Annotated in this window: 55 protein-coding genes, 1 pseudogene and 1 riboswitch (2 of these 57 cut by a window edge); of the genes and pseudogenes, 8 read left to right on the top strand and 48 right to left on the bottom strand. The window is 51.1% G+C overall.

The window, feature by feature from the left end:
* Positions 1 to 25 carry the 3' end of a glycosyltransferase family 4 protein gene (locus tag VGK02_11690; protein HEY3375703.1) on the top strand. 962 nt of this gene lie to the left of the window's left edge, so only the last 25 of its 987 coding nucleotides appear in the window; its start codon lies beyond the left edge, outside the window; it ends in the stop codon at positions 23 to 25.
* A 69-nt stretch (positions 26 to 94) separates the two neighbouring features.
* Here VGK02_11690 and VGK02_11685 read toward each other — a convergent pair whose 3' ends face one another.
* Positions 95 to 1432 carry an LCP family protein gene (locus VGK02_11685; protein ID HEY3375702.1) on the bottom strand — a complete coding sequence of 446 codons (1338 nt, stop codon included), beginning with the start codon at positions 1430 to 1432 and terminating at the stop codon, positions 95 to 97.
* Positions 1433 to 1679: 247 nt separating this feature from the next.
* Here VGK02_11685 and VGK02_11680 point away from each other — a divergent pair, with 247 nt between their 5' ends.
* From VGK02_11680 to VGK02_11670, 3 genes and pseudogenes are all read left to right on the top strand, one after another.
* The gene (locus VGK02_11680) at positions 1680 to 2663 is read left to right on the top strand and encodes a sugar transferase (protein ID HEY3375701.1); all 984 of its coding nucleotides are present in this window, start codon (positions 1680 to 1682) and stop codon (positions 2661 to 2663) included.
* A 276-nt stretch (positions 2664 to 2939) separates the two neighbouring features.
* A complete protein-coding gene (locus VGK02_11675; protein HEY3375700.1) occupies positions 2940 to 4613 on the top strand; it encodes a D-glucuronyl C5-epimerase family protein in 1674 nt (557 codons plus the stop codon).
* Between the two features lie 124 nt (positions 4614 to 4737).
* Positions 4738 to 5991, top strand: a pseudogene (locus tag VGK02_11670) (glycosyltransferase family 39 protein).
* 888 nt (positions 5992 to 6879) lie between these two features.
* On the opposite strand, the gene VGK02_11665 reads toward VGK02_11670, so the two are convergent.
* The 10 genes from VGK02_11665 to fabZ all read right to left on the bottom strand — a co-directional run bounded on the left by VGK02_11665 (position 6880) and on the right by fabZ (position 17687).
* Positions 6880 to 8238 carry a hypothetical protein gene (locus tag VGK02_11665; protein HEY3375699.1) on the bottom strand — a complete coding sequence of 453 codons (1359 nt, stop codon included), beginning with the start codon at positions 8236 to 8238 and terminating at the stop codon, positions 6880 to 6882.
* Positions 8238 to 9986, bottom strand: coding sequence for an O-antigen ligase family protein (locus VGK02_11660; protein HEY3375698.1), 1749 nt, complete (start codon positions 9984 to 9986; stop codon positions 8238 to 8240). The genes VGK02_11665 and VGK02_11660 overlap by 1 nt, the downstream gene beginning before the upstream one ends.
* 54 nt (positions 9987 to 10040) lie before the next feature.
* Complete coding sequence (locus VGK02_11655) at positions 10041 to 10544, bottom strand: DUF4330 domain-containing protein (protein HEY3375697.1); 504 nt, start codon at positions 10542 to 10544, stop codon at positions 10041 to 10043.
* Between the two features lie 18 nt (positions 10545 to 10562).
* Positions 10563 to 11621, bottom strand: coding sequence for a DUF354 domain-containing protein (locus tag VGK02_11650; GenBank protein HEY3375696.1), 1059 nt, complete (start codon positions 11619 to 11621; stop codon positions 10563 to 10565).
* 141 nt (positions 11622 to 11762) lie between these two features.
* Entirely contained in the window at positions 11763 to 12827 is a 1065-nt protein-coding gene (gene wecB, locus VGK02_11645; GenBank protein ID HEY3375695.1) for a UDP-N-acetylglucosamine 2-epimerase (non-hydrolyzing), read from the bottom strand.
* 24 nt (positions 12828 to 12851) lie between these two features.
* A complete protein-coding gene (locus VGK02_11640; GenBank protein HEY3375694.1) occupies positions 12852 to 13961 on the bottom strand; it encodes a DegT/DnrJ/EryC1/StrS family aminotransferase in 1110 nt (369 codons plus the stop codon).
* A 166-nt stretch (positions 13962 to 14127) separates the two neighbouring features.
* Positions 14128 to 14868 carry a DapH/DapD/GlmU-related protein gene (locus VGK02_11635; GenBank protein ID HEY3375693.1) on the bottom strand — a complete coding sequence of 247 codons (741 nt, stop codon included), beginning with the start codon at positions 14866 to 14868 and terminating at the stop codon, positions 14128 to 14130.
* 5 nt (positions 14869 to 14873) lie between these two features.
* Complete coding sequence (locus VGK02_11630) at positions 14874 to 15896, bottom strand: Gfo/Idh/MocA family oxidoreductase (GenBank protein HEY3375692.1); 1023 nt, start codon at positions 15894 to 15896, stop codon at positions 14874 to 14876.
* A gap of 12 nt (positions 15897 to 15908) precedes the next feature.
* Positions 15909 to 17204: a nucleotide sugar dehydrogenase gene (locus VGK02_11625; GenBank protein HEY3375691.1), complete on the bottom strand. Its 1296-nt coding sequence runs from the start codon at positions 17202 to 17204 to the stop codon at positions 15909 to 15911.
* A 60-nt stretch (positions 17205 to 17264) separates the two neighbouring features.
* Entirely contained in the window at positions 17265 to 17687 is a 423-nt protein-coding gene (gene fabZ, locus VGK02_11620; GenBank protein ID HEY3375690.1) for a 3-hydroxyacyl-ACP dehydratase FabZ, read from the bottom strand.
* Between the two features lie 189 nt (positions 17688 to 17876).
* Between fabZ and VGK02_11615 the strand changes: the two genes are divergently transcribed.
* The gene (locus VGK02_11615) at positions 17877 to 18956 is read left to right on the top strand and encodes a DUF3048 domain-containing protein (GenBank protein ID HEY3375689.1); all 1080 of its coding nucleotides are present in this window, start codon (positions 17877 to 17879) and stop codon (positions 18954 to 18956) included.
* Between the two features lie 16 nt (positions 18957 to 18972).
* On the opposite strand, the gene VGK02_11610 is transcribed toward VGK02_11615, so the two are convergent.
* The 32 genes from VGK02_11610 to VGK02_11455 form a co-directional block, all read right to left on the bottom strand.
* A complete protein-coding gene (locus VGK02_11610; protein ID HEY3375688.1) occupies positions 18973 to 20253 on the bottom strand; it encodes a CBS domain-containing protein in 1281 nt (426 codons plus the stop codon).
* Positions 20254 to 20509: 256 nt separating this feature from the next.
* Positions 20510 to 21778, bottom strand: a complete 1269-nt coding sequence (locus tag VGK02_11605; GenBank protein ID HEY3375687.1) for a divalent metal cation transporter — start codon at positions 21776 to 21778, stop codon at positions 20510 to 20512.
* Entirely contained in the window at positions 21750 to 21872 is a 123-nt protein-coding gene (locus VGK02_11600) for a hypothetical protein (protein HEY3375686.1), read from the bottom strand. Before VGK02_11600 ends, VGK02_11605 begins: the two co-directional genes overlap by 29 nt.
* A gap of 206 nt (positions 21873 to 22078) precedes the next feature.
* Positions 22079 to 22251: riboswitch (M-box (ykoK) riboswitch) on the bottom strand.
* A gap of 138 nt (positions 22252 to 22389) precedes the next feature.
* The gene (gene murA / locus VGK02_11595; protein HEY3375685.1) at positions 22390 to 23691 is read right to left on the bottom strand and encodes a UDP-N-acetylglucosamine 1-carboxyvinyltransferase; all 1302 of its coding nucleotides are present in this window, start codon (positions 23689 to 23691) and stop codon (positions 22390 to 22392) included.
* A 178-nt stretch (positions 23692 to 23869) separates the two neighbouring features.
* Positions 23870 to 24286: a F0F1 ATP synthase subunit epsilon gene (locus VGK02_11590; GenBank protein ID HEY3375684.1), complete on the bottom strand. Its 417-nt coding sequence runs from the start codon at positions 24284 to 24286 to the stop codon at positions 23870 to 23872.
* Positions 24287 to 24301: 15 nt separating this feature from the next.
* Positions 24302 to 25714 carry a F0F1 ATP synthase subunit beta gene (gene atpD / locus VGK02_11585; GenBank protein HEY3375683.1) on the bottom strand — a complete coding sequence of 471 codons (1413 nt, stop codon included), beginning with the start codon at positions 25712 to 25714 and terminating at the stop codon, positions 24302 to 24304.
* A gap of 121 nt (positions 25715 to 25835) precedes the next feature.
* Complete coding sequence (atpG, locus tag VGK02_11580) at positions 25836 to 26720, bottom strand: ATP synthase F1 subunit gamma (GenBank protein ID HEY3375682.1); 885 nt, start codon at positions 26718 to 26720, stop codon at positions 25836 to 25838.
* Positions 26721 to 26736: 16 nt separating this feature from the next.
* Positions 26737 to 28251, bottom strand: coding sequence for a F0F1 ATP synthase subunit alpha (atpA, locus tag VGK02_11575; protein ID HEY3375681.1), 1515 nt, complete (start codon positions 28249 to 28251; stop codon positions 26737 to 26739).
* Between the two features lie 11 nt (positions 28252 to 28262).
* Positions 28263 to 28802, bottom strand: coding sequence for an ATP synthase F1 subunit delta (gene atpH / locus VGK02_11570; protein ID HEY3375680.1), 540 nt, complete (start codon positions 28800 to 28802; stop codon positions 28263 to 28265).
* Entirely contained in the window at positions 28802 to 29287 is a 486-nt protein-coding gene (atpF, locus tag VGK02_11565; protein ID HEY3375679.1) for a F0F1 ATP synthase subunit B, read from the bottom strand. Before atpF ends, atpH begins: the two co-directional genes overlap by 1 nt.
* 47 nt (positions 29288 to 29334) lie before the next feature.
* The gene (atpE, locus tag VGK02_11560) at positions 29335 to 29553 is read right to left on the bottom strand and encodes a F0F1 ATP synthase subunit C (protein ID HEY3375678.1); all 219 of its coding nucleotides are present in this window, start codon (positions 29551 to 29553) and stop codon (positions 29335 to 29337) included.
* Between the two features lie 42 nt (positions 29554 to 29595).
* Positions 29596 to 30402 carry a F0F1 ATP synthase subunit A gene (gene atpB / locus VGK02_11555; protein HEY3375677.1) on the bottom strand — a complete coding sequence of 269 codons (807 nt, stop codon included), beginning with the start codon at positions 30400 to 30402 and terminating at the stop codon, positions 29596 to 29598.
* A 17-nt stretch (positions 30403 to 30419) separates the two neighbouring features.
* Positions 30420 to 30806, bottom strand: a complete 387-nt coding sequence (locus VGK02_11550) for a hypothetical protein (protein ID HEY3375676.1) — start codon at positions 30804 to 30806, stop codon at positions 30420 to 30422.
* A gap of 10 nt (positions 30807 to 30816) precedes the next feature.
* On the bottom strand, positions 30817 to 31203 hold the full coding sequence (locus VGK02_11545) for an AtpZ/AtpI family protein (GenBank protein HEY3375675.1): 387 nt from the start codon (positions 31201 to 31203) through the stop codon (positions 30817 to 30819).
* 102 nt (positions 31204 to 31305) lie between these two features.
* Positions 31306 to 31839 (bottom strand): cytidine/deoxycytidylate deaminase family protein, encoded by a 534-nt coding sequence (locus VGK02_11540; GenBank protein HEY3375674.1) that lies wholly within the window; start codon positions 31837 to 31839, stop codon positions 31306 to 31308.
* Between the two features lie 159 nt (positions 31840 to 31998).
* A complete protein-coding gene (glyA, locus tag VGK02_11535; protein HEY3375673.1) occupies positions 31999 to 33249 on the bottom strand; it encodes a serine hydroxymethyltransferase in 1251 nt (416 codons plus the stop codon).
* Positions 33249 to 33704, bottom strand: a complete 456-nt coding sequence (gene rpiB, locus VGK02_11530; protein ID HEY3375672.1) for a ribose 5-phosphate isomerase B — start codon at positions 33702 to 33704, stop codon at positions 33249 to 33251. Before rpiB ends, glyA begins: the two co-directional genes overlap by 1 nt.
* 531 nt (positions 33705 to 34235) lie before the next feature.
* Positions 34236 to 34892, bottom strand: coding sequence for an L-threonylcarbamoyladenylate synthase (locus VGK02_11525; protein HEY3375671.1), 657 nt, complete (start codon positions 34890 to 34892; stop codon positions 34236 to 34238).
* 7 nt (positions 34893 to 34899) lie between these two features.
* On the bottom strand, positions 34900 to 35841 hold the full coding sequence (gene prmC, locus VGK02_11520) for a peptide chain release factor N(5)-glutamine methyltransferase (GenBank protein ID HEY3375670.1): 942 nt from the start codon (positions 35839 to 35841) through the stop codon (positions 34900 to 34902).
* Positions 35842 to 36918 carry a peptide chain release factor 1 gene (prfA, locus tag VGK02_11515; protein HEY3375669.1) on the bottom strand — a complete coding sequence of 359 codons (1077 nt, stop codon included), beginning with the start codon at positions 36916 to 36918 and terminating at the stop codon, positions 35842 to 35844.
* A gap of 200 nt (positions 36919 to 37118) precedes the next feature.
* On the bottom strand, positions 37119 to 38069 hold the full coding sequence (locus tag VGK02_11510; protein HEY3375668.1) for a DUF1385 domain-containing protein: 951 nt from the start codon (positions 38067 to 38069) through the stop codon (positions 37119 to 37121).
* Positions 38070 to 38082: 13 nt separating this feature from the next.
* Positions 38083 to 38334, bottom strand: a complete 252-nt coding sequence (rpmE, locus tag VGK02_11505; GenBank protein ID HEY3375667.1) for a 50S ribosomal protein L31 — start codon at positions 38332 to 38334, stop codon at positions 38083 to 38085.
* Between the two features lie 283 nt (positions 38335 to 38617).
* Entirely contained in the window at positions 38618 to 40024 is a 1407-nt protein-coding gene (gene rho / locus VGK02_11500) for a transcription termination factor Rho (protein HEY3375666.1), read from the bottom strand.
* Positions 40025 to 40087: 63 nt separating this feature from the next.
* Positions 40088 to 40759, bottom strand: coding sequence for a fructose-6-phosphate aldolase (gene fsa / locus VGK02_11495; protein ID HEY3375665.1), 672 nt, complete (start codon positions 40757 to 40759; stop codon positions 40088 to 40090).
* A gap of 97 nt (positions 40760 to 40856) precedes the next feature.
* Entirely contained in the window at positions 40857 to 41828 is a 972-nt protein-coding gene (locus tag VGK02_11490; GenBank protein HEY3375664.1) for a hypothetical protein, read from the bottom strand.
* Positions 41825 to 43222: a 2,3-diphosphoglycerate synthetase gene (locus VGK02_11485; protein ID HEY3375663.1), complete on the bottom strand. Its 1398-nt coding sequence runs from the start codon at positions 43220 to 43222 to the stop codon at positions 41825 to 41827. Before VGK02_11485 ends, VGK02_11490 begins: the two co-directional genes overlap by 4 nt.
* A complete protein-coding gene (locus VGK02_11480) occupies positions 43174 to 43983 on the bottom strand; it encodes a metallophosphoesterase (GenBank protein HEY3375662.1) in 810 nt (269 codons plus the stop codon). The genes VGK02_11485 and VGK02_11480 overlap by 49 nt, the downstream gene beginning before the upstream one ends.
* Positions 43984 to 44202: 219 nt before the next feature.
* A complete protein-coding gene (gene thrB, locus VGK02_11475; GenBank protein ID HEY3375661.1) occupies positions 44203 to 45099 on the bottom strand; it encodes a homoserine kinase in 897 nt (298 codons plus the stop codon).
* A 90-nt stretch (positions 45100 to 45189) separates the two neighbouring features.
* Complete coding sequence (gene thrC, locus VGK02_11470) at positions 45190 to 46239, bottom strand: threonine synthase (protein HEY3375660.1); 1050 nt, start codon at positions 46237 to 46239, stop codon at positions 45190 to 45192.
* 5 nt (positions 46240 to 46244) lie between these two features.
* The gene (locus VGK02_11465) at positions 46245 to 47531 is read right to left on the bottom strand and encodes a homoserine dehydrogenase (protein ID HEY3375659.1); all 1287 of its coding nucleotides are present in this window, start codon (positions 47529 to 47531) and stop codon (positions 46245 to 46247) included.
* Between the two features lie 35 nt (positions 47532 to 47566).
* Positions 47567 to 48871: a diaminopimelate decarboxylase gene (gene lysA / locus VGK02_11460; protein ID HEY3375658.1), complete on the bottom strand. Its 1305-nt coding sequence runs from the start codon at positions 48869 to 48871 to the stop codon at positions 47567 to 47569.
* Positions 48872 to 49123: 252 nt separating this feature from the next.
* Entirely contained in the window at positions 49124 to 49465 is a 342-nt protein-coding gene (locus VGK02_11455; GenBank protein ID HEY3375657.1) for a hypothetical protein, read from the bottom strand.
* A gap of 109 nt (positions 49466 to 49574) precedes the next feature.
* On the opposite strand from VGK02_11455, the gene VGK02_11450 reads away from it, so the two are divergent.
* The 3 genes from VGK02_11450 to VGK02_11440 all read left to right on the top strand — a co-directional run bounded on the left by VGK02_11450 (position 49575) and on the right by VGK02_11440 (position 53832).
* Complete coding sequence (locus VGK02_11450; protein HEY3375656.1) at positions 49575 to 51239, top strand: HD-GYP domain-containing protein; 1665 nt, start codon at positions 49575 to 49577, stop codon at positions 51237 to 51239.
* A gap of 253 nt (positions 51240 to 51492) precedes the next feature.
* Positions 51493 to 53154, top strand: a complete 1662-nt coding sequence (argS, locus tag VGK02_11445) for an arginine--tRNA ligase (protein HEY3375655.1) — start codon at positions 51493 to 51495, stop codon at positions 53152 to 53154.
* A gap of 252 nt (positions 53155 to 53406) precedes the next feature.
* The gene (locus VGK02_11440; GenBank protein ID HEY3375654.1) at positions 53407 to 53832 is read left to right on the top strand and encodes a BlaI/MecI/CopY family transcriptional regulator; all 426 of its coding nucleotides are present in this window, start codon (positions 53407 to 53409) and stop codon (positions 53830 to 53832) included.
* A gap of 108 nt (positions 53833 to 53940) precedes the next feature.
* On the opposite strand, the gene rlmH is transcribed toward VGK02_11440, so the two are convergent.
* The 5 genes from rlmH to rlmB all read right to left on the bottom strand — a co-directional run.
* Positions 53941 to 54414 (bottom strand): 23S rRNA (pseudouridine(1915)-N(3))-methyltransferase RlmH, encoded by a 474-nt coding sequence (rlmH, locus tag VGK02_11435; protein ID HEY3375653.1) that lies wholly within the window; start codon positions 54412 to 54414, stop codon positions 53941 to 53943.
* 11 nt (positions 54415 to 54425) lie between these two features.
* The gene (locus VGK02_11430; protein ID HEY3375652.1) at positions 54426 to 55559 is read right to left on the bottom strand and encodes a trypsin-like peptidase domain-containing protein; all 1134 of its coding nucleotides are present in this window, start codon (positions 55557 to 55559) and stop codon (positions 54426 to 54428) included.
* A gap of 187 nt (positions 55560 to 55746) precedes the next feature.
* Positions 55747 to 56409, bottom strand: coding sequence for an RNA polymerase sporulation sigma factor SigH (sigH, locus tag VGK02_11425; GenBank protein HEY3375651.1), 663 nt, complete (start codon positions 56407 to 56409; stop codon positions 55747 to 55749).
* A 265-nt stretch (positions 56410 to 56674) separates the two neighbouring features.
* Positions 56675 to 57178, bottom strand: coding sequence for an NYN domain-containing protein (locus VGK02_11420; GenBank protein ID HEY3375650.1), 504 nt, complete (start codon positions 57176 to 57178; stop codon positions 56675 to 56677).
* Positions 57179 to 57187: 9 nt separating this feature from the next.
* Positions 57188 to 57671, bottom strand: partial view of a 23S rRNA (guanosine(2251)-2'-O)-methyltransferase RlmB gene (gene rlmB / locus VGK02_11415; GenBank protein HEY3375649.1) — the 3' portion only. It continues 248 nt past the right edge of the window; 484 of the gene's 732 nt are visible here — the last part of the coding sequence; its start codon lies beyond the right edge, outside the window; it ends in the stop codon at positions 57188 to 57190.

Here is a 57671-nt window from a genome sequence, read left to right as displayed (position 1 = left end):
ATATTCAAGCTATTGCACTCCGTAATAGCTACGGCTCTTATTTGACGAGTAGATTAATTATACACTGTAGAGTAACAGCGGTGCATCGTGACCACTACTGTGATGCAGTGCCGCTACCGCTGCTGCCACCTGACCCGGATGCGCCGGAGACCTGGTACTTGGAAAAATCCCGACCGACGATAACGGTGATATTGGGTACGAACGATCCCTCGGTTGCAGTCTGCATTACCACACGCCCGAACCCCAGCTGCGTCTGAACCGTCTTGGCCAGATCGACCATTTCCCCAGGTGCGATGATGCGCGTGTTATAGTAGTTGAAATTCTCCGCGTTGCCAACTTGCCCGACTTTAAAACCGTTTGCAGAGAGCTTATCAGCCATCTTCTTCGCCATACCGGATGTACCCGTGCCATTTTGCACGTCAACCGTGATATTTTGGATTTGCTTCTCTTCTGCGGTAAGCTCAGGCGGTAGATCGTTGTTTATGCGATCCAATATCCAGGCCATCTTACCTTGATCGAGCACAACGTAGCTGCCATCGCCGATCATTTCACATGTACCGGGAAGCGTTAGCATGTGGAGATTCGAGCGCCCGACCGAACGCACCATGTTGGCATACGATGCCATCTCGCCAAGACTCAAGCCGTTATCGGTTGTGATATTATTCGATGCGATATTGGCAAGCTGGGGAATACGGAGGACTCCGCCTAAGCTCAGCACTTTATCCATAATTCCCTTCAAAAACTGCTGCTGGCGCCCCATGCGGCCGAAATCATCATCGACGTGGCGAACGCGCACATAATCAAGTGCAGTTTGCCCTTCGAGGTGTTGCCTGCCCGCCGGAATGAAGATATCCCTTCCCTGGAAGTGGTCCTTAATATCTTTTTCGACATTGATGTCGATGCCGCCGAGCGCATTGACGATTTCCTTGAACCCGTCAAAATCAACGACCGCGAAGTGGTTGATTTCAAGGCCGGTCAGCTGATGTATCGTCTGGATCATGAGATCGGGGCCGCCGTACTGGTATGCGGCGTTAATCTTCTTTTTACCGTGCCCCGGAATATCGACCCGTGAATCGCGCGGGAACGAAATTAGATATGCGATTTTTTTTTGCGGGTTGATGCGAAGCACCATGATGGTGTCGGAACGACCGGGGTCTTCTTTTATAGACCAGCGCTTGTCGCTGCCTAGAAGCAGAAACGTTATCGGGTCGGAATCCTGCGCACGTGGAGTGATATGCTTATACGCGCTATCAGATCCATTAAGTAAGCTGCCAACGTGTATACGCTCTTCGAGAAAGCGCGCGTACACGAAACCCGCAGCGCCGACAATAAGTATTATTAAGAGCATCCAAAGGATAAATACTCGTATATATCCGGTTTTCCGGAGTTTTGACATATCCGAATTAGCCGATGTGTGCCTACCGTTATACAAAACACAATCCTCCAAAATGACCTAAGCGCAAGAATAGCACAAAAACCAACCGGTACTCAATTCGTTAAGCTTGGCGCGTTAGTTGGTTATTCAAATACCGGAGAAATATCACATAATTCCATATATAATGATTTCCAGGTTAGTTCGTTTCGAAACAAGCCCCCGGTAGCAACGGAGTCGTCGCTCACTTGATATGATAGAGAAAGCCTATTACACTATAACAGAATGCCACCTATGAGGTATAGCAATGCTTAACAAAGTCCGTGCAATAATCGAATCAGGCATCTTTTCTTTCCTGTTCTTCTGGTCATTTGTCTTGCTCTACAAGGCGCTATTGCCACCGGAAGCTTGGGTTGCCGTTGTCTTGATCAGTATCGCCCACTATCTGACCGCAATTTTTTGCGGCTACTGGGCGGGTTGGCGCTCAAAAACCGACGGCTGGATGTTCGGGATAGTAGCCTATTTTCTTTTTAAGGGATTAACGACTCTATTTGGGGTGCACGCAGTGCTTCCCTTCCCGCTACATATTAAACTGCTGGGATATATCCCGATCTTGGCGCTTCTCATGTTCGGTGGCGTTATCGGCGAACAGCGGGCCCACTATGCACCGGTCAGCCAGCGGGACCGGGCGATTTACCCGGCTGTTAAACGGATCGTCGATATGCTCGTCAGCACGGTCAGTCTCCTGCTGCTCGCCCCGATTATGCTTGCTATTGCGTTTGGAATAAAAGTCGGCTCGCCCGGCCCGATCTTCTTCCACCAAAAACGTCTAGGCCAGCACGGACGGATTATCAACGTGATTAAGTTCCGCACAATGAGCCCGGATGCGGATGAAATTGTGGACCGCCTGCAGCTGTTAAACGAGCAGGAAGATGAGGCGTGCCAGATAAAAGACGACCCGCGGGTGTTTCCGTTCGGTAAGTTCTTGCGAACCACCAGCCTGGATGAGCTGCCACAGCTCATCAATATCGCCAAAGGAGAAATGAGCATGGTCGGGCCTCGCCCGCTCGTGCCTGAAGAGCTTGAGACGTCGGATGCAATGACTCTTAAGCGCCTGGATGTTAAACCCGGCCTTACCGGTCTTGCGCAAATCAACGGGCGCGGTAACCTTACCTTTACCGAGCGCCTCATGAAAGACATCGAATATGTTGAGAATCAATCGCTTGTCCTCGACGCTAAAATATTCCTCGCTACAATTCGCCAGGTCCTCCTCCGACACGGCGCATATTAAGTTACCTGGACCGAGTGCCGATATTGGTATATAATTCCAATTATTGGATTGGATAATTAATGTGCCCTTATGCAACATCATCACGGCTCTAGATACACCACTCGAAGCAAAATGGTTCAATCAAGCAACCGATGCATAAATCCCCCTCTTTTTGGGAAATATGAGGGCAAACCTTGGTTTTTATGTTATAAGGAAATTATGCTTTACTACTATAAGGTAAAGAGGAAGTCCGGGTACAGAGCGCATACAGCGATTATCGCGTGCGGGATGTCACTTATGCTATGGGCTTATTTTTATTATCCCGGCTCATTAGCGAGCGTGACCCAGCACTTCGATACGCCGACCCTACCGAACTTTGCAACGCAAACGGAGCCCAGCACCGACGTGACCAGCCCAAAAGTCGCACCGACAAAACCGTTGCAGAATCGCCTGCGAGAAAAACAACCGAAACAGCCCGCCGAAAGCGTTAAATCAGCCCAGGCGTTGGTAAGACAGCTCATGAGTGAAGGCAGAAAAAAAGAGGCTTCGGAAGTAATATTCAGCCTTGATCTACTATCTCAGCTGAACACCAACACGGCTACCGGGCGCACGCGCGCACGCGCGATCATGCGCGACCTGGAAAAAACAACGGCCTACTATGCTGCCGGCAATACGGCGTCGGGTAAAGCGCAAATTCTCGGGCAATATGAGGGCGGGCACCTTGCCTATGTCTATTACCCGAATTACGGCGTACACTTTAACCCGGTCACAACCTGCAATATTGCGCTGGAAAAATACGCACAGGGCGACAACAAGCAAGTTGTCGCTATAGCGGATGCTATCCTGGATAACGCCATCGTCAAAGAATACAAAGGCGTCGGCAAATATTACATTTGGGAATACTATTTCGACCTTGAGTTTAATAAGTATAAATTCGATGCTCCGTGGGCGTCGGGCATGGCGCAGGGGCTTATCCTGGACGTCCTCGGTAAAACGTATACGATTACTGACGACAAGAAGTATTTAAGAGCCGCCGAACTCGTACTGAATTCTTTCAAGGTGCCCTATACCGAGGGTGGTGTCACCGACATTGATAACCACGGCAATTGGTACCTTGAGGTTGCCGCGACAAACAAGCTGCGCATTCTTAACGGCTATTTATTTACGCTCTACAGCATGCACAATTTCTACGAGGCAACCGGCAATACAAAGGTCCTAAAGCTCTTTAACGCCGGCGTTGGTGAAGCCCAGTATCACTTAGAGCAATACGACTTGGGTTACTGGTCGAATTACTCGCTGCTGCAGGGAGATCGTGCCAGCTACGGATACCATAAGATCCACGTCGATCTACTCAAGAAGCTGTATGCGATCACAAAAGTACCGGCATTTAGAACGTATGCGGACAAATTTGCGTTCTATCAAAAGTACCGTTTCTTTGATATCCCGCCGACACACCGGTCGTTTAAAGCAATCAGCGTGCTTACCGAGCGCGGGATAGTTTTAGGCAAAGACGGTTGGTTTGGCGCAGGGGCCAATACGAGCCGGGCTGAACTTATCACCTGGATTGCGCGGGGTCGCGGTTGGGCGCCCTTGGCGACATATCAGGGTTATTACCGCGATATCAACAAAGAGCGGGCCGATTGGGGCTACATCGAGGCAGCCTACGAGCACGGCTTGAAGATGGGCAACCCCGATGGTTACTTCCGGCCGAACGATCCGGTCAACCGCGCCGATATGGCGTCCATCTTATGCAAGGCGTTTGATGTTTCAAGTGCAAAATCGATCCAGCCCAGCACACCGGTATCCGATATAGCAACCGGCGTGCGGGATAAAAACTCCATTGTTCTGGCCCTCTCCAGCGGGCTCATGGAGCCATACGAGCCGAACTATTTCCGGCCGACACTCGGGGTTACACGCGAACAAGCGGTAAACATGCTGTATAAATTGTTTGTGCCACTCGCCAAGCAATAGCGCCGAAGCAATAATCTCGTCCGCGCAACCAATCCTCTTGCCTTTGCCCATTCTTTCGTTCACCCCGACCCACCGTTGGGTATGAATACCACGTACCTATTATGAGTGAGGCGGGAAAACACGCATGGAACGCACGAAACTAAAACCCCTGGCGATACGAATCGGGACGTTTGCGACCCTCTGTTGGGCAATTTGGATTTATGCGCGCTATTTCTCCCCAACAATTCAACTTGCTTCCCTGCTGAGCGCTATCGACGTCCGCGCGGTTATTATTATCGGTCTTGCTCTCTATGCAATCGTCTGGTATATCTTCCTCGGTCGCTACAGCCACATCGGGGCCGGTTTACGTGAGTTGCCGGCGCTTCTAACACTGGCGTATACCGTAATTATTATCGCCTCGTTTGGAATCGCTTTAGAAGGCAAGTATTTCAGTAGCTACGTATCATCGAACCTGGCAGAACTGGCGTTTTTTGCAGCCATCATTGCCGCTGTTTACTATGTAGGCGACAAAGTTATTGAGCTGCTCTGCCTCGATATCGACGGGCTCGACCGTCTATTCGTATCCATCACGGCCGGATTCGGCATATGTGCGGTCTTCGTATTTATTGCCGGCATGGCCGGCGCTATTTACAAGGAACCGGCCCGTATAGCAGTTGCGACTCTCGCTATCCTGGGCGCGGTGCGAGCGTTCTCCAAATTTAGGGGCCGCTTTGCCGATACCATCAAACTATCTGCCGCACCAAGTCCGCTTGCTTTAATCATCGTTGCCCTTCTTGGTTTCGGTTTTATGGCCGCCTGGACGCCGACTTGGACGTATGACGCGTTGCTGTACCACATTGCCGTGCCGAAAGCCTATATACTGGCTCACCAAATCCATTACATCAGGGACTTCCTGCCCGCTAACTACCCCCTCAACGGTGAGATGCTCTTTATGCTCGGGCTTTTGATTAAAGACGATACGGTTCCCCAGCTCTTGACCTATTTTATCGCGTGCTGGGTGGTGCTCGGTGTCTTTGTGTTTGCCCGGCGGTTCTTCTCGTACCGGACGGCAGTGCTGGCGGTAATGCTGCTATGCACCGTATCCGCGTTTGCCTACAATATTACGCTCAACAACAACGACACGGTTCTCGCGCTCTTTGCCTTTGCGGGTGTCTATGCGCTTGTCGGCTGGCGCGAGACTAAAAATATGATGTGGCTATACGTCGCCGGAGCTTTCTTCGGGTTTGCGGCCGGCAGTAAATACTCGGGGTTTTTCATGCTGGTTGCTTCGGGATTCCTGGTCGTCTCGCTGATCGTACTCTCGGTCGGTCGCGGCCCTTCCGAAGCTGTGCGTGCCGCTTTGATGGCGGTCGGCTTTGCGCTCGCGGCGTTTATCGGTGTCGGCCCCTGGCTCATTAAAAATTATATTTATACAGGAAACCCGGTATACCCGACATTTATGGAGCTATTCGGCGGACGCGATTGGAACCCTGCGGCAACCACCCTCTTTCAATCAACCATCCGCTCAGCCAATCAGATGACGAACAACCTGCCGGACGATCTAGCCGTGCTCTGGCATCTCACCTTTCGCGATATACCACAAAAAACCATCGGCCCCGCATTTGTTGCGTTTTCGGCATGTATACCGTTTGCGCTGCTGCGCCTTCGCAAGGCCCCAGCGCCCCTTCTGCTCCCTGTTATTGTCGCCCTCGGGCTTCTTGTCCCCTGGACGCTGCTCCTCGCGCAAACCGCAAATTATGCGCTGCCCGGCATCGTTATATTGGTTCCCGTCATCGCGGCCGGCATCGACACGTTTATCGGCAATCGTCTCTACCTTAAGCTGGCAACAGCCATCCTTCTGATCGCCGGCGTGCTTGCCAGTGTAAATTTACTGTACGCCACCAGGGGCGATGCGATGGCAATCGGGCTCGCGGTGCGGAGCCACGAGGAGTTTCTTAAGGGCAACATGCTGTATCAGGCGCAGAATTATATCAACACCTATATTCCCACCGACCAGCGGATAGCTATGGTGGTCGATAACCGGACATACTACCTTGATAAGCGGCCGATTCTTATGTTAAGCCCGCTTGATAACGGTAGGATCAACCAAGTCGGGATAAGAACACCGGAACAATTGATGGATATACTCTCGCGAGAGCAAGTGGATTATGTGTTTGCGACCGACGAAATCAGGCGGTATACCTACAGCCTCCCTATAAATTCGCCGTTCAGTATGATTTACCGGCCGATAGTAGTTGCAACCGACGGCCTCGTCAAGCAAGGAGGTTTACAGCCGGTCTTCCGTTACCACGACTTCTGGCTGTACAAAGTAGCTAAGCAGAATAGCACCCAGAGCAATGAACGAGCTCGCAAACGGCAACCAGTGCCACCAAACCGAGGGACCGGTGTCAAGCCATAGCATTATGATGGTCAGAATCAACGCATAGGTTTTCTTATCTCGCAGGCGCGAAGCAACCGCAAGGCATACCCCAAGCATAAGTCCGTACAGCATCACGCCGGCAACCCCGAATTCCAAAAACGGCAGGCCGAAAAACGACGTCGAGAGCGGCTTTTTCAGAATACTAATGGTCGTGGCTCTTCCCTTTGTCACCCCGGGCATCAATGAGAGCGTAAGCTTTCCGTGCGATTTGCCCCACGGGTAACTCACATCGATGACATCGAGAAACACCTTGTAGGTAAAGAACGGCCTGGTTATGACTTTACTGCGCGCTTCGGCGTTGGAGAAGTTCATGTCTTTGTCGGTATAGTGGCCCGCCTCCATCGAGGACACGACGAACGGGGGCGCTTTTGCTGAATCGAGCGGCGCAAACATGTAGATAACGCCGCGGGTAACCGAGGTGGCGAAATACGTATACAAAAAGATCGCGGCCACTACGCCGAGGGCGACAAACGCCGTTTTTACGGTAACGGCTGGTTTGCGCTCGATATAGTACTGGAAGATTAGCGGCATAATGTAGATGATCGCGTAAGCGCGGTAGCCGATGATCGCCGCCATAAACGGCCCGGCAACCAGCGTAATCAGGCCAATCATGATAAAAAGGTTGCGCGTTGAGAGCAGTGACGCCACCTTCATCAGGCCGTATACCGTAGTAATGGTACCTATCCCGACGAGAAACGCCGGCATCAAACCGCCGGTGCGGTTGAGATACGCACCGTACATCCCGTATGAGATGAATGCCGGTACCACATAAAGAAGTATCATGGCGACGCCGGCGCTCAAGAAATAGGTTCCGGGAATATCGGTTTTCTTGCGCCCGAGAAAATAGAATGCGGCGCTGAGAATAATTAGATAGAGCGGCGCCCGCACCGCAACCGGCGCAACCCCCTTAAGCGCAAGGTCGATAACGAAGATCACACATAATGAAATGAGCAGCCGCTCGAAGTAATTCCCGGAAAGTACTGTGCGCCGGGAGGTCTGTTGATCGGTGGTATCGATGAATCGCGCGGTCAACCGCGAGGCCAGCAGGTAGACGGCGATACTTAGCGCAACGATACCGAGGGCTCGCAGTGAGAACTGAACGAGCGTTAGGCCAACGAGATAAAAGCTCAGGACAAACAGTGGTAAAAAGACGCCTGGAGAAAATGCGCCGAGCTTAGGGCTTCCGCTCGTTTGTGCTTGACCCATCAGGTTACCGCCCCCGCTAACATGCGAAGCATAACGGCTGCCATGACAAAGACAAGCGCCATAACAACCGGGCGCGCAACGATTCCGCCGGTAACCGCATAGAAGAACGAGTTCTCAACCGCGCCGCGAAACTTCTCGAGCGCCGCTATAACCGGTTGATACGCCCGACTGCCCGACAATAGATTAATTTGACTTGGTTCTTTACAGAAAAATGCGGCGAGTCTACTCTCCTGCCATGACCCGCCTATGCGAGCGGTAATGCGCTTGATCTGGTGGCTGGCAGCCGCTGCTCTAAATGATGCGAGCGACGTGCGAAAAGGCCGGAGGATGTAGCTCCCGATTACTATGGGCGATGTTTGCACACCGGTTGGCTCGGCTGCCATATTTCCGATAGCAACCTGCAGGCCTAACGCGACCCAGAAGAAAACCGCGCCCTGCGGGTGATGGAAGCTGTTGCTGGTTAAGCTGTTGATCGCAAAACCGACGACACCGGCAAAAAGCGCCGAATTAATCCATGAGAGGTACTTATCCTGCGCTTTTGCGTGCGCCAGGAATAGACCGTAGCGTATTGAAATAAGAATAATTGCAATAAAGGAAAGGATGCCGAAGACGCCGGTCTCAGCAAAGAGCGTGAGATACGAGTTATGCGCCCCGTAAATAACCCAGCCAACGCTCGACTCGGGATGTTTGAATATGTAATTCGTAAACGCTTCGTAGTAATTGCCGATGCCGATGCCGATAAGCGGGTGCTCGCGGATGATGCCGTAGGCGATATGCCACAGGCGCATTCTAAAACCGGCGGTGCCGCCGCTCATGTCCGCCATGCTCGCAACGCGGTTGGCGACACCGGGTGCGGCAACCAGCGCAACCGCGAAAAGACCTGCCCATACCCAGAAGAGCCACGCCTCCGTAAGAAGCGACATGAGTACGATACCTATGGCGGCGCCAAGCCAGCTACCGCGCGTGTAGGTAAGAACCAGCGCGATAAACAACAGTATGGTGGCACTCCCGATTATCGTTCGCCTGAACCAATTACGTGAACCAATGGTTAATGCAAGACCAATCGGTACGATCAGCACCAGGTATTCCGCATAAAAATTGGAGTTACCAAAAGTGGAGCCCGCACGGGCCAGGACATCCTGGCCGAGACCGTAGACGCCGATCTTCGCCGAACTATCCGGTATGTAGATGTATTGATAGATGCCGTACAGTGCCGTAACAGCCCCCGCTGCAACCATGAGGACAAGTATCCACGTGAGTGTTTCCCTTGATTTCACCGAACGGCCTATCACTGCAACGAGTAAGAAATATCCGGCAAAACGCATAAACGTTGTGGCCGCTTCGACCATTGACGGCGCGATAACCATCGAAATTGCCGATATTATGAAAAATGCTAAGAACGCCCAGGTAAATGGTGTTGCGGTAGACGAGTTTCTCTTCCCCGCATTGTGGATCATGTACGAGAGGATAATGAGCCCCATACAAATCGTTACCACATCGAGCGGTATCGGACCCAAGTTGACTTTAATATTGGCGAGCGGCGCGATAACGACGAGCAGCACAATTGCAAACTCGGTTTTTACCAGCGCGATCGCCACAAGAAGAAGCCCCACCGTTGCAACCAGGAATTGCAGGGGTGACAAATACAGCCCGGCATAACCCACTAAAGCTGCTATGGTAAATACCAGCAGATATGCTGTAGAAATTGCTACTTTTTTTGATGGCGTTGGAGCGACCAATTCAGACACGATAACCTCGCTTGTATATATTTAGAAATAGGCTATGCTGATTTACCGATTAGACTATTTCTGATCGCCCTGAACGCTCATGCCGATGATAACCGAATCTCCGAGGAACCACTTGGTGACGAGGTTAAACCTGTCACCGACACGCAGTACTTCGTTGCCGGTCGAAATAAGATCGCTTCCAGCCCGGCCTTTTGTCTCTATGGTGATATATGCGTCTTTTTCAACGGGTGATACGGCAAGCACCTTTTTCCCGTCAGCCGTGTCGATTACCTCTTGGGCGGGTTTGAGCACAACTTTTTTAACCGTGCCGATTGGATTTTGGGTCATTTGCTTTTTAGCAAGGTCCCCTACTTTGATATAGCCTGCGACATCCGGACGGATGCCTTTAACAATTACCGTATAATCAACCGTATTATTCTCGGGAATCGAGACTACTTTGCCCGATTTTGTTGCAAACACGGCTACAGCGACAGCAATCACAACAATCCCTATAATGAGTGTGAAATCTATAAGATTGATTCGCCCGAAAACTCTACCCTTCTCATCAATCACAGCCATGAATATTAGTTCCTCCCCTTACCTGGCAATCTCTTTTATCCTATCTAATAATACATTAATATCGCGGGTTTGACCCTGCCCGTAGACGGCTTTTTTCTTGATCTCGATGTGATCCGGGTCGGTGAGTTTCATCATTTTACCCTGTGCGATAAGTTTTGTATCTATTGCTCCCATTCTGCCTGAAAACAGCGTATACACCGGTGTGTTGAGTGCAACCGCCTCACGGTTCATCGTGCCGCCGGCACTGATAACCAGGTCTGAATAGTAGATGAGGCTCTGCGCATCGACCGCTTTTGCCGGGATAAAGACGTTACTAAACCCGAAACTAAGCACCTCATCGCGCTGCTCCGGTGTACGCGGTAAAAGCACCACTTGTATGTCGTCGCGCGCGGCGAACTTGCGAAGCACATCCATGAAAATCGGATTATGGAAACGATGGTACAGCGCGACATCCGGCGGCGTACGCATAACGATAACTATCTTGCCGATGTCCAACCCGATCTCATCGACAACCGACTCATCCGGTGAGAAATCCGCAAGATAGTACTCCTCTTTCAGGCCGGGGTATTTATCTATCTTTGCGTCGGTCCCGCCATACTCGTAAAGCGGCTCCGATGGAATCATATCCGGTATGAGCACCTTGGTAGCAACCCGCAGGTTGATGCTGTGCATCGCTTTCGCAAACTCGTAATCAAACATGGTTACGTGCGGGATACGCAAGAAAAACGATGCGAGCGCACAATCATTTGAACCGTGCCCGATTGAAAGGTTGAACCGCTTACCTGCTGCGTAGCCGATAAGCCTGCTTGTGCGGGAGGCCAACCCGTAGATCTTCCGGTAAACCTCTTTGCCCTGGTGCTTTCCAATAAGGGTATGTTTGATCCCAAACCGGTCGAGGAGTTGGCTGGTTTGCGCAAACTCCCGGGCTGTTACCAAAACCTCGTGCCCTTGAGCCTGCAATTCTTTAATTAAGGGACGAAATATCAAAACGTGCGGCGTATTGGTGATATCGATCCATATTCGCAATTGTTTTGCGTCTTTATTTGTGTCTTTTGTGTCTTTTGCAGTGTTTTTCAATGACATACCTTTGTATAATGATTACCGGATATAGCTGAGCGCTCATCGTCCATTGCCTGTCGCACATCGCCTAAATGATGTGAAAAGCTATCAAAAGACAACCATAAGCTTTTTTATGCACTCAACAATTATAGCGCCGTGCTAGGCGGATGTTAACCGTTGCGCGATATAAAACGAAGCTTTCCCATCGCCGAACAATTGCGGCGGTTGTCCGACCGGATTGAAGGTATCGATTGTATGCAACAACTTGGTTACATCGATATTGACCAGGACGTTCCACCCGCTCTCCACTGTTTCCACCCACTCGGTTGTATCTCGAAGCGTAATACACGGCACCGAAAAGAAGAATGCTTCTTTTTGAACGCCTCCCGAATCGGTCAGGATCTTAACGGCGTTGCGTTCAAGACGTAAGAAATCGATATAGCCGACGGGGTCGACCACCCGGATATGCGTACCTTTGATAATGCGGTCAAGACCGGCATCCGCCATAACTTTTTTCGTCCGGGGATGTACCGGAAACACGATGTTTTTACCGGACTCTACGAACGCGCTAAGAAGCGCCCGTAAATTATCGACATCATCGGTATTTGCCGAGCGGTGGATCGTTGCCAGATAGTAGCCCTTCGGCTCAAGCCCGAAGATCTCCAGAACTCGTGAGCGGTCTTCAGCTATGCTGCCGAAGTAGAGCGCCGCATCGTACATAACGTCGCCGACCAGCTCAACTCCCTCGGTTATGCCCTCATTTTTTAGGTTATTTACAGCGGTCTGCGTCGGGCAGAATAAAACCTCGGATACGTGGTCGGCCACGATGCGATTTATCTCCTCCGGCATTTTTTTGTCAAATGAACGAAGACCCGCTTCAACGTGAGCAACCGGTATATGAAGCTTCGCCGCCGCCAGCGCACCGGCGAGCGTCGAGTTAGTATCGCCGTAGATAAGCAGGATATCCGGCTTTTCGGTATAAAGGACCTCCTCGATCCTGCTGAGCATCTGCGCAGTTTGATCGGCTTGCGTACCCGAGCCCACCCCAAGGTGATAGTCCGGACGCGGGATACCCATCTCCTCAAAGAAGATATCCGACATGTTGTGGTCGTAGTGCTGGCCGGTGTGAACCAGCACTTCCGTGCACGTTGTTCGAATCTCGTTTGAAACCGGCAAAGCTTTAATAAACTGGGGCCGTGCACCGACGATTGTTACGATTTTCATTAAAACCTCAAACTATTCTTATTCTCAAACAGTTACGCCGACAGTATCTTTCACAAGACCGGCTATGAACTCCGCATCCTGGGCTTTTAGCTCCGGATAACACGGTATGGCAATCGTTTCTTTCGCTGCCGCCTCGCTCACCGGTAGATATCCCTCTTTGTACCCGAGGTCTGTATAGACATCCTGCAGGTGCAGCGGAACCGGATAATAGACGCCGTGCCCGATACCGTTTTCTTTAAGCGCCGCTTCAACCTGCGCACGGTTGGGAACTCTAATAATGTAGAGATGATACACGTGCTTAACGTGCGCGAGTTCTTCCGGCGTTACGATATCGGTGGCGGCAAAGAACTCATTATATGCGTGCGCCTTCTCCCTACGACCGTTGTTCCACTGATCTATGTAGTTGAGCTTAACGCTCAGAATCGATGCTTGCAGTGCATCAAGGCGGCTATTGTACCCCACGAAGCTATGGAAGTACTTCTTCGTGCTCCCATGTTGTCTGAGCGCGCGCACTTTATCGGCAATCTCTTTGTTGTCGGTGACAACAATGCCCCCATCGCCGGCCCCACCGAGGTTTTTACTCGGGAAGAAGCTGAAACAAGCCGCATCGCCGAGTGAGCCGACTTTCCTCCCTTTATATTCTGCACCGATCGCCTGGCAGGCATCTTCGATAACTTTGATGCCGTGCCTCTTCGCGATTTCGTTTATCTCATCCATCTCGACCGGTTGGCCGAAGATGTGAACCGGGATGATCGCCTTTGTCTTCGAGGTAATCTTCGCCTCGAGTTGCCCGGCCACCATGTTATATGTCTTTGGATCGATATCTACGAACACCGGCGTTGCACCGAGACGTGAGATCGACTCGGCGCTCGCATAGAATGTAAACGGGGTGGTGATAACCTCATCGCCGGGGCCGACACCTATCGCGTCGAGCGACAGTACCAGTGCGTCGGTGCCGTTTGCCACACCAACCGCATAATCAACACCGCAATATGCGGCGATCGCCTTTTCAAATTCCTCAACTTTCGGCCCGAGAATATAGCCTCCGCTCCTCATTGTCGCAAGGACGGCTGCCTCGAGCTCATCCTGAATTGAGCTGTATTGCGCCTTTAGATCGAGTAATGGAACACCCATATATCCTCCTTGTTTCCGGTTCAAAACCATATTATAGCACTTTTGTTTGCTATCTCGGCTACCGCTCGATAGCCATAAAAAGCAGATGCCCGATAGCTCGGGCAAGCGTACGTAAATGTGTGTCGTTGTGAAAGATACATATGAAACATGAGCACATGCTACGCCCCTATTCAGGCAAAAGCTCATCCTCAGGTACGTCGCGCGTGACTTTAGCCGGAACCCCCATGACCAATTTCTTAGGCGGTACGTCGCGCGTTACTACAGAGCCGGCAGCTATAAACGCTTCCTCGCCTATCGTGATACCCGGCAGCAGAATCGAGTTACCGCCGACACGTGCGCCCCGCTTGACATGGGCGCCCTTAATAAATTTAAACCGTTTTTCGGTGCGCCCCATAAAATTATCATTGGTTGTGGTTACGCACGGCGCGATAAATACCCGGTCTTCCAGCACTGTATAGGCCGTAATGTAGGCGTTTGATTGCACCTTGGTGTAATCTCCGATTTTTACGCCGTTTTCGACGCAGACGCCGCGACCGACGAGCGAGTAGTCGCCGATGGCGCAATTTTCGCGAACTGAAGCAAGGTCGGCAACCATGGAATTGTTGCCGATTGTCGTGCCGGCGTAGAGTACCGCGCTCGAGCCGACCGTGCAGCCTTCGCCAAGCACAAGCGGTGCAAACGGCTCGGTATATGAGAGTGTGCTGGTTTTCGGCGGCCTGGGCTGCTTGCCCACGACGGCGCAATCGCCAACCACGGTGTTGGCACCGATTTTTGTGCCCTCGTGGATGACCGCATTGTTACCGATTTCCACGCCATCGCCCAGCTCAACGCCGGCTTGAATTACGCAGTTTTCGCCTAAGACCGCGCTTTCGGGGATTCGAGCGGTCTCATGAATAAACGCGGTCATTAAATCTATACCTCCGTGATTCTGACCGGTTGGCCGCCGTTTTTCAGTGACTTGTGCGCGGCCTCGAGCACCTGCACAACCCGCAGGCCGTCATATCCGTCGCTTCGCGGTATTTGCCCGTTTTCGATACACGAAATAAAGTGCTCGCACTCGGTGCGAAGCGGCTCTTTCATCTTAACGCTGGGGATTGTAATATCGCCGAAACGAAGCCGCAGATCTTCGCCGTATGAGCGGTAATCTTCTACCGGCTCCGCGCCGACACCTTTATCATAAATGCGAATCTTCTCGGAGCCCTCCATATCATCAAAGACCGCCATCCGCTTCGTGCCCACAACGGTAAGTTTTCGAATCTTATGAGGATCGAGCCAGCTCACGTGGATATGCGCCATCGTCTTGTCGGCGAATGAAACCGATGCGAACACAACGTCCTCAACGCCATCGGTTATATATGCTTGCCCGCGCGCGGATACTTCAACCGGATTCTTCCCGTCCAGCAAGTAGAATATGACCGAAATATCGTGCGGCGCCAAACTCCAAAAGGCGTTCTCATCCTTTCGTACCTGGCCGAGATTGAGACGCTGGGTATACAGATAGAGGACATCGCCGAGCGTGCCGTCATCGATTAAGCTTTTTACATGCTCGACCGCCGAGTGATACTCCAGCAAATGCCCCACCATCAGCCTTCGATTAACGGATTCGGCAGTGTCGATTAAATCTTTTGAGCTAGCGCTGCTGAGTGTAAGCGGTTTCTCAACCATGACATGTTTCTTGGCGAGAAGCGCTTTTTTTGCGAGTTCATGGTGCGTAGGTGCCGATGTCGCTATGATTACGGCATCAATCGCCGTATCCTGCAAAATATCATCTATGTTTTGGGTTACCCGTACCTGCGGGTAAGTCCCCTGCACTTTCTTTAAATTGTCGGGGTTCAAATCACAACACGCAACGAGATTACTCGACGGTATCTGCTCGAAGTTGCGCACCAAATTCGGCCCCCAATAACCGTAGCCGATGACTCCAACGTTAACCACTTATATCCCCCATTAAATCCTGACAATATTACTTCCTGCGAAATTCTTGAGCTTATTCCTGGTATCAACGATGAGCTTCGCGTTATCGGCAACCATCTGGTAATCGACATTCGTATGATCGGTTACTATGAGCACGCAATCACTCTCGTTGACGACCGCCGGCGTCAGCTCTACCGATGTATAGGTTTTGGCGCCTATAATCGCTTGTTTCGCATACGGATCGTGATACGTGACGTGCGCCCCTAAGTTCTCAAGAAGCGTGATGATCTTAAGCGCCGGCGATTCGCGTGTGTCGCCAATGTCTTTCTTATACGCCAGACCAAGCACCAGGACATTTGAACCCTTGATGCTCTTTTCATGCGCGTTAAGCGCTTCGCCTACCTTTGTGGCGACAAAATATGGTATACCCTCATTCGTCTTTCCGGCAAGCTCAATAAACTCGGTATGAAAATCATACTGGCGCGCCTTCCAAGAAAGATAGAACGGGTCAATCGGAATACAGTGGCCGCCAAGGCCCGGCCCCGGGAAGAACGGCATGAAACCGAACGGTTTCGATGAAGCTGCCTCGATTACTTCCCAAATGTTTATACCCATGCGGTCGCAGAGCACCATAAGCTCGTTTACCAGGGCAATGTTAACGCAGCGGAAGATGTTCTCCAAAAGCTTGGTCATCTCCGCCGCCTGAGTTGACGACACAGGCACAACCTGTCCGACGAACTGCGAATAGAAGAGTCGCGCGGCCTCCGTGCACTGCGATTTGACGCCGCCGACTACTTTGGGCGTGTTGCTCATATTATATTTCTCATTACCCGGATCGACCCGCTCCGGCGAAAACGCCAGCCAGAAATCTTTCCCCACCGTCAAACCGCTCTCTTCGAGCATCGGCAGAAGGACTTCTTCGGTCGTACCCGGATATGTAGTGCTCTCAAGGATAACGAGCTGTCCCGAACGCAAATATTTGGCTACCTCGCTTGCGGCGGCCCGCACGTACGTAATATCGGGCTCGCGCATCTCGGAAAGAGGCGTCGGGACGCAAATGCTGATAACGTCGGCGTCTTTTAGTACTGAAAAATCTGTCGTCGCGCTAAAGAGCCCTTTATCAACAGCGTCTTTCAAGTCGGCTGTGGGAACATCGGGGATATAGCTCTCACCTCGGCTAATGCTTGACACCTTTGCCTTATCGACGTCGATGCCGGTCACAGTAAACCCTGCCTGGGCGATAGCAACCGCCAGAGGAAGGCCTACATAGCCCATACCGATGATTCCAACACGTGCGGTTTTTGTAGTTATAAGGTCTGCCAAAGGCATTACACAACCATCTCCTAGTTTAATAACTTTGTCACCCGAACTATGATTCTAAACCGCAAATTACTTTACCGCAAATGTCAATTCGCCTTGGGCAACGACATCGCCGTCAACTGTTGCAACAGCGGTCCCTTTGCCGATCGGCCCTCGCGATTTGGTGATCTCGACCTCAAGGGTGAGCTGGTCTCCCGGCATTACTTGCCTCTTAAACCGGAACCCGTCGATACCGCCGAAAAATGCGATTTTTCCCTTGTTTGCTTCGACGCTTAGGATGGAGACCGCGCCAACCTGCGCCAGCGCTTCAACAATGAGAACACCCGGCATAACGGGATATTCCGGGAAATGACCAACAAAAAACGGCTCATTAACCGTAACGTTTTTGAGCCCTTTCGCCCGCTTCCCCGGCTCTAGCTCCAAGATGCGATCGACGAGTAAAAACGGGTAGCGGTGCGGGATAATCTTCTGAATTTCTTGGATGTCTAGCACGATTTCCCCTTTTGCCTGTATATGGATACTTTCTAAAGATATTAGCGGTTTTTCTGATATTTATCAAACACGCCAGCGGCATCTGCGGCCGTTGTCAACTTGACGGATAAGCACCGGTGTTTTATGCTACTGTGGTGCTAAGAATACAGGTCACACACGTTACCAGTGTAGATAAGGGTTAGTTTCACGATGAAGAGAGTCCACTATATCATTTTAGCCGTTACTATTACCGTAATTGCACTCGGCGTTGTCAGCGCTTTGGTGATAGCCCGAATCATTGATGAAGAATACACCCAAAAGCAAACATCCATAGAAGGTACCGGGCAAAAAGTTGAAGTACCCGCTACGACGACAACCCAGCCTCAACTTACCTATCGTTGTCCGCTTGATGATGAAGCGACAACGGTTGAGAACGGACAACGCCGGCCGCTTGCGGTTATGATTGAAAATCACCCCGATGCACGCCCACAATCCGGGCTGATTAAAGCATGTACGGTATACGAAACCGTAGCCGAGGGCGGCGTTACCAGGTTCATGGCGATTTTCCTGCATAATGATATACCGGCCGTCGGCCCCGTGAGAAGCGCCCGCGAGTATTTCGTCGATCTGGCTAAGCAGTATGATGCAATCTACTCACATTGCGGTGGGCCGGCAACGATTTATACGGTGCTTAAGAATCTCGCTATCGCCGACTTGGACGAGATGGCAAACGGGGATGCGTACTGGCGTTTGAAAACCAGGCGTGCGCCGCATAACCTGTATTCATCAACGAAGAATCTGTGGGCAAAGGCCGTGGCTAAAGGCTACTCTTCTCAGGTGTTTTTCCAAAAACCCAATTTCAAAGACGACGCGTCGCTCTCCGAACGACCGGCTGTTGCGTCAATCGATATAAACTTCTCGCGACCCGACTTTGCAGTGCACTACGAGTACGACCGCCAGACCAACACCTACAAACGCTTTATGGCGGGGAAAGCCCACATGGACGGCGTATACGAACTGCAGATTGCGCCTAAAAACGTCGTTGTGCAGTTTAACCCGATCGGCCCCATCGCCAACGATCCCAAGGGGCGCATGAAAGTGAGCCTTGCCGGTATGGGTAAAGCAACCGTGTTCCAAGACGGACAAGTGATTCAGGCTACATGGCAGCGCCCGGCACTCGCCGACTTGACTCGCTACTACGACCAAAGCGGCACTGAAATTCGATTCAACTCCGGCCAAACCTGGATTGAAATCGTAGACCCGTCAACCATGCAGGTTACCTACAAGTAACACGGCGACGCTTATCTTACTCCCAGAAACGGTGCTTGAGATTCATGATGTCGCGATACGGGATAACGCCGAGAATCCTGTCGCTCCCGTCTAAGACCGGAATGGCGCGGAACTCGTACCTTTCGAACATCTCCGAAGCTTCCTTGAGCGTGCTTTCGGGCCTCAGGCTTACTACGTTATCGATCATAACATCTTTCAGCAGCGCTTTATCATCCGCCTGCAGGAGTTCTTTGACATCGAGAAGCCCGAGCAACTGGTTGCGCTCGTTGACGATATAGATATACATCACCACATCTTTGCCTTTAGCCACGATATGGTACTCTTCTTGCGCCTGCTCAACCGTTTTATCGGGCGGATACCACACAAAATCGGGCGTCGCAAAGTTGAGAATATGCTCTTCTTGCCGCTCGAGAATCGCCTTGATCTTTATCGCTTCATCCTTGTCGAGCAAATTCAGAATGGCGGTTGCGCCGGCGGATGATAACACCGCCAGAACGTCCGCGGCCTGACCGACAGTCATCTCACCAACGAGCTCAGCTGCTTTGTCCGTACCAAGTGACGAGATCAGCGCCCGCTGTACGTTGGGGTCGATCTCTTCGAGAGCGTCTGATGCCTGCTCGGTATTGAGTTGATTAAAGATCGCGATTCGCTGGTCGTGATCGAGCTCTTCAATGATATCCGCCAAATCGACGGGCGGCATATCGGATAGCTTTTCTTGTAGAACTTTAAGCTGCAGGTTGCCCCTGAAACTGTCGATCTCGGTCGGCAGCGGCTCGATATATGCCCAGGATACCGTCTCCCCCTTAGCCTTTACTGAAAGGTTATAGATGAAATCCGACAACCATTTTAAGTGCATACGCCTTAACAGACCGTGCCGGCTAAAATCCACCTTGGTCACATAAAGATTACCGTTTCGCATAACCAGTTTTATATCGTATGCGACATCGATTTCACGCCCTTCGATATCGAGTACTTTCTTATCGAGAATATGGTCTTTGAGCAGTACCGATCCTTCCGGTGGCTCCGCCTCATATTGCTTCTTATCTTCGATATCAACGACAATTTCTCTCGGGTTGATCGACTTAACTTTATCCCACGGAATCAACAACGCCGGGTCGCCGAACGGCCGGCTAACATAGAGATGCGTTACTACCGGTATCTTGCCGGTCTCCTTTATAACAATATCTTTGAGCTTTCCGACTTTCTTTCCGTTAAGCAGCACCTTGGCTCCGAGCAGCTCTGTCAGGAAATATGCCCTGCCTGAGCGAACTCTCTCTACTGCGGGGTTGGTTGCCATGTGAATCACCTCACTTTACCCAGCTAGGGTTATAAACTTGTATATCAGTATGATTACGAGAAAAATCAGATAGAATCTGAGCATCAGCAGCGCAAAGCTTACAGCCGGTGTCATCTTAATGCTGCTGTGCGCATACTTCTGGTTTATCTCGATAATTTTGCGAAATCTCTTGCGAAAGAAATTCCGTATTCTTTTATTAAATAATTCTCTTATGCTTCTCACCATAAGCCAGCACTCCCATATATTCTTGAACGGTCTATTGGAACAAGTTCGGGAACAGAGCGCTCAAGCTGTAAAGTGTAGAGAGGATAATTATCCCGACTACAATCGTGATAGTTATTATATTCTGAGAAAGCGTGTTCTTATACTTGCCCATTGTCTCCTCGTTATTAAGGAGCAAGATCAGAAATACCAGCGCTGCCGGTAATAGCGTTACGGCGATTACCTGAACAAATAGCGTAATAAGCACCAGCGGTGCGTTCGGTATGAGCACTACTACACCGGCGCTGATGAGCGTCAAGAAATACGTCGCGTAAAACCACGGCGCCTCTCTAATCTTGCGATTCAGTGAATGCGCCCAGCCGAATACCTCACCGAACGCCCATGAACTTGCTAGTGATATACAAATAGCGCCGAGGAACCCGGCATCAAGCAGACCTATTGCGAGAAATGTGCCCACATACTTATTGAAGCCCATAAGCACTGTTGCTGCCTGAGCCGCGCTCTGTATTGGTGTACCGTAAAGAAGTGTTCCGGTAACGATAACTATAAAGATCGCCACGATAACCGTGAACGTCGACCCGATCAAGGTATCTGCTTTCCCTAAAGAGATATCTTTTTCCTGTAAACCTTTATCGACAACCGCACTCTGCTGGAAGAAGATCATCCACGGGGCGATAGTCGTCCCGATATTCGCCATCAGGAAAAAGAATATCTGATTATTAAACCCTCCCGGAAAATGCGGGATGAACGCCTGGTGCACCACCGCCGAAACCGAAGGATGAACAAGGAATGCGGCCGGTATATAGATAAGGTTTAAGCCCGCGAATACCAGTGCGATCTTCTCCCAGGTCCAGTACCTTCCCTGCAGTACCATGAGCACCATGATAATCGATGTCACAATTATGGTCAGCGCAGGCGGCACATGGAAGATGCTCAGAGCCGCCGTCATGCCGATAAATTCAGTGATAAGGGTCAACCAATTGACAAGCAGCAGATCGATGAGCGAGAACCATCCCCAGAACGGGCCAAAGGCGCCAAAAATTGCTTCGGCATGCCCGCTTTTGGTCACAGCGCCAAGCCGCACCGTCATTTCTTGAACATAATATGCTACTGGCAGGAGCAATACGAGAAACCAGATTAGACCATAGCCGAATTGTGCTCCGGTTGCCGAATACGTCGTGATGCCGCCCGCATCGTTATCAGCTAACATTACGATGAGACCGGGGCCGGAAATTATCAGGTAAAGTCTGACGGCTTTAAATATCCTGCGGTAGTTATAGAAGAATCTTGCCCAGAAGTTCATAATCATGCCTCCCGTCGTGCCGGACACGCGGGGGTACGATAAGCGTTTTATGCAGCGGTTCGAATCTCTTCGGGGCCGCTATTAGCATAGCCATAGTAACCACTCCTATCCAGATATTTTGTGCATATTAGTACCGTTGTTGCGCAGAGTCGTCTTGACAGTTCACACATACTGCCAGGCTCGCTGTCCATAAATAAGCAGCCCCCTTTCTTACGTAGAAATTTGAACAATAAAAAAGCAGCCCGAAGGGCTGCCAAATACCAAATATTGCGGAAACTTGCAATGCAAGCCGCAATCAATTATTCAGCCCCTCGTTGAGTTTTGGCACTGGATGACGTAGATCGTGCATAGCGCGATCAGCTACATTATGCAAAGCCTTAATTCGACCTTGCCTGTTCTACCCATTGGCGTCTCTAGACGTTTCCGGGCAGCAGCCTATGTTCATCCAGGAGCCTCACCTAACAAGCTCCTTTGCGGATACTATGTACCCAAAGTTTGATTATATTCTCGCCAACAAATATAGTCAATAACGCTGCACTTTAGACGCCGAGCGGATAATAATTGAAGTGCGCGATAGCGTCAGCGTGACATACACGCTAACCGGACAGCAGCTACTTGCTTGATTGAACCGCTCTAAGGGCGGCAACGTGCTCGCCTTCGCCAACACGTGTAATGTTTGCCCCGAGACCCCGCAGTTTCTCCTCAAAATTCTGGTAACCGCGATCTATATGGTAGACATCGAGAACTTCGGTAACGCCTTCAGCTACCAGACCGGCAACGACCAGCGCCGCGCCGCCCCGTAAATCGGGCGACTTTACCGGTGCTCCCGTGATTTTGGGAACACCTTTGATGATTGCATGGCGACCTTCGATACGCACGTCGCTGCCCATCCGATTGAGCTCGTTAACAAACATAAAGCGGTTTTCAAAGATATTCTCGGTAATGATACTAATACCGTCCGCCAGGGCTAGGAGCGCCATAACCTGGGTTTGCATATCGGTCGGAAAGCCGGGGTACGGCAGTGTCGCGATATCGACCGGGCTTATACCCTTGCAACCGTGCACCCTGATTTTATTGTCGTACTGGCTGATGGCAACACCTGCGTCCTGAAGTTTGCTGATAACCAGGTCTAAGTGCTCGGGGATAGTGTCCTCGACTAAAATATCGCCGCCCGTGACAGCACCCGCCACAAGGAACGTACCGGCTTCAATACGATCGGGCATAACGCGATATTCAACCCCATAGAGCTTATCAACGCCTTCAATACGCAACGTCGGCGTACCTGCCCCCTCGATTCTAGCACCCATCTTAATCAGGAACCGCACCAGATCAACAATCTCCGGTTCACGCGCTACGTTATCAATAATCGTTACGCCTTCTGCCAGGGTTGCCGCCATCAGCAGGTTCTCAGTAGCACCGACACTCGGATAGTCGAGGGCGATTTTACTGCCCACCAGCTTTTCAGAGAATGCTTCGATGAAGCCGTGACCGACCTCAAACCGGGCCCCAAGCGCCTCAAGACCCCTGATATGCATGTCGATCTTACGTGAGCCGATATTGCAGCCGCCGGGCATCGCCACGCGCGCCCGGCCGAGCCTGGCGAGAAGCGGTCCCAATACGATAATTGAAGCCCGCATCTGGCTGACTAAATCGTACGGTGCTTCGGTGTAAATCGAACAGCCCGGCTCGATTTCAATCGCATTGACGCCGACGCAATCAACACAGCAGCCGAGACGCTCAAGCACCGCCGCCATTATCTTCATATCCGTGATCGCCGGTACGTTAGCCAGCGTTGTCTTGCCTTCTGTTAGAAGTGCGGCAGCCATAAGTTTCAGCGCGGAATTCTTAGCGCCTCCAACCCGGACCTTGCCGTTTAGTCTATTTCCACCTGTGATGACGAATTTGCTGCTCATATCTACCCCTACATTCCCGGCATTGCTCCAGAAAAAACCAAGGCAAGCTTTTACAAACCTGCCCTGATAAAAAAGCATAATTGACTTTTAAACGGTGGTCAATGCGGCAAGCAAGTTAGTGCACTCTCTTGCACACATTTTTAACCGTTTATCCAGCAATTATCGTTATTTAATTTTTTTACCGGCGAGCCCGCTCGGCAATCTCTAGCCTTAAGAGCGCTTTCCGAAGGCTTATCTCGGCTTCCGCTAATGTTTCTTCGCTCAACTTAGCGTCAGAAAGCTCCCGCTCCCGCTCTTCTTTTTTCTGCCGTGCCCGCTCAACGTCAATCTGCGACCAGAGTTCAGCTACGTCCGCCAGTACGGTTGCCTTGTTGTTGTTAAACTCCAGGTAGCCGCCCATGACGGTAATATACTCTTGATCGTTACCGTTTTTGACCCTGAGCTCGCCAATCTGAAGAGGCGTGACAATAGGGATATGGTTCGCCATGATACCGAGTTCTCCCTCGGCACCTCGGGCGACAATTATATCCGCCTCTCCACTAAAGACGATTCGCTCCGGGCTCACCACTTCGCATGTAAGCTTGTGATCAGCCATTAATAAATCCTCCACCTAAGAAGCCATGCTGGCCATAATCCGCTCGGCCTGAGCGACAGCCTCATCGATACCGCCAACATAACGAAAAGCTTGCTCCGGCAGACTATCATGCTTGCCTTCAACAATCTCTTTGAAGCCGCGAACCGTCTCAGCGATCGGTACGTATTTACCGGCCATGCCGGTAAACTGCTCGGCAACGTTAAACGGCTGGCTCAAGAACTGCTGAATCTTACGTGCTCTCATGACGGTTAGCTTATCTTCCTCGGAGAGCTCATCCATACCAAGAATGGCAATGATATCCTGGAGCTCTTTGTTCCTCTGGAGAATCTGCTGCACCTGGGTTGCCACGTGGTAGTGCTCTTCACCGACAACTTCCGGCGCGAGAATACGCGACGTAGAATCGAGCGGATCAACCGCCGGATAAATACCCATCGACGAGATATCACGAGACAGAACGGTCGTGGCATCAAGGTGCGTAAACGCTGTAGCCGGTGCCGGGTCGGTCAAGTCGTCGGCAGGAACGTAAATCGCCTGTACTGACGTAACTGAACCGGTACGGGTTGATGTAATCCTCTCCTGGAGGTCACCCATCTCGGTACCGAGCGTCGGCTGATAACCTACAGCTGACGGCATACGGCCGAGAAGCGCCGACACCTCTGAACCCGCTTGTGTAAAGCGGAAGATGTTGTCGATAAAGAGAAGAACGTCTCTTCCCTGATCGCGGAAGTACTCCGCAATTGTAAGGCCGGCAAGACCTACACGAAGACGTGCCCCCGGTGGCTCATTCATCTGCCCAAACACAAGTGATGTCTTATTAATGACGCCTGATTCCGTCATCTCAAGCCACAGGTCGTTACCCTCACGGGTACGCTCGCCAACACCGGTAAATACCGAGTATCCACCGTGCTGTGTCGCGATATTGTGGATGAGCTCTTGGATCAGAACCGTCTTACCTACGCCGGCACCGCCGAACAGACCGATCTTTCCACCCTTTACATACGGTGCGAGAAGATCGATGACCTTAATACCGGTCTCAAAAAGTTCAGCTGTTGGCATAAGCTGATCGAACGCCGGCGGCTTACGGTGAATCGGATAACGCTCTGCGGCATCGACCGGTGCATCGGTATCGATAGGCTCACCAAGAACGTTAATGATTCGACCGAGGGTCGCTTCACCTACCGGGACGGTAATTGCGGAGCCTGTATCGACAACCTCCATGCCTCGTACGAGGCCATCGGTTGAAGACATAGCGACCGCCCTAACTTTACTCCCCTCTAAATGCTGCTGCACCTCTGCCACAACCTTTACCATGCCTCGCGGTGTATCGGCTGTGATGGTGAGCGCGTTATAGATAGGTGGAAGTTCGTTAGGATCAAACTCGGCGTCTAGAACGACACCGATAATTTCAACTATTCTCCCTACGCCCATTACTTTTGTTTCACCTCTATTCCATTGCGATGAATAGATTGGTTATACGCCAAACGTATCCAAACAATGTTCACTTTGTATACCAGTTTATCTATAAGTTATTCTTATAGATAAACATTGATTATGCTTCCTGCAGAGCGTTGGCTCCGCCGACGATCTCCGCGATTTCCTGCGTGATCTGTGCCTGACGCGCCCGGTTATACCACCGGGTAAGATTTGTGATCATATCCTCGGCATTGTCTGTAGCCGATTTCATCGCGGTACGTTGTGCCGCGAACATGCTTGCAACCGACTCCATCAAGGCACGCAAAACAACCGTATCCACATACCGTGGGAGTAAATCATAGAGCACGCTTACAGCGTCCGGTTCAAACTCATACTTCGCAACTCCGGCGCCTGCATCATTATCACTCGTAATCTGCTCCTGTTTGATAGGTAGCAGCTGGTGAATAGTAGGCTTTTGCTCCATGAGCGATTTGAACTGGTTGAATACCAGGTACACTTTGTCTACCTTGCCCTCTTGATATAGTTCAACCACCCTGTCGGCAATGATCTTTGCTTCCGCAAACGTCGGGTTATCCGAGAAATCGGTATGTGCCTCCATGATTTCATAGCCCGCGAACCTTAATGCGTTAACGCCTTTACGCCCTACGCCAATAAACGAAACATTCCTGCCCTCCGCAGCCTCTTTCTTGTAGACGCCAATCGACTGTCGCAAGATGTTCATGTTGAACGACCCGCACAAACCCCGGTTCGATGTAATCGAGACGATGATGACGTTCTCGGTTTTTTCGTGAACATCAAGAAGCGGATGGCTTCCCGGCCCGACGTTTTGTGCAACGTTGTTAAGTACATCGACCATTTTTATTGCGTACGGGCGTGCCGCTTCGATGCGTGCCTGGGCCCTCTTGATCTTTGCAGTCGCAACCATCTCCATAGTTTTGGTGATCTGGCGTGTCTTCTCAACGCTTTTTATTTGATTTAAGACTGTTCTCGCTTTAGCCATTTATTATCACCCTGACTTACAGAGATCTGATGAACATCTTTTTGAATTCGCTAACGGCATCACTAAGTTTCTTTTCGGTATTCTCAGAGAGCACTTTCTCACTGGCGATAGCCTGCGGAATCTCAGCGTATTTGCTGTGAATAAACTCAACAAGACCGGCTTCGAATTCCTGAATCTTTGCCACATCGACGTCATCCAAGAATCCGCGAACACCGGTAAAGATCTGGATAACCTGATCCTCAACCACCATCGGCACATACTGATTTTGCTTCAGAAGCTCGATCATGCGCTGACCGCGTGCGAGCTGTGCCTGTGTCGCTTTATCCAAATCGGATGCAAACTGCGCAAACGCTTCGAGCGACCTAAACTGCGCGAGGTCCATTCTTAGGCCCCCGGCGACTTGCTTCATAGCTTTAATCTGTGCGTAACCACCGACTCGGGATACTGAAATACCGATGTTAACAGCCGGACGTACGCCCGAGTAGAAGAGATCGTTCTCGAGGAAGATCTGGCCATCGGTAATCGAAATAACATTGGTCGGAATGTACGCCGAAACGTCACCCGCAAGGGTCTCGATAATAGGCAGCGCGGTAAGTGAACCGCCGCCAAGCTCATCGTTGAGCTTGCATGCCCGCTCTAACAACCTTGAGTGGAGATAGAAAACGTCACCCGGATAAGCCTCACGGCCTGGCGGACGACGAAGGAGCAGCGACATCTGGCGATATGCCTGTGCCTGCTTGCTCAAGTCATCATAGATAACCAGGGTGTGCTTCCCGTTATACAGATAATGTTCGGCCATGGCACAACCGGCGTACGGCGCGATGTACTGCATCGGTGCCGGGTCGGATGCCGGGGATGCGACAACTATCGTGTATTTCATTGCATCATGGCGCTCAAGGGTCTCAACGACCTGAGCGACGGTCGATGCCTTACCGCCGATTGCTACATAAACGCAGATAACACCAGTATCTTTCTGGTTGATAATCGCGTCGAGCGCAATCGCGGTTTTTCCAGTTCTACGGTCACCAATGATAAGCTCGCGCTGACCGCGGCCTATCGGAATCATTGAATCTACGGCTTTCAAACCGGTCTGCAAAGGCTCCTTAACAGGTTGCCTTTGTACAACACCCGGCGCCAACCATTCGATCGGGCGGTAACCTTCGTTAGCGATAGGTCCTTTCCCGTCGATCGGCTGACCTAGTGAATTAACGACACGGCCAAGAAGTGCTTCACCGACCGGTACCTCGGCAATACGCCCGGTACGTTTGACGATGTCACCTTCCTGAATCTTGAGGTAGTCTCCCATGATAACGACACCCACGTTATCCTCTTCGAGGTTAAGCGCGAGTCCCATAATCCCACCGGGAAACTCCAACATTTCGTTTGCCATGACGCCGCGTACACCGTGGACAATAGCGATTCCATCTCTGGCTTCGAGAACCGTTCCGATTTCTTCAACCTCAATTTGAGGTTCGTATTTTTCGATTTCTTGCCTCAGTATTGAGGCAATTTCCCTAGACTTGATTCTCATTAAGCTTCTCCTTACCGCGCTTGAGTTAATCGTTCGCGTAAGTTGTTTAGACGTGACTTCACGCTAGCGTCAATAACTTGTCCATCAGCGTAGACCAGCATTCCACCAAAGATGCTTGGGTCTACAACCGTTTCGACGAGCACTTCTTTTTTGGTGGCATCCGTAAGTTGTTTCTGCAATCTGCGCTTGATTTTGTCGTTCAAAGGCACAGCAGTTATAACTTTCGCGACCACGCATTTGTTTTGCTCGTCAACTAACCGCTCAAACTCATTGCGGATTTCATACAGCAGGTTTTCCCTGCCATTGTCAAAAATAAGCCAGAAGAAGTTGCGAGTTATCACGGATACTTCTTGAAGGAATACTTTGTTAAAGACGCTTTTTTTCGCTTCGCTGTCGATCTTAATCGACTGGAAAAACCCTTCAAATTCAGGATCCGTTAGGTTATCGCCAACGAAATTTACCTCTTTAACTACTTTGTCGAGGTTCTTTTTCCCGACGGCTGCTTCAAACAGCCCTCTCGCATATTCCCTCGCTATTTGCTCGCCTCTCATTATAAGCGACCCACTTCACTGAGGTATTTCTCGATGAGCTGCTCGTGTGCGCTTTGATCAAGCTCGCGCTCAATAACTTTAGCCGCTAAATCTACGCTTAGATTCGCAACTTCAGCCCTGAGGTCTTTGCGTGCTTGCTCAACATCGCGATTGATCTGCTCCTCGGCTTTAGCGACGATTCGCTTTCCTTCTTCTTCTGCTTTTTGGACAATTTCAGCTCTGAGTTTATCACCGAGATCTTTGCCTTCTGCGATAAACTGCTGAGCCTCTTTCCTGGCTTCCGCCAACTTCTCCTCGTATTCACGCAGTAAACGTTCTGCCTCAAGTCTTGCGTGTTCCGCTTGTTCGATCGATTCGCGAATCTTACGCTCGCGACTCTCAAGAATCTGAACGAGGGGTGCGAACCCGAATTTACCAAGCAGCACCACAAGAATGAGAAACGTTAGTACCGTCCAGAATATGAGGTTAGTCTGCAATGCTAACACTCTTACCCCACCTGTTCTTGAAAAGATCCGCCATTACTGAGTGAACCCTACTTTGCGAACAGCAGGATGGCAATAACGAAGCTATACAGTGCGATAGCTTCAGCAAAAGCAACGCCGATAAACATCGTCGTCCTCAGAGTACCAGTTGACTCAGGTTGGCGAGCCATACCCTCAAGAGCTTTTCCAACGAGGATACCAACACCGATTCCTGGGCCGATAGCACCTAAGCCCATCGCCAAACCGGACCCTAGATGTGCGAGATTCATTAAAATTCCTCCTCTCCCAATCCTTATATTACTATATATGCATTAGTGCTCGGGATGCACCGAAGCGCCGATATAAACCGAAGCTAAAATTGCAAAAATATACGCCTGGATAAACGCTACAAATATTTCGAAAGCATACATGATAACCGCGATAACGACGGAAACCGGGGCAAGCCATACGCCAAAAAGGATGATCAGTGCCAAAAGCGATGCAATGACGATGTGGCCGGCCAAGAGGTTGGCAAAAAGTCGAACTGCCAGTGAGAATGGTTTTGCTAACAAGCTTATGAATTCGATCGGATAGAGAATTATATAGATCCATTTCGGCAGCCCGCCTGGCGCCAGATTCACCCAGTATTTGACTGGTCCCTGTTTCTTCATGCCAGCCATGAGCACACTTAAGAAAACCATGATTGCAAGCGATGCGGTAAAGTTGATGTTTGATCCCGGAGAGAATCCGGCTGGAATGAGGCCGAGCAGATTGTTAAACAAGATAAAGAAGAATAAACCGCCGATAAATGGTAGCCATGTCCTTCCCGCATCACCTAAGTTATCATCAACGACGTCCAACTTAATGAATTGGAATATCGCTTCCATTGCATTCTTTAAGCCCTTCGCAACAAGCCCTCTTCCCCTACCCGCGTACGCAATCAGAGTAAATGACAGAATTGCCGCAAGCCACATGATTACTACAGCTTTATTAATGGTAATATCAAATGGAAGCGGGATTTGCTTTAAAACGTGATTTACCGGCGCGAGGTTAATGCCAAAGAAATTTTGAGCGTGTGGGCTTGAGAGATCAAATTCCCTCAATATTTCTTCCATTGGGTTAACAGCTTCGGCAGCCAATCTCATTACCCCTTTCTTTATCTACCAACCGGGCCTTTCAGCCAGTTCTTCATACTAATTAGAAGTATTGCCGTAAAACCAAACGCTATGGTAAGCAACAGAATAAACAAATTAAGCTCTGAAAATCTGTAGAACAGGTAGCTCACCACCAGGAGCGCTATAAGGCGCACTCCAAAACTTCCTGCAATCAAGGCGACTGCTTTTGCTCCAGACAGCCTCTTCGATTTCTTATCAACAAAGACCTCGCTCGCAAGAAACACGCTTAGAATACCGAGCCCAACTAGAGTACTCTCCAAGCCGATCAGCCCTTTGTAAAACCATGCTGCGACCAGTATTCCTATCCAGAACGGAAGCCCATATATCAAAATTTCAATGACGTTAAACGAAGATTTATTTCGGGGCATTTGTTGCTGCCTACCGTGAGGAGCCACGGCGTTTCTGCTCCTCTCGTTGCTCTTCCTCAACCACAAAATGGTACATATTGAAGAACCCCGCTACCGCCCCTAATATAACGCCAATTGCAATAATCCAAATAGGCTCATGGCCGGTAATAAGGCTAACCAGCCAGCTTACCGCCCATCCAAGCAGCGTTCCTACGACAACAGCGCCGAACAGTTCAGTTCCAAGGGACATATATCGCATTGAACCTGCCAGTGATTCGCGCGAGGCATCATTGTGCCTTTTCTCGCCTGTTATACTTGTTTGTTGCGACGACCGTTCTTCTTGCGGCCTACTTTCAGACGGATCTAGTTTTTTGTCATCCCACATCGGCCAGCGGTCTTCATCATCAGGTTGTAACATTTAATACGAACACGCCCCTTGCATGGTACTATAAATTATAAATTGTTGCAATAGCTTGGTTGCCAACTTGCACGCGCTGATATAAGAAATATCAGCTCAGCACTATAGCAGGGTTTCTGGTTGTTCTCCGCGATAGAACGCAAGCTTTGTTACCTGTACGCCTGCTTCTTGTAACAAATCTTGCGAGAGCAAATCCGGATAACCTTCTACGTATAATATTTCCAAAATTCCCGCGTTGATTAACATCTTAGCACACAAACTGCAGGGTTGATGCGTACAGTAAATCGATCCTCCCCGTACCGCTACGCCGTATAAAGCCGCCTGGATAATCGCGTTTTGCTCGGCGTGAAGCCCTCGACACAGCTCGTGCCGCTCTCCTGAGGCAATGCCCCGCTCTTGTCGAAGGCATCCGACATCGTAACAGTGCCGGATGCCTGAAGGGGCACCGTTATAGCCTGTGGTAAGAATCCGCTTATCTCGAACAACAACCGCACCGATTTTCCGACGTATGCACGTCGAACGCTCAGAAACCTGTCTGGCGATATTCATGAAGTACTCGTCCCACGACGGGCGCATATCGTCGTTGTGCCGCAACCCCCGGGTATCTTGTTCGCTGCCGCTTTGCTCTGTATCCATGTGGCTACCTCACCGGTTTCGTTCGCCGCTTACTGGTGCTTATAGTTATATCCAAGCTACATATAATAATATCTACAATCTATATAGAGCCCATATTGTAGGCCTATATTGCGCCAATGCGCTCTAAGCTGTCTAGACAGTTTGCACTACCTTTACCGTCTAGACTCCAACTGCGAGATCGGTGTAAATCGGGTGCTCGTTGCACATCTTTTGAACCTCGGCTCGTATGCGCTGCTGAACGGCATCGTTACCGATGTTCTCAAGCGTATCGGCGATGAGGTTTGCCAGCTTGCGCGTTTCGGCCTCGGCAAAACCGCGGGTCGTAACCGCCGGTGTACCGAGACGGATACCGCTCGTTACCGATGCGCTCCTCGTTTCAAACGGGATTGTGTTTTTATTGGCGATGATACCGACGGCCGCGAGTTCGCGCTCCGCATCGGCGCCTGTAATCTCTTTATTAGTAAGGTCGACCAGCATCAGGTGGGTATCGGTACCACCCGAGCAGATTCTAAAGCCGCGCTCCACAAGCGCCTCAGCCATCGCCCGGGCATTAGCCACGATTTGCTTTGAATATGCTTCGAAGCCGTCGGTCATGGCTTCTTTGAAACACACTGCCTTAGCTGCAACCGTGTGCATGCAAGGACCACCCTGCGTACCGGGGAAGACGGCTTTATTTAAGGCTTTGCCGTACTGCTCGCGCGCCAGGATAAGACCGCCGCGCGGGCCGCGCAGTGTTTTGTGGGTCGTCGTGCCGATGACATCCGCATACGGTACGGGGCTCGGGTGAACGCCCGCCGCAACAAGCCCTGCAATATGGGCTATATCCACCATCAGGTACGCCCCTACTTCGTCGGCGATCGACCGAAACGCCTTAAAATCGATGACGCGTGGGTACGCGCTCGCACCGGTTACGATCATGCGCGGTTTACACTCGTGTGCAGCCGCCCGTATCTTATCGTAATCAAGCCGTTCCGAGTCTTTATCTACCCCATACGCAACAAAATTATAAATTTGGCCGGAGAGGTTGGCCGGGCTTCCGTGCGTTAAGTGCCCGCCGTGCGGCAGCATAAGCCCCATAACGGTATCGCCGGGTTCGAGAAGCGCTACGTAGATTGCCGTGTTTGCCTGTGCGCCCGAATGGGGCTGCACGTTTGCATACTCGGCGCCAAACAGCACTTTGGCCCGTTCGATCGCGAGGTTTTCCGCGATATCAACGAATTCGCACCCGCCATAGTAACGCTTGCCTGGATATCCTTCCGCATATTTGTTTGTCATGACCGACCCTTGGGCTTCAAGGATCGCTTCGCTCGTGTAGTTCTCTGAAGCGATGAGGTCGAGCGTTTTCTGCTGGCGGCTTAACTCTCCCTGGATAGCCTGCCAGATGTCCGGATCGCTTACTCGCAGTGTCATTATTTCACTCCCGATCGTTCTTCAATCTTATTTATTTTCTCGACTCTGGTGGCATGTCTTCCGCCCTCGAAGCCGGTATGAAGCCATACAAGAAATATTTCGCGTGCCACCGCTATGCCGACAATACGCGCACCGACGGTGAGTATATTTGAATCGTTATGCGCACGCGAGAAACGTGCGCTAACGGGGTCGTTACATGCCGCGGCACGTATACCTTTCACTTTATTCGCGGCAATGGCGACGCCGATTCCGGTACCGCATATAATAACACCGCGCTCATATTCGCCGCTTGCCACCTTACGGGCAACCGCCTCGGCAATATCAGGGTAATCAACGGGCTGGTCAGCCCCCATCGTCCCCATATCCAAGAATTCGATGCCTTCCGCTCTCAGAATTTCTTTATACTCTTCTTTTAAGCCAAACCCGGCATGGTCGGCTCCAATAACTATCTTCAACTAGTCTACCGCCTTCCAAGCATTCGAGGTGTAAATGCCTACCATTGAAGAATACCTGCATGTAAGAGGCTTGTAAACCCCTAAGCGCCTTGGGGATTTCCATTTAGTTGGTTTTATCGGCACGAGCGCCCGCCAATCGCACTTACCCGTTAGAGCGATGCCCGCCACCACAAAACTACAACCAAAATCGGAATTCGTGCAAGCCTTCTCACACCGCCGGCTCGTTCTCATCCGTGTCTTATCTATAACATCCTATACGTATTACAATAACCCTCTAGTTGATGCTTGCTATTAAAAATGCCCGCTATGAGTTCTCGCTACTTGAGGGTTTATGCCATGTTAACTGCGTAAACGAAAAACGGTACTTGAGAGTTTAAAGCCGTACTCTAGACATCGGGATGACGCGAAGTTTTCAGCAAGCAAACACTACTGGACTGGTGGTATTTATACTCTACCGAGTCTATAGACTCGGTAGAGTTACTTTCAAAGCCCATATTCTTAATCTCGGGGCCCGCGATTGCAATAGTAATGTTAACTATTCACAGCCGCGATAATTTCTCCAAGAGAGAGATAGCCCTGCCGGACAATCTTAGGCTCACCCTGCGACAGATCGACGACCGTGGATTCGACGCCGAGTTTTGTTTCGCCACCGTCGATTATGTAAGCGACGCGTCCGGATAACTCCCCCGCCTCGTCGGCTGTTCTTGGGCTTGCATTACTACTAATATTGGCGCTGGTTGTTGCAAATGCGACTCGCGCGCGGCGAATCAACTCGCGCGCGATGATATTATTGGGACAGCGCACGCCGACCGTAGCTCCACCGGCCGTTACTTCATCGGGAACGTCTGGGGCTTTTTTGAAGATAAGCGTCAGCGGGCCCGGCCAATACGCCGCAATAAGTTTTCGCGCCCCGTCGCTAATATCGAGAACATAGCGCTCGATATCATCCGGGTCGGCCACAAGAAGAATCAGCGGTTTGTCGGCGGGCCGCTCCTTAATACGGAAGATTTCTAGGTCCGCATCGGGAATAAGCGCGTTCACACCGATCCCGTAAACGGTATCGGTGGGAAAAACAACCGGTTCGCCTTCTCGGGCCGCCAGCGCGGCGTCCTCAAGCGCACTCAAATCGGGATGCTCTGGGTCTATCTTAATGGTTTTCGTCGCTCTCGGCGTAAATGGCGATGCCATCGTATCCCTATCCCCCTCTCGCTATAACGATCCGGTCGTGAACCTGGAAATCTTTCAACACGGCGACGTCGGAAAACCCTGCCGTCGCAAGCAGCGCCGCAACCGCGGGCCCTTGGTCGAAACCGATTTCAAATACAATACATCCGCCGGACATAAGAAACTCACCGGCCCGGCCCACTATCGCCCGGTAAAAATCGAGGCCGTCATCGCCCCCATCGAGGGCGAGACGCGGCTCGCGAAGCACCTCGCGCTGCAATGTCGCCAGATCATCCGTCGGAATATACGGTGGATTTGAGACTATAACATTCACGCGGCCTTTGAGCGCATCGAGCGCCCCAAACAAATCCGATTTAATTATTGTAACGCGATCCTTAACGCCCGCTATTTCAGCGTTCTCCCGTATCAAAGAGAGGGCTTGGTCGGAAATATCGGTCGCATAGACGTCCGCTTGCGGGCATTCGGCCGCGATACTAAGAGCGATTGCGCCGGTGCCGCAGCCGATATCAACCACAATGGGTCGCTTTGCCAGCTCGTCCTGCGCCCAGGCGCCGTCGTACTGTTCGTGCTCGTGCGATGCGTGAAGGGCTTTTCTAATACTGCACTGGGTAAGCTCAACCAGAACCGCATCGACAACGAGCTCGGTTTCCGGGCGTGGTATAAGCACGCCCTCACGGCACGCCAGGTCGAGCATGCGAAAGTGCTGATGACCGAGGATATACTGCAAAGGCTTTCCGGTAACGCGCTCGGCTACTACGCGCTCGACAAAAGCGACTTCTGCCTCGGTAAGAATGCGCTGGCGCTCAAAGCGCAGCTCTAACGATGAAAGCCCGGTGGCCTCGGTAAGAATGCGCTCGGCCTCAACGCGGGGTAAAAACACAGAACCACCCTCAAGTTCGCGGGTGGTTCCGGTAAGCATTGTATCTATTGTTAAATTCGTCTTAGAAATCATTTATACCACCTGCTTTAGCTTCTCCGCCTTATCGGCCGCCGCTAAAGCATCGATTAAATCGTCGATCTCCCCTTCGAGAACCGCCGGCAGGTTGTGTATGGTAAAACCGATACGGTGATCGGTTACGCGCCCTTGCGGGAAGTTGTAGGTGCGGATTCGCTCACTGCGATCGCCCGTACCGACCTGCGATTTTCGTGTTGCAGCAAGCTTGGCCTGCTGCTCTTCGAGGTATTTCTCATATAGCCGCGCCCGCAGAATTCGCATTCCTTGCTCTTTATTTTGCAGCTGGCTCTTTTCGTTCTGACACGATATGACGAGCCCCGTCGGCAGGTGGGTGATACGAACCGCCGAGTCGGTCGTGTTAACCGACTGGCCGCCCGGGCCGCCGGAGCGAAATACATCGATGCGAAGATCATTCGGCCCGATCTCGACCTCGACATCTTCGGCTTCGGGCAGTACCGCAACAGTTACTGTTGAGGTATGAATTCGCCCGCCTGATTCCGTTACCGGGATGCGCTGGACGCGGTGCACGCCCGATTCGTATTTAAACCGGCTGTAGGCGCCGTTGCCTTTGATCTCAAAGATAATCTCTTTAAAGCCGCCCATATCCGACTCGCTTGCGCTTAAAAGCTCTGTTTTCCAGCGGTGCTCCTCGGCGTAGCGCGAGTACATGCGGTAGAGGTCACCGGCAAAGAGGCTCGCCTCATCGCCGCCGGCACCGGCCCTGATCTCGATGATGATGTCTTTTTCATCGTTCGGATCTTTAGCGACAAGCAGGTACTTAATCTCTTCCTCGACTTTCTCTCGTTCTTCACGCATGTGGTGAAGCTCGCCCTTCAGATACTCGTGCATTTCAGGATCTGCCTCATCCTTGAGCATCTCCTGCGCATCGGTAATACCCTCTTCAAGCTCCTCCAACCGCCTGATAAGGGTAATCAGCGGCGTCATGGAGGCATGCGCTTTTGAGAGATCCCGGTAGGCGTTCTGATCGCTAATGACCGCCGGATCGCTGAGTTTCTCCGTTATTTCGTTGTATCTCGTTAAAATTTCCTGTAATTTTTCTAACATATTTTTCACCTGGCTACGTATCTACACAATGAAAATAAAGATGGCGCCCACGCAAGGCGCCCCGTGCCTAAAGTATTGCGTAACCTTATTAATTATAATGAATCTTGACGGGTCAGACAACACGAAACCGGTGGTTGTCGCGCAAACCGAGCTCGTTTAAAAACAAAGAGCCCGAACCCGGGCTCTTATCGGATGCTTTTGCGATGTTGTTACGTCGTTTCCAGATTCGCAAGCGACGGCTGCGTTTCAACCTTTTCCGCTTTGATCTCGCGTTCGAGTGCAACCGGCTCCAGTAAGCCCTCAGTCACAAGCACGCGCTGCAAGGCGTGAATTGCCACTTCGAGCTGGTCTTCATCTGGCTCTTGCGTCGTCAGTTTTTGCAGCTTCAGACCGGGCCACATAATCGCTTTCATGAACGGCGAATCGATGCGCCGCGCTGCGAGCCGGGTAATCTCGTACGATATACCGGCAACTACCGGTAGCAACACGATTTTTCCGGCAACCCTGAGAAGCACGCTGTACGTCGGCAAAAACGAGAACATTAAAATCGCTACCACCATGACGATAAGCATCAAACTCGTGCCGCAGCGAACGTGAAGCGTCGTGTACTTGGCCGCGTTCTGCGTTGTGAGCTCTTCTTCCGCCTCATAAGCATGAATCGTCTTATGCTCGGCACCGTGGTACTGGAAGACCCGCTTGATATCGGCAACCCTTGAAATAACCCAGACGTAGGCTACAAATATCGCAATTCTAAAGAGCCCCTCAATGAACGCAAAGAGCAAATTGTTTTGAATAACCGAGTGCATCGCCCTGGTTGCGTAAAACGGTACGACCATAAAAAGGCCGACGACCAGTAAAAACGCAAACACGAGCGTGAGGCCCATCTCTTTGCCCGAGATATCTTCTTCCGCCTCACCGAGCGCGAGATTTGCCGATAGTGCGATTGTCTTGATGCCGAGAATCAACATCTCGATCAAGACGACAATGCCCCTGATAAAGGGCTTTTTCAATATGGGCCAGCGATCACCGACAGAGTTGAACTGCTCGGTGGTGTTTACGATTTCACCTTCGGGTGTACGCACGGAAAGACTCCAGTTGTGCGGGCCTTTCATCATAACGCCTTCGATTACCGCCTGGCCGCCAAAAAACGGTTTGGCCAAAGGAGCCTCCCCCTTATTCTGCTGCTTTTTCTTTCGTCTTCTCTTCTGTCTCTTTTGCTGCTTCGGTTCCTAGACCGTACTTCTTCTGGAAACGCTGCACTCTACCACCGCTATCGACAAGCTTTTGCTTACCGGTATAGAAAGGGTGGCATTTTGAGCAGAGCTCGACCTTGAGTTCGTCTTTGGTTGAGCGCGTCGTAAATGTCTCACCGCAGGAGCACGTTACTTTCGCCTCGACATAGTCGGGATGAATCCCTTTTCTCACGTTGTACACCTCCAAAAAAATAGTTCACAGCGCATTAGATGCTTTAGATCACTTGGCCGTGAACTCTTATTCGTAATAAATCTAAATAATGGTAGCATAACGAGCACGGATTGACAATCATCACACCACGTCAATATCGTAAGCGCCGTAATTCGGATGCCCTTGCTAAATACTAAGGGCCAGGCAAGCCTGGCCCTTGCAATATTCCCCTAATGTTATACCGCAACACGAAAATCTCGTTATGCGCTCCGCTAAGTACAGAGCCGAGACGCCGTGTTTCGGATTAATGCCCGTTTGAGCGGCCTCTCCCGATCTGCGACAGGAACTCGATATTCGACTTTTGCTCACGCATTTTGTCGATTAACAGCTCGATTGCCGCACCCGGGTCGAGCGCCTGCAGTACGCGCCTGAGCTTCCAAATGAGCTGTGCCTCATCCCCTGGTAAAATGAGCTCTTCTTTACGCGTACCGGACTTGTCGATGTCGATCGCCGGGAAGATACGTTTGTCGGCAAGTTTTCGATCGAGATGCAGCTCCATGTTGCCGGTACCTTTGAATTCCTCAAAAATAACATCGTCCATACGGCTTCCCGTATCGACCAGCGCCGTAGCAAGAATTGTCAGGCTTCCGCCAAACTCGATGTTTCTTGCAGCACCAAAGAAACGTTTCGGCGGGAAGAGCGCGGTCGAGTCGACACCACCCGAGAGAATCCTACCCGATGCCGGCGTCGTCAAGTTGTACGCGCGGGCGAGCCTGGTAATTGAGTCGAGCATAATAACGACATCTTGGCCGTGCTCGACCAGACGTTTCGCACGCTCTAAAACGAGTTCGGCAACAGCAACGTGGTTGTCCGCGGGCTGGTCGAACGTTGAGCTTACTACTTCACCCTGGATGGATCGCTCCATATCGGTAACCTCTTCGGGTCGCTCGTCAACGAGCAGCGCCATCATGTGTACTTCAGGGTTATTGGTTGTAATCGCGTTTGCAATCGTCTTTAGAATCGTTGTTTTACCTGCTTTTGGCGGGGAAACAATCAAGCCTCTCTGCCCTTTTCCAATCGGGGCTACCAGGTCGATGATGCGGGACGTAATATCCTGCGGACGATTCTCAAGGCGAAGGCGTTGGTCTGGATAGACCGGGGTGAGCGTTTCGAACGTCGGTCTCTGGCGCGCTTTTTCCGGGTCGGCGCCGTTGACACCTTCGATCCGAAGGAGCGCGTTGTACTTCTCGGTGTCCTTCGGCGGGCGCACCTGGCCGGCAACCTCGTCGCCCCGGCGCAAATTAAAGCGCCTGATCTGCGAGAGTGAGACATAAATATCGCCTTCGCTCGGCAGATATCCTTGCGTACGTAAGAAGCCATATCCGTCAGCCAAGGTATCAAGAATTCCCTGCTTGATGATAAGCTGCTCTTCGCGCTCACGCACTTCAACGCGCGTTTCGCGATAGCGCTCATGGCGTTCCTCGCGTCGCTCTTCGCCTGCGGGGCGCTCCTTCACCGGCGCCGCGGGGCGCTCGGCAGTCGCGACTGCCGTCTGTGCTTGCTCGCGGGCCCCGTCAGCACCCGTCTGTGCTTGCATTATTGCATCGATTAGCTCTTTCTTACGTAAAGTGGAAGCGCCGCCAATGCCCAATTCAGACGCGATGGGTCTCAGGTCAGTCAATGTTTTCGATTCGAGTTGTGATTTGTCCACTTTTTCACCTTCTTTGCTAAATAAATAATCCGTTTCCATATAATGTTGGGTATTGGGCGGTTGCTATCTTGTTGATGAACATGTCTCCTGAAGCTTTTTCCAATCCTCAAGGAATCTATCGACCCCTGTATCGGTGAGCGGGTGTTTTACCATTTGCTTCAATATGTTATACGGAACTGTTGCAATATGTGCGCCAACCTGAGCGGATTGGGTTACATGGAGAGGATGCCTGATACTGGCTGATATGATCTCAGTCTCAATATCATAAATATCGTAGATTGACACGATTTTGTCAAGCTCCTCTATCCCGTCATGGCCTATGTCGTCAAGCCTGCCTACAAAAGGACTCACAAATGCCGCGCCGACTTGTGCGGCAAGCATTGCTTGGTTGGCTGAAAATACGAGCGTCATATTGACTTTGATGCCTTCCGAGCTTAGAACTTTTGTTGCAGCTAAACCTTCTTCTATCATCGGTATCTTTACAACAACATTTGATGCTATTTTTGCAAGTTCGCGACCTTCCTGGATAATGCCGTCGCGCGTGAGGCTGATTGCCTCGGCGCTTATCGGGCCATCAACAATTGCACAAATTTCGGCGATCGCTGCCTTAAAATCTTTGAAATCCTTGCCCTCCTTTGAGCAGAGCGATGGATTTGTGGTAACGCCGCTGATAACACCGAGCGAATTCATTTCACGTATATGCTCGATATTGGCGCTATCAATAAATAACTTCATGTATTCCCCCTATTTGAAAGTAAAGTATTGGTTATGCGCATTGGCTGTGTATTTTATGTGAAAGCTATATGGCGTTGCTACCGCTAGCTCGTGCGTTCTATTCTACTAAGTCAATATCCTTGCGCTCGGCGCATGAGACGGGTTCAACAGGATCACTGCCCTCCGGCCCCAGGACCTGATCAAGCACTTCTTCAAGTGCCGAGGTAATCGTTGTATCCAGGTTATGGCTGGAAATTAGCGCGACGTCGCGATCGCGCGCCATCTCACTTATATATTCACCGATTGTGCGAATCCAATCAAAATTTTCGCGGTAGCGTTCGAACGGCCGCACGCCTTCGGTTTGCAACTCACGAATGTAAAAGTGGCTGCGGTGTAGGTCTTCATCTTCTACTGTTATTATCATCGGCACAACAAACGCTTTTTCACACATAGTACTGTTAATAAATCCGGGAACTATGTGAACGCCTTCGATAACAACGTTTAAACCCTCGGTGATGGAACGGTCGATGACCGCACGAACACCAACAGCAACGGTTTTAACCTGCTCCAAAAAACCTGCAATGAGCGGGTCGTTATCGGTTTTATGCCGTATCGCCTTCCATGCCAGAAAGGATGATTCATGCAGCGTCGGCACGAGTTCTTGCGAAAGCACCGCTCGCATGACCTCACGAAGCGCATCGGTTGGGACAACATGTGTGATACCGAGACGGTGCGCAATGGTAGTTGCGACCGTTGATTTTCCAACACCCGTGGTGCCGCCGATTAAAACGATAATCGGCCTGTCAACGCTTCGAAGTGCCTGCCAGCGCCGATACTTGTTCGCGTAGTCTTTCCCTTCTTCGGCGAGGAGCATGGTATAGGTAAGCTCTCTGAGCTCGTCCATCTTTACGGACAACCTGCTGTTTTCAACCAACTGCTGCTGGACGAGCCGCGCGATCCGGTACGCCTTGGTCGGCGGCAGCCCTGTTGCCATAATCGAGGTCGCCGTCAAGCCCTTTGAGTACGGCAGCCCATGTTTATCATCACTGATGATGATTTGCCGCGAACGGTTTTCTCCATCTAAGTTCACGTTGTCCTCCGCTCTGAAAACTTCGCCCTAGCATCTTGAGCGATCCAGGTTACAAGCTCTTCCAGCTCGCCGTCGCCGCCGATAGTCACCGGTAAATTGTCCATATATATCACATCAAGGCCGAGCTCTAAACCGATGCTCGTCACGACATCGACCGCAGCGGCCTTAAGTTCGGTTAACAAAACGGTAAACGAGCCTTCCGCGGCTTCAATTTCTTCACGCAATGCTTTCTTGTTTGAAAGATTACTGCTGGTGGCAACGACGTGCGCACCATACACCTTTTCGAGGTGCCCCGCTATCTTGCCCTTCATCGAAGTCGGTGCGGTCGTTGCTAAAAACACCTTCTTGCCCTCGATCGGCTGAAGCGGTTTCGGGCGAAACACCGTATGCACTATTTTTATGCCGGGCTTGATCTCACGCAGCGCCTTGTCGATCTGCTCGATTTTAGCTTTGTCTGCCAGCGGCGGCTCGCACATCGAAAGCACAACCATCTCGGATAAGAGCGCCCGGTAGGTGCCGAAATAGCCCGAGATATAGTCCAGGGGCTGGCTTGCATCCACAATCAGCACATAACTATCCGCTTTAACCGGCGGTAACGCGGAGCCCGACCCCTCGAGCACCACGAAATCGATATCAAGCTCGTTTGCGAGGCGCGCACCCGCCGCAACGTTGGAGACAAACGGCTGTCCGGCCAAACCACCGCCGCAGCGCCTGCAACCGATTGCAGTTATCCGGCTGGTAAGCGCGTCTTCCAGGTAATCCGATGCCGCATGCTTGCCGGAGCGCGCAAGGTTCAGCAGATACTCCGGCGTAAGCTCGATCTCGGCGCCCGCTATCATCTCGGGCGCTTGCGGACCGCCACGGCCCATCGCAATAACACCCGGTTTATACTCTTGCTCGTCGAGGCAGCGGCAGATGTAACCCGCGATGGCCGTCTTGCCGACGCGCTTGCCGGTGCCGATTACACTCAACGACGGCTTCTCGAGCACTTCTTGTAACACCGGCGGGTAGAACCAAAAATCGGCCCCGATATACGGTATCCCTCTGGTGAGCACGTGGCTCGCATAAAAGAAACGCTGCGTGTACCCGATAACCGGCTCGTCACTTAAATCGACAACCATCTCGGGCGCATATGTATCGATCGCTTCGAGTATGGCGTCAAGCGGTTCATCGCATTTAATGACCGGGCATCCGACATCGAATTCACCCTTTTCGGAAAGCTTCTCAAGCCCGCCGATGAAGGCAGCGCCGGCCACATCATAGTTAAACTGCTTTTCAAGGACCTCTATCGCAGACCGGATTACCGGGGGATAATGCTCGCCGTCGATAAGTATGACAACCCGGGTTATAGCAGGCCACCCCCAGCTAGGATATCGTCTTCGACTGTCTCCCACTTACTGAATTTATGCTCGCCGCGTGAAAACTCGGCGATTAACTCTTTTGAGCCGTACGGATATTTTCTGTAAACCTGCACGTGATCTTGCCCCTCGATTTGAATAATATTGTAGCAGGGCTTTGTATGGCCCCTGAGGCGCAGCGTGCACGCCGTCCCCGCGTTGATGACGACCAGATTCTCCAGACGCCAGACATATGGAACATGTTTATGCCCACACAGAACCAGATCGACACCACAATTAATGAGTACTTCAAGAAGGTCGCCGGCGTCATGGACCATACTGCGCTCGCGCCCCGTTCCCGGGACCGGCAGCAGATGATGATGCAGCGCAAAAATCTTGTATTTGCCGTCACCCTTGAAGAGTTCTTCAAGCCACGAATAGCGTTCCCTGCCGATGCGCCCGTTATCCAAGTCGGGTTCGCTTGAATCGGTTCCCACAACGGTAAAGCGATCAAACGACAAGACGCTATTTCGTTGCCCAAACAGCTCTTCAAAGTGCACGTAGCCGACGTTTCGCGAATCGTGATTGCCCGGCATAAACAGGCGCCGTTCACACTCCAACATGGTCAAGAACGTCTGCGCGGTCGTATATTCCTGCCGGAACCCCTCGTTGGTTAAATCGCCGGTGCAGATCACCGCATCCGGTTTGAGCTCGTTGAGCTCTTCAATCGTGCGACTCATTAAGTTCGGGATGAAGTATTGTGAGCCAACGTGTAGGTCCGAGATGTGAGCAATCGTCGTTACGGCACTTTCGGCCATAAAATTCACCTTCTAGTTCAAACAACCGTTAGATCTTTAGCTCCGCACTCACGCCCCGCGTATGCTTTTGATATACCCGCGATGCTACGTTTCAACGAGGGATTATTTTTTGTGAAGATAAGAGAATTCTCTCATAAACCCAACAAATTATGTAGCCTGAGGCAGGAAGTATATTTTGCTGTCTCTATTGTATACAATATGAGCGCCTGGTCAATAGGCTTAGCTGGCAGTTACACCCACGAGATCAAACTCGGCGGGTTTAACGGTGTAATCCCACTGCTTCTCTTTAATTATCCCTTCAACCAGTTCGCTAAACCGCGACTGGTTGGTTTTCTCAACGATGCAGATCAAGCTCGGCCCCGCCCCACTGAGCGCGATTCCCACATTGGGGACGGATTGCACTTCCCGGATAACGTCGAGCAAACCCGGAATCAGCGGCGCCCGGTATGGCTGGTGTAGCCGGTCGACCATGGCGTCGTGCAATAAATCCGCCCGCCCTTCGAGTATTACCGAAGCTAGTAAACTTGACCTGGCGATATTAAATACGGCATCGGTCATCGAAACTTCGGTTGGTAGAACGCCCCTCGCCTTTTTGGTCTCAAGTGTGCTGTTCGGGATGAGAATCACCGGCGTAAGGCTATCAGACGGCTTGTATGATACCGCCTTAAAACCCGATTGGGTCGGATAACAAATGGTAAAACCGCCGTAAATCGCCGGGCCCACGTTATCGGGATGCCCTTCGATCTCGCTAGCCAACGCAAAAATCTCGTCTTTGGTAAGCCTGGCGCCCGCCAATACGTTTGCCGCCGCGAGCCCACCGACGATTGCCGTCGAGCTGCTGCCCAGACCCCGGCCCATCGGAACGTCGTTTTCAATCGTGAGTTTTAAGCCTAGCGACGTGTATCCTACCTCGTCGAGCAGGCGTTTTGCCGCGCGGTATGCCAGGTTGCGCTCGTTTAACGGAAGACGCACCTCGCCCTCGGGAAGAACGTTGACCTCGAGGCCGCTGCCGGTTTCCTCGAGCGTGAATATATTATAGAGGTTAAGGGCAAGCCCCAGGGCATCAAAGCCCGGCCCAAGATTCGCCGTCGTTGCCGGCACTATCGCTTTTGCCATTTTAACCTCCCCTTATAGCTAAGATAAAAATTGAAATTGTTCTTAGCGCTAGCTTTTGCGAATAACCCCCGCTCAATACTTAAGCACGGTTTATTCAAAAATAACTTTTGCGACTGCGTCTGTGGTGGCTTCGCACTCGATTAGCGTGCCGCCGGTTTTGATTGCAGTATCCGGGTCCTTCAAGCCGTGACCCGTGAGCACACAGACTACGCGCACGCCGCTGGGTACGCGACCTGCCGCGATCATCTTACGCAAGCCCGCAACCGACGCCGCCGATGCGGGTTCGCAAAAGACGCCCTCCGTCGCCGCTAAGAGCTTGTATGATTCGAGGATCTCCTCGTCGGTTACGATATCGATAAAACCGCCGGACTCCGTCGCCGCATTTTCCGCTTCTTCCCAGCGCGCCGGGTTGCCGATACGGATTGCGGTCGCGATGGTCTCCGGGTTTTCAACCGGATGGCCGAGCACGATCGGGGCGGCTCCCGCCGCTTGGAAACCGATCATCTTCGGCAGTGAATCTATCTTGCCGGCGGCCTTGTAATCTTTAAAACCGCGCCAGTACGACGTGATGTTACCGGCGTTCCCAACAGGAATCGCCAGGTAATCGGGCGCCTGCCCGAGCGTATTGCAAATCTCGAACGAGCTGGTCTTCTGCCCTTCGATTCTAAACGGGTTAAGCGAATTAACCAGTGTAATCGGATGCGCATCGGAGAGTTCGCGAACGATTCTAAACGCCGCGTCAAAGTTACCCTTAACCGAGACGACAACCGCGCCGTGCATGAGTGCCTGCGACAGCTTACCGAGCGCGATTTTGCCCTCGGGGATAAGCACCACGCAGCGGATACCGGCACGCGACGAGTACGCCGCAGCCGATGCACTGGTGTTGCCGGTCGAGGCACAGATAACCGCTTTGGAGTCGGCTTCGAGCGCTTTACTGATCGCCATCGTCATGCCGCGGTCTTTAAACGACCCGGTCGGGTTCAAGCCCTCGTATTTAAAATATAGGTCAATCCCTAGCGCTTTGCCGATTGAAACCGATGGGATTAGCGGCGTGTTGCCCTCTAGAAGCGTGCAAACCGGCGTCGCTTCCGTCACCGGTAGAAACTCAGCGAATTCCCTGATCAATCCTTGCCATGCCATAGAAATTAACCTTCCACTCGTAAAATATTTCCGATGCTTGCGACCACGTCGAGCTTCTTTATCTCCTCGATCGCGTTGCGCATATTCTGCTCTTTTACCTGGTACATGCCGAAAACAAGCTCTGCATAGCCGTCATAGGTGTTCTCTTGAATCGCGCTTTCGATGTTGACCTCGTTATTGCCGAATGCCTGTGCGACTTTGGCAAACACGCCGGGCTTATCCAGCGCACCGAGGCGCATATAGTAGCGCGATGTAATTTCTTCAATCGGTTTAATCGGTTTGTGCTCATAGCAAGTACACGCCATACTGCCGACCTTATGCAAACGCATACCGAGCGCAATTTCAAATACATCGCCGACCACCGCGCTTGCCGCAGGCAGGCTACCGGCGCCCGGACCGTAAAACATTACTTCGCCCACCGCGTCGCCCTCTACAAAGATGGCGTTCATCACACCGGAGACGTTGGCGAGCGGGTGCTTCAACGAAATCATCGCCGGATGCACGCGCACCTCGATCATCCCGTCTTCGTCTTCTTTAGCGATTGCGAGTAGCTTAATTGTGTAGCCCAACGTCTTTGCGTACGCGATATCTTCTTTTGTCACCTTCATGATGCCCTCTTTATAGACATCATCGATGGTAACTCTGCTGTTAAACGCGATCGATGCGAGAATAGCGATTTTTGCGGCGGCGTCGTGCCCTTCCACATCGGCCGTCGGGTCGGCTTCGGCAAACCCTTTGGCTTGAGCCTCTTTGAGTGCATCCTCAAGCGACATGTCCTCTTCGGTCATTTTGGTGAGAATGTAGTTGGTCGTGCCGTTTACGATACCCATCACGCGGGTGATCTTGTTCGCGGCCAGGCTGTGCTTCATCGGGGTGATAATCGGGATTCCGCCGCCAACGCTCGCCTCGAAATACAAATCGACGCCCTGCGCTTCGGCCAGCTCCAACAGCTCGCCGCCGTACGTCGCCATAACCGCTTTATTGGCGGTGACCACGTGCTTTTTAGCCTCGAGCGCCGCTTTGATAAACGTGTGCGCGGGTTCTAGCCCGCCGATTACCTCGACGACGACATCAATATCCGGGTTGTTGATTACTTCATAAACGTCGGTGGTGACCAGCTCGTCCGGTACTTCGCCTTTGAGCCGTTCCGGGTACTTCTCTGCTACTTTGATGACTTCGATAGGAATCCCCGACGTACGCATCAGTTTAGTCGCCTTAGCCGTCAGGATGTGGAACACGCCTGAGCCTACCGTTCCGTACCCAAGAAGCCCAACACCAACCTTCTGTTTCATTGTAGTATCAACCGCCTTTATATATACACTAATAATTACTCGATACTTTCGTCGAGACGAACCAGGTCTTCAAACGTCTCGCGCCTGATAATGACCTTGGCTTCCCCGTTGTTTACCAGCACAACCGCCGGCCGGGGTTGGCCGTTATAATTATTGGCCATCACGTAGCCGTATGCTCCGGTTGCCGGTGTACACAGCAGGTCGCCGGTTTTCGGGTGCGGCAGCGTGACATCCTTTATCAGGATGTCGCCGGATTCGCAATGCTTACCCGCGACGGTAACTACGGTATCCGGTATATCCCCCGCCCTATTTACAAGAAGCGCCTCATAGACCGCGTCATAGAGCATTGGGCGCAAATTATCCGACATACCGCCGTTTACCGATACGTACGTGCGGATATTCGGAATTTCTTTTATCGTTCCCACGGTATAGACAGTAACTCCGGCGTTAGCCACAATCGCCCTACCGGGTTCAATCATAATCTTCGGCATCGGCAGGCCGAGCCTTTTCGCTTCGGCTGTAACACCGTCAACAATTACATCGGCATATTCTTCAACAGTTGAAGGCTCGTCGGCCACCCGGTATTTGATACCGAGCCCGCCGCCCGTGTTAAGTTCATTTATCGTGAGGCCGGTCTCATCTTTGATCTGCTTAACAAAAGCCATGATGATTTCGATTGCCTTAGAATACGAGCCAAGCTCGAAAATCTGCGAGCCGATATGCGCGTGGATGCCTTTAAGCTCGACATGCTCGAGATCAATCGCTTTTTTCGCCGCGCTCAGCGCCAAGCCGTCCTGCAAACCAAATCCGAACTTGCTGTCGACCTGACCTGTCTGTATGTAGCTATGCGTCTGCGGTTTAATGCCGGGCGTTATGCGTAAGAGCACCGGTTGCACCGCGTTTTTCTCACCGGCAATTCTATCTAAAAGTTCAAGCTCATCAAAGCTGTCGACGACGATATGGCCGACGCCGTTGTCGATTGCGAGTGCAATTTCATCCGGCTCTTTATTGTTGCCGTGCATATATACCCTATCCATTGGAAAACCGGCTTTTACGGCTTTATACAGCTCACCGCCGGCCGCGACATCAAGCCCGAGGCCTTCTTGTTTAGCGATCTGGCCCATCGCGATGCAGGAAAACGCCTTGCTCGCGTAGATGACTTCAACATTGGCATTTTTCACGCCGAACGCGCCCGTGAAGCTTTTACATTGGCTTCTGATCGTTTGCTCATCGACAATAAAAAGCGGCGTGCCGTATTGTTTTGCGAGCTCAACGGTATCGCATCCGCCTATTTCAAGGTGACCTTTTGTATTTATCGAAGCCGTAATCGGTAAAACCAATGAAACCTCCCTTGCAGAAACTGGTGGAGCCACAAGAACCTCCCAATGCGATGGATATCATGCAAAAAGGGCAACCAGCGAGTCCTCGGTTGCCAATATACGTAAGTTTACCATATGAAATGTAAATAGGTCAAAGCTGGTGGGCACGGGGATAAAACAAATCTGGTACGTTCTAAAGGAGAGGCAGAGGCCATAACCTCTCATGTTAATATGGCTCTTCAAGCAATCGCCAAAACTATGTTGTATATACGACTACCGCTCAGCGGAAGCGGCAATGATCTCTCTAGCATGCTCGCTCATATTCGGGAAAAGGTCTCTCGGCACTTTTTCTCTACCTAAAGCTGCGGCAACAATGTACCGCGCACAACCTATGTTATCTCCTTTGCAGTATACCTGTTTGAAAATATATGCGGCCGAAGGCATAACATCCATCTGGTCGTGAAAAAATATACATTTCTCGATGAATTCACATCCCGCCATTACATACGCTCCTAAAGTGAGTGGCTGATTATTTCCTAATATCGACAATTCAAGCAAGAACTTTATGTAAATAAAGCCCATTATAAAAAATGTCTGCCTCTTCAAAAATTTCACACCTAGGGACCGCTAAAAATATGCCAGTATGCTTAATATATACGCAATTATTCCGATAGTTATACTAACGCTCAAAACTGTGCATCTTCATTTAACAAGGAGAAGTTCTATGGCCAACACGATGAATAGCGATAGCTTTCCAAAGCCGGAATTAACTAGAACATTATTGTATGAATTTGCGGAAATGATAGATGCGACATTGCTTCCACAAGTGTCGATATCGAGCGTTGGCTTGAAGCTCGCGTTGCAAACTAAACCGCATATGGCCGAGGTCTTAGGAGAACTGGGCACACCTATAACCGCAGAAACGTTTGCCAAAGCTATCGTAAAAGTCATGGCTATTGATTTTGGTATAAGCATAATTGATAAAGTAGTATCAGATACCCACATTCAGCTTACCGTCACTAAATGCCCGTTCGTCGAACCCCGCTCCTACATGATGTGCCAAGCAATCGAGAGCGTGCTTGGCGGCTTTTCAGTTATGCTCTTCGGTTATGGTAAGGTTGCACCGAGCATCCATTGTGATCAATTAAATGAGCCGTGTTCGCTTCATCTCTTTTTGCGGGATACTGATGAGGCTCGCAACTATCGAGGTATAACATATTCAAAAGACTCCATAGCCCTCCTCCGAAGCGAATCAGAGAACTCCGAAAGCGAACTGGCAGAAGAGCAACGTCAGGCTCGACGCAAACTAATTTTAGGACTGTTCGGTTACCTAGCACTCGTTTTGCGAGATAATCCAGATGATGTACAATTGTCTCGAAGTTTCGTAGCAAGCCTCTCTACTATTCCAGGCATTACAGCGGCAGCACTATATATTAGGGATGCAAAAGGGGATAATTGCTCGCTTGCAGCGCAATACGGCTTTCCCAGAAGCATTATACCATTAGCTAAAGGAATTGATGCGACAGCTTGTACAGACCTTAATCTAGAAGCTGCGGTAGCTATTAATAAATCCGATACCGAGTGGGCGAAGGCTCTTAGGCGCCATTCGATTCGCGCACTTACTACGGTGAAGCTTGACGCTAAAGATCGTGTTATGGGGATTTTGGATATAGGCTGGAGCACACCGACCGCTATAACTCCAGAGGTGAGTGAGGCTTTACGTGCGGTTTGTATCTTACTTGCTAACGCTATTGACAGAACCCGCGTATACAATGATCTTGAAAAAGTACATTTAGGTACAGTTAACCTTCTCTGCGACCTCGTAGGCATAGTCGATGAATATGTGAAAGGCCATGCTATACGCGTAGCAACCATCGCGCAGGCTATAGCACGTCAAATGGGATTACCCGAAGACCAAGTTGAGCTGATTTACGAAGCTAGCTTAGCTCACGATATTGGTAAGGTAAGTATTCCACCGGATATCTTAACAAAAACTGAAGCCCTGACCCCGGAAGAATTTAAGATTATCAAAACTCATCCTGGAGTTGCGGCAGAGCTGCTAGCGCCATCCCCCGCCCTCAGAAAGCTTGTGCCAACCATTTTATGTCACCATGAGCGACTTGATGGATCGGGCTACCCAGAAGGTGTGACTGGCGATAATATTCCTCTTACGGCACGCATTCTTGCAGTTGCAGATAGCTATGATGCAATGACATGCAAACGAGCATATCGCGATGCAATGTCATCGGATGAGGCAATTGCCGAGCTACAAAAACACTCCGGCACGAAATATGATGAGACAGCGGTTGAAACGTTGATATTTGCGCTCAACTACCTGGACCTAGGAAATCTTGAGTCTAATCTTCTTGGTAGCCATGCTCAAGGCTAGCACCGACACGAGATTTGATAAGACCGTGGCCGATACTGGCCAGGGACCCCAGCGCAAGTGAATCAAACCCCAGGCCAAATGCCCCTGTTTCTTTACACCCTTTTCCCGCCCCTCCCATTCACCATGCTCCAAAAACTGGTATAATATATTATTTGTGAAGTTCAACGTCATGGCAAAGCCACCGCAAAATCAATTAACATGTCATGACTATATCAATTTTTCAATATTCAATATATTTTCAAAGGGTGCGAGCATGATTAAGGAAAAACTAACACAATTGGTAACCGAAGCCCTTGAACGGGCGCAACGAACTGGAAGATTGCCGATAGACGAGCTTCCTCCGGTCGTCCTCGAGCACCCTCGGGAGAAAGCCCACGGCGATTGGGCGACCAACGCGGCGATGATGCTGGCCAAACCTGCTAAAATGGCGCCGCGCGCTATCGCCGACATCATCGTTGAATCGCTTGGGGATACCAGCCGCTACTTTGAAAAAATCGAAATTGCGGGCCCCGGTTTTATTAACTTCTATCTAAGCAACGAATGGCTCTACGACGTGCTCCGGCAAATCTTTGACGAGGGCGAAAAGTTCGGTTACTCAGACCGCGGCGCCGGGCAGCGCGTCCAGGTGGAATTCGTCAGCGCCAACCCCGTCGGACCGATGCATATCGGGCACGGCCGGTGGGCGGCGGTCGGCGACACCCTCTCCAACGTGCTTGCCGCCAACGGCTATGAGGTCGAGCGCGAATTCTACGTCAATGATTACGGCAACCAGATGAACATCTTTGCGAAATCGGTTGCCGTGCGATACGCCGAGCTTCTAGGGCAAGACATCCCCTTCCCCGAAGACGGATACCATGGCGAGTATATTAAAGACATCGCCCGCGAGATCATCGTGGACGAAGACGACTCATACCTGGGGATGGCCGAAGCCGAACGCGAAGCAATTTTTAAAGATCGCGCATACAAGCAGGTGCTCGAACACCTTAAGGTTACGCTCGAAGCCATGGGTGTACACTTTGACACCTGGTTCAGCGAGCGCACGCTTCACGAATCGTATGCGGTCGAAATAGCTATTGCCGAGCTTCGCGAGCGCGGCTACGTCTACGATCATGAAGGCGCAGTATGGTTCAAGGCCACGGAATTTGGCGAAGAAAAAGACCGTGTTCTCATCCGGGCCAACGGCGAGCCCACTTATTTTGCCGCCGACATAGCGTATCACCGCAACAAGCTCGAGCGCGGTTTTAACACGCTCATTAACATCTGGGGCGCCGACCATCACGGCTATATCGGTCGTATGAAGGCTGCAATACAGGCACTTGGATACCCGTCGGATGCACTTGAAATTATCATCGGACAGCTTGTAAACTTGCTAAGGGGTGGTGAGCCTGTGCGCATGTCAAAACGCACCGGAGAGATGGTTACGCTAGACGAGCTGCTCGAAGAAGTCGGCCGCGATGCGGTGCGTTACTTCTTCCTGATGAGAAGCACGGATAGCGCGGTCGATTTCGATATCGATCTTGCAAAACAGCAATCGAACGACAACCCGGTATACTACGTCCAGTACGCGCACGCCAGGATTTCAAGTATCGTACGGTTTGCGGAGGCCGAGGGGGTCAATCTCTCGGGAAGAATAAATTGCGGTGTTCTCGCAACCGAGCCGGAGCTTGATCTTATCCGCAAGCTGGCTGAGTGGCCCGAAATTTTGGAGCGCGCAGCACGTCAACGTGCGCCGCACCCGTTGACGGCATACGCGCAAGAGCTCGCATCGACGTTTCATTACTTCTATACGAAGTGTCGTGTGGTCAGCGAAGATCAAGAGCTTTCAACCGCCAGGATGGCGTTGTGCGAGGCCACCACAACCGTGTTGAGGAGCGTTCTTTCGATACTCGGAGTTGACGCGCCAGAGAGAATGTAGCAGGGCAGTTGCACGGTACCCCTCCCTGGCACCCCTCCCCGGCATACACCTTTTGGGTGAGTTGACTTTCTATGGAGATAAAGTAAGGTTGAGATAATACTCAGCTTGTTTACTACATTATATTATAGTATAACTGCAAGCGTTTTAATTCCTTGACAGCGGAATATGTACCCAATCTCGACTAACCAATCATGCATATTTTTTCCTTAGCAATATACATACTGACAGCCGGGCAATACTAGGAGGTAACAAATGACGAAGAAAACAACACGGGTCAGGAAAAACAGAGTAGGCGTCGGCTCTGGCCTTGGTGAGCTTGAAGCCGATATCATGAGCGTTGTGTGGAATATCGGAAGCGCATCGGTAAAAGACGTTTTCGAAGAGCTGTATCCGGATAAGAGGCTTGCCTACACAACGATTATGACGGTTATGAGTCGCCTCGCAAACAAAGGTGTCCTCAAACAAGACCGGAGCGGGACCGCTTATCTCTACACGCCTAATGTTAGCCAGGACGATATGGCCCAAGTTATGATTAACCAGGTAGTCGACAAAGTCCTTGGCGGCAATCCAGTGCCCGCGCTGATGTTCTTGCTTAAGAAAACAACCCTGACCGACGTGGAAATTGACAGATTTTTGGAATCGCTTGAGCAGACAAATGGCGAGCTGGTAAATAGCTAGTCAGCTAAGATCAGAAACACATATTCTGCAATTCATAATTAAATAAAAAAATGCTGCGCTTTAACGGTGCAGCATTTTTTATTTCTTCTAAAAGCGCGCCCTTATTATTTAATAATGATAGGGCTCGCCTTTAATAATCTTAAACGAGCGATACACCTGCTCGAGGAGGATAAAGCGGGCGATCTGGTGGGTAAATGTCATTCTTGAAAACGACAAGCGGAAATCGGCCGCATTGAGCACCGATTCGTCGAGCCCAAGCGCGCCCCCGATCACAAATGTAACGGTACTCTTCCCTGCAACCATCAACGACTCTAATTTTTCTGCGAGTTCTTCGGAGGTGGCTTCATGCCCCTGTATATCGAGCGCAATAACGTAACGCGAGTCTGAGGGGCTTATGTATTTTGCGAGCTTTCGCGCTTCGCGGGCTTTTACCTCCGCCGGCATTCGCTGGCTGATGTCTTCATCGGCAATCTCGATTACCTTAAGCTTGGCATAGCGTGAGAGACGTTTCAGGTAGTCGTCGATACCTTTTCGCAGATACTCTTCTTTTATTTTTCCAACAGCGACAATCTCGATGTTCAAATGCCGGTCACCTAACGCGGCGGTTTCTCGGCAAGAACAAGCTTGGCCATCTCACGCTTACCGTTTCGGATATATATAAGCGTGAGAGTGTCGCCCACTTTTTTCTGCCGGATCTCGGCTATGAGGTCATCCATGCTGTCGATCGGAGAGGCGTCGACGGATAAGATGATATCCTTGGCTTTCAGGCCGGCCTTGGCCGCCGGCCCGCCTTTAACAATCTCAATTACGTAAGCACCCTGCTGGACGCCTACCTTTTTATCCTGCACATAGCCCTGGTCGACGTTTTGCCCGACTATGCCGATATACGGATGGCTCGCTTTTCCCAGCTTGATAAGCTGGCGCGCCACGCTCACCGCGGTTTCGACCGGAATCGCGAAACCGACTCCTTCGGTAACACCGCTGCTTGACACGATAAGCGTATTGATGCCGATAACGCGGCCTTGCGCGTCGCCGAGAGCACCGCCGCTGTTGCCGGGATTAATCGGGGCGTCTGTTTGTATCAGATTGGTATAGGTCGTCACATCGTTTGACGTCTCTTCCGGCACGGTCACCGTACGGTTCAGCGCGCTGATAATACCCGACGTCACGGTTTTTTCAAAGCCGAACGGGCTGCCGATGGCAACCGCAATTTCGCCTACCTGCAGGTGTTTTGTCGAGCCGAACTCAGCTGCCGGCAGGTTGGTCTTGTCAACCTTCAGAACGGCAAGGTCAACTTCTTTATCCGCGGCGACCAGCTTGCCTTTAACTTCTTCTGTTCCTATAGTAACGTAGATATTCTTAGCATCGGAAACGACGTGATTGTTGGTGATGATATAGCCGTCTTTGCTAAAGATAACGCCCGTACCGGCGCCGCTTACCACATCGGGATGGAACTTATCATGCATGTTCTGTCCCACACGAATATTGACCACCGACGGTGTCATCTTCTTAGCTACAGCGGTGACCGGGCTGACCGCATCTTTATTCACTTTAATGATTTCTTTGGCGCTGATGGCCGGCTGACCGCTAAATATGCTGCTCGGTGAGCTGCCATACATCAACGGGACGAGCATCGTCGCAATAATACCGCCGAGAATCGCGCTCGCGAGCGCGACGGTGGCGATCATTGCACCAAGGGAGTACCCGCGCCTGGTTCTATATTCCACGTGCTAATCCTTTCGTTAAACGTACAAACCGGTACATGGATAGAAAGCTGTTTTCGTGAGTGTCATATACTAGATTTTTCCTAACTATCTTATAAAACAAACACTAGGAGGTCAAAAAAGTGGCAGTTGCGGGAACTTTTGTGGCTGCACACTGTTAATTTTGCGATTGCAGTACGGTATGCCCTTACTATACCTTTGCTTCTCTGCGTTTCAGGTGCAGCTCGATTTTGCGTTTGACTCTCTGCAGCGCGTTATCTATTGACTTAACATGGCGATTAAGGTCGTTTGCGATTTCTTGGTAAGAGCGCCCGTCGATATAGAGTTTGAGAACCTGCGCTTCGAGGTCGCTCAAAATCTCACCAAAACTCGTCGTGATGCTTTGCATCTCTTCCCCGCTGATAACCAGGTCAATCGGATCTGCAATCTCCACACCGGAGAGCAAATCCATGAGCATACGGTCCGACTCGTCTTCAAAATATACCGGGCGGTTGAGCGAGACGTATGAGTTGAGCGGCAGGTGTTTTTGCCTGGTTGCGGTTTTTATCGCCGTAATGATTTGTCGCGTGATGCAAAGCTCGGCAAAGGCTCTAAATGACGCCTGCCTGTCGTCCTGATAATCGCGGATTGCTTTATACAGGCCGATCATACCCTCCTGGACGAGATCGTCCCAATCGGCGCCGATAAGGAAGTATGCCCGCGCTTTCAGACGCACAAAGTTTTTATACTTATCGAGGAGGAATTCGAGCGCAACGTCGTTACCCTGCCTAGCGGCAATTACAAGTTCAGAATCTGTTAAGCTATGGAGAGCGATGCCTGGGAAATAGCGCGTTTGATGTGCTTCGACGTACAACTGTAACGCTCCTCCGGTTTAGAGTCTAGGTTGGCGTACACCGTCCGCCCTCCTGCTGTATTGGGCGAGCCGCTAAAGGCCAATAGATGACTACTTACCGAATTATAGGCATACCGCTAAGAGCCGTCAAGGACTAAAACACCATTTGAGGGCATAAATTTAAGGCAATCTCCTACTATTAAGCTACAGTAGAGCTTGAGATTGCGCTTGCGATACTCTATACCAATACTTGGCCTATTTTGCTTCGTGTTCGCACTTCGCCAGTTTACTTCATGCCAATCATGCGTTCAAGGGCGGTTCTGATGGCGTTATCGAGCCGCTCTTCGAGGCGGAACCTACCGGGCTTTTTCGATGTGACTGCGAGTTCTTTTTCCGTGGTTTCAAAATCATTGGTGAGCTCGCGAGCGCTTTTTCTGAGTACACCCGGTCGAAAAACAACCTTTTGCTGCATGTAGTCGGATGTTGCAACAACGATATCGCCTTCGAAATTACTCTGAAACACAAATCGCTCGATCATCTGGTCTGCGGTCTCGCCCGCTCTGGTAAACCACACGTCGACACCTAGAATATCTGCATGGTTACGGCTCGACGCGTTGGTCTTGGCAGCATCGAATACCAGCATAATCTCGTAGTCGGATGCGGTTTTCAGCGTAGCAAGGTCTTCGATTAGTTTAGCGCGGGCTGTTTCGAGGTCGCTTTCGCGCCATTTCCGATACCGGTCGGTTGCAAAAATGAGATTATAGCCGTCAACAACTAAAAGCCTCGGCATCGTGCCCTCTTATTCCATGCGCTGCCTGAGCGCCTCATACATTACAATCGCCCCGGCGACGCTGACGTTAAGAGAGGCAACCTCACCCTTCATCGGTATCGCGACAAGATAATCGCATTTCTCGGCTACGAGGCGCGAAATCCCTTTCCCTTCGCTGCCTAGAACGATTGCGATAGGCCGTTTAAAATCGGCATCAAAATAGTATTCGTTTGCCGTGTCGCTCGTTCCGACAATCCAAAACCCCATCTCTTTAAGGTCTTCGATGGTGTATACAAGGTTACTGACCTGAGCGATTTTCGTGTATGCCGTAGCACCGGCGGATGCCTTATGAACGGCTGCGGTAACCGGCGCGACGCGCTTCTTGGTCACGATAATACCCGCAACGCCGGCGGCATTTGCGGTTCTGATTAACGCACCGAAGTTTTGCGGATCGGTCACACCGTCAAGAAGAAGCAATACGGGGTTCCGGCCGATATCAAGCGAGTGCGCCAAA

It is taken from the genome of Candidatus Aquicultor sp. (assembly GCA_036504445.1).
GTDB lineage: Bacteria > Actinomycetota > Aquicultoria > Aquicultorales > Aquicultoraceae > DASXVE01.
This window is presented reverse-complemented; position numbering and strand designations above follow the sequence as displayed.

Coding starts and splice junctions, on each gene's coding strand:
- VGK02_11680 (HEY3375701.1), top strand. CDS start 1,680: ATGCTTAACAAAGTCCGTGCAATAATCGAATCAGGCATCTTTTCTTTC.
- VGK02_11675 (HEY3375700.1), top strand. CDS start 2,940: ATGCTATGGGCTTATTTTTATTATCCCGGCTCATTAGCGAGCGTGACC.
- VGK02_11665 (HEY3375699.1), bottom strand. CDS start 8,238: ATGGGTCAAGCACAAACGAGCGGAAGCCCTAAGCTCGGCGCATTTTCT.
- VGK02_11655 (HEY3375697.1), bottom strand. CDS start 10,544: ATGGCTGTGATTGATGAGAAGGGTAGAGTTTTCGGGCGAATCAATCTT.
- wecB (HEY3375695.1), bottom strand. CDS start 12,827: ATGAAAATCGTAACAATCGTCGGTGCACGGCCCCAGTTTATTAAAGCT.
- VGK02_11640 (HEY3375694.1), bottom strand. CDS start 13,961: ATGGGTGTTCCATTACTCGATCTAAAGGCGCAATACAGCTCAATTCAG.
- VGK02_11635 (HEY3375693.1), bottom strand. CDS start 14,868: ATGACCGCGTTTATTCATGAGACCGCTCGAATCCCCGAAAGCGCGGTC.
- VGK02_11625 (HEY3375691.1), bottom strand. CDS start 17,204: ATGCCTTTGGCAGACCTTATAACTACAAAAACCGCACGTGTTGGAATC.
- VGK02_11615 (HEY3375689.1), top strand. CDS start 17,877: ATGAAGAGAGTCCACTATATCATTTTAGCCGTTACTATTACCGTAATT.
- VGK02_11610 (HEY3375688.1), bottom strand. CDS start 20,253: ATGGCAACCAACCCCGCAGTAGAGAGAGTTCGCTCAGGCAGGGCATAT.
- VGK02_11605 (HEY3375687.1), bottom strand. CDS start 21,778: ATGAACTTCTGGGCAAGATTCTTCTATAACTACCGCAGGATATTTAAA.
- VGK02_11600 (HEY3375686.1), bottom strand. CDS start 21,872: ATGGCTATGCTAATAGCGGCCCCGAAGAGATTCGAACCGCTGCATAAA.
- murA (HEY3375685.1), bottom strand. CDS start 23,691: ATGAGCAGCAAATTCGTCATCACAGGTGGAAATAGACTAAACGGCAAG.
- VGK02_11590 (HEY3375684.1), bottom strand. CDS start 24,286: ATGGCTGATCACAAGCTTACATGCGAAGTGGTGAGCCCGGAGCGAATC.
- atpD (HEY3375683.1), bottom strand. CDS start 25,714: ATGGGCGTAGGGAGAATAGTTGAAATTATCGGTGTCGTTCTAGACGCC.
- atpG (HEY3375682.1), bottom strand. CDS start 26,720: ATGGCTAAAGCGAGAACAGTCTTAAATCAAATAAAAAGCGTTGAGAAG.
- atpA (HEY3375681.1), bottom strand. CDS start 28,251: ATGAGAATCAAGTCTAGGGAAATTGCCTCAATACTGAGGCAAGAAATC.
- atpH (HEY3375680.1), bottom strand. CDS start 28,802: ATGAGAGGCGAGCAAATAGCGAGGGAATATGCGAGAGGGCTGTTTGAA.
- atpE (HEY3375678.1), bottom strand. CDS start 29,553: ATGAATCTCGCACATCTAGGGTCCGGTTTGGCGATGGGCTTAGGTGCT.
- VGK02_11550 (HEY3375676.1), bottom strand. CDS start 30,806: ATGCCCCGAAATAAATCTTCGTTTAACGTCATTGAAATTTTGATATAT.
- VGK02_11545 (HEY3375675.1), bottom strand. CDS start 31,203: ATGTTACAACCTGATGATGAAGACCGCTGGCCGATGTGGGATGACAAA.
- VGK02_11540 (HEY3375674.1), bottom strand. CDS start 31,839: ATGGATACAGAGCAAAGCGGCAGCGAACAAGATACCCGGGGGTTGCGG.
- glyA (HEY3375673.1), bottom strand. CDS start 33,249: ATGACACTGCGAGTAAGCGATCCGGACATCTGGCAGGCTATCCAGGGA.
- VGK02_11525 (HEY3375671.1), bottom strand. CDS start 34,892: ATGGCATCGCCATTTACGCCGAGAGCGACGAAAACCATTAAGATAGAC.
- prmC (HEY3375670.1), bottom strand. CDS start 35,841: ATGATTTCTAAGACGAATTTAACAATAGATACAATGCTTACCGGAACC.
- fsa (HEY3375665.1), bottom strand. CDS start 40,759: ATGAAGTTATTTATTGATAGCGCCAATATCGAGCATATACGTGAAATG.
- VGK02_11480 (HEY3375662.1), bottom strand. CDS start 43,983: ATGGCCGAAAGTGCCGTAACGACGATTGCTCACATCTCGGACCTACAC.
- thrB (HEY3375661.1), bottom strand. CDS start 45,099: ATGGCAAAAGCGATAGTGCCGGCAACGACGGCGAATCTTGGGCCGGGC.
- thrC (HEY3375660.1), bottom strand. CDS start 46,239: ATGGCATGGCAAGGATTGATCAGGGAATTCGCTGAGTTTCTACCGGTG.
- VGK02_11465 (HEY3375659.1), bottom strand. CDS start 47,531: ATGAAACAGAAGGTTGGTGTTGGGCTTCTTGGGTACGGAACGGTAGGC.
- VGK02_11450 (HEY3375656.1), top strand. CDS start 49,575: ATGGCCAACACGATGAATAGCGATAGCTTTCCAAAGCCGGAATTAACT.
- argS (HEY3375655.1), top strand. CDS start 51,493: ATGATTAAGGAAAAACTAACACAATTGGTAACCGAAGCCCTTGAACGG.
- VGK02_11440 (HEY3375654.1), top strand. CDS start 53,407: ATGACGAAGAAAACAACACGGGTCAGGAAAAACAGAGTAGGCGTCGGC.
- VGK02_11420 (HEY3375650.1), bottom strand. CDS start 57,178: ATGCCGAGGCTTTTAGTTGTTGACGGCTATAATCTCATTTTTGCAACC.